The sequence below is a fragment of the Chromatiaceae bacterium genome, assembly GCA_016714645.1.
Lineage (GTDB): Bacteria > Pseudomonadota > Gammaproteobacteria > Chromatiales > Chromatiaceae > M0108.
Map to the genome: position 1 here is coordinate 574701 of JADKCI010000005.1, position 57671 is coordinate 632371.

Here is a 57671-nt window from a genome sequence, read left to right on the forward strand (position 1 = left end):
CGGCCCAGCCGTCGCCACCCCCCGCCTTGCGCGCGCCTTTCTCGAAGGCGTACCAGACACCGTGAGGATCGGCCGCGGTCGGGGTTGGTTCGCCCAGCAGGCGGCACAGGTCAATGAAATGCTCTTGGGACGACGCCCGCTCCGTCAGCATAACGCCCTGCCACTTGCGAATGAAATCGTCGGGGGTCATGGGGTCAGGCTCCGGCGCTGGGCGGGCGTCAGGCCCGCCCCTGGCTGGCATCATGGCGGGGGATGGGCAAAGTGGTCAAGGGCGAAGCGCTTGGAGGCACCTGGCCCAGGACGCCCAAGGAACTGGCGCCCTACTCCGCCGTGCCGTGGAACTTCTCCCGCAGGCGCTGGAAGACGACATAGAGCATGGGGATGAGGAAGATGCCCACGCAGGACGCCACCAGCATGCCGCCAAACACGGCGGTGCCGACGCCGCGCTGGCTGGCCTCCCCGGCGCCGCTGGCGATGATGAGGGGCACCAGGCCGAGGATGAAGGCGAAGCTGGTCATGAGGACGGCGCGGATGCGCAGGCGGGAGGCGTTGGTGGCCGCCTCCAGGATAGTGCGTCCATTGCGGCGTTCCTCCATGGCGAACTCAATGATGAGGATGGCGTTCTTGCTCGCCAGCCCGATCAGGACTACCAGGCCCACCTGGGCGTATAGATCATTCGCCAGGCCCGTGACCCAGAGGCCACCCATGGCCCCCAGCACGCCGACGGTGACGGAGAGCAGTACGGCCGCCGGCATGGACCAGCTCTCGTAGAGCCCCACCAGGAACAGATAGGCAAAGAGTACCGCCAGTCCGAGGACGATGGGGGTCTTGCCCCCGGCCTCCTGCTCCTGGAAGGCGGTGCCCGTCCACTCGAAGCCATAGCCATTGGGCAGGGTCCTGGCCGAGATGGCCTCCATGGCGGCCATGGCCTCCCCTGAGCTGCGACCGGGGGCGGGTCCGCCCTGGAGGGTCGTGCTGCGATAGTTGTTATAGCGTTGCAATATCTGGGGGCCGAGCCGCAGCTCGGGCGACAGGATGGCAGTCATGGGCACCATGTCGCCCTTGTTGTTGCGGACATGGATGCGATAGATGTCGGTGAATTGACTCCGATCCTGCTCCTCACCCTGGACCATGACCCGCCAGACGCGCCCGAATCTGTTGAAATCATTGACATAGTAACCCCCGAGGGTCGCCTGGAGGGCGGTAAAGACATCGTTGACCCGCACCCCCAGGGCCTGGACCTTCTCCCGATCGATATCCAGATAGACCTGGGGCGTATTCGTCGCCCAGGTGGAGAAGACCCGGCTCAGAGTCGGGTCCTGATTGGCCGCCAGGATCATGGCCCGGGCCACCCCGCTCAATTCCTCCGGCGTCCGGCCCTGCAGATCCTGAAGCTGGTACTCGAAACCCCCGCCCGTGCCCAGGCCGACAATGGGCGGCAAATTGAAGACCATGACCCGGGCCGAGGGGATGGGCGCAGTCGCCGCCGAGATGCGTTGGAGGACCGCATCCACCTTAAGGTCCGGCGTATTCCGCTCCGCGAAGGGCTTGAGGCGCCCGATAAAAAAGGCGGCGTTGGATAGGTTGGCCCCATCAAGCAGACTGAAGCCGGGCATGGAGATCACCGCCTGCATGGCGGGGTCCGCCAGCATGATCTTCTCCACCTTGGCGACCACCTCCAGGGTGCGATTCAAGGACGCACCCTCGGGGAGCTGGACCTGGGCAAAGAAGGCCCCCTGGTCCTCGTCTGGCAGAAAGCCGGTGGGGATGACCTTGAAGAGCCAGCCCGTGGCCACCCCAAAGGCCGCCACCAGGACCAGCACCAGGACGGAGACGCGCACCAGACGGGCAACGATAGCGGCATAACCATCGCGCACCCCATCGATGGCGCGCATCAGCCAGCCCATGAGGCCCTGGCTATGGTGGCCAGGCTTGAGAAGGATGGCGCAGAGGGCCGGCGCCAGCGTCAGGGCATTGATGGCCGAGATCAGCATGGAGGAGGCCGTCACGGCCGCGAACTGCTGGAAGAGCTGGCCCGTGATGCCCGGAATGAAGGCCACCGGCAGAAAGACCGAGAGCAGGACCAGGGTGATGGCCAGAATGGGCCCGGTAATCTGGCCCATGGCCTTTTTAGCCGCCTCGCGGGGGGCCAGTCCCTCCTCCGCCATGATGCGCTCGACGTTCTCCACCACCACGATGGCGTCATCGACCACGATGCCGATCGCCAGCACTACCGCCAGCAGGGAGATGGTATTGGCGGAGAAGCCCAGGGCCAGCAGGAAGGCAAAGGTACCCACCAGGGCCACGGGCACGGCAATCAGCGGGATGAGGGTGGCGCGCCAACTGCCGAGGAAGATGAAGACGACGATAATGACCAGGACGAAGGCCTCGAACAGGGTATGGACCACCTTTTCCAGGCTGGCCTTCACGAAATCCGTGGTATCAAAAATGATGTCGTAGGCGAGATCGTCGGGGAAGCGATCCTTGAGCCGGGTCATGGCCGCCTGGACCCCATCGCCGACCGCGACGGCGTTGGCGCCTGGCGCCAGATAGATGGCCATGGCCGCCGTGTCCTTGCCATTCAGCCGACTGGTGGAATCGCGCTGCATGGAGCCCAGCTCCACCCCGCCCAGGTCCTTGAGGCGCACGAAGGAACCATCCGGATTGGCGCGCACCACGATGTCCTCGAATTCCGCGACATCCGCGAGCCGCCCCTGGGTCTGAAGGCTGATCTGGAAGCGTTGGTCCGCCGTCATGGGCTGGGCGCCGATGCGCCCCACCGCCGCTTGGGTGTTCTGGGTCCGAATGGCGTCAATGACATCCGCGGGGGTGAGGCTGAGGGCCGCGAGCCGGTCCGAGTTCAGCCAGATGCGCATGCTGTAGTCGAGGGCCCCGAAGAGAAAGACATCCCCGACCCCCGGGATACGCTTCAGGGTGTCGATAATGTTGATCGTGGCGTAGTTACTGAGGAAGAGGTCGTCGTAACTGCCTTCGGGCGAATAAATCGCCACCACCTGCAGCATGGCGGTGGATTTTTTCTTGACCGAGACCCCCGCCCGCTTGACCTCGTCGGGCAGACCCGACTCCGCCAGGGCGACCCGGTTCTTGACATTGACCGAATTCAGATCCGGGTCCGTACCCAGGGCGAAGGTGACGGTGAGGGTATAGCTACCGTCGTTGGCGCTGTTGGAGCGCATGTAGAGCATGTTGTCCACGCCATTGACCTGGGACTCCAGGGGCTGGGCCACGGTGGATTCCACCACGTCCGCGCTGGCGCCCGTATAGCTGGCGGTGACCTGGACCGAGGGCGGGACTATGTCCGGAAACTGGGCGACGGGGATGCCCACCATGGCGATGAGGCCCGCCAGGGTGATGACAACCGATATGACAATGGCCAGCCTGGGCCGATCGATAAAGATATCCGAGATCATGGGTTATCACCCTGGCCTGGCTCCGCGGCGGGGGCGCCCGGCGCATCGGCGGGCGTGGCGGTGACGATCTGTCCGGGCCGCACCTTCTGGATGCCCTCGGTCACCACCAGCTCGCCCTCCTTGAGCCCACTCAGCACCACCGAATTGGACCCCTGCATGGGACCAGTCTGAATACGCCGGACCTGCACCTTCTGGTCGCCGTCCAGCACCAGGACATAGACCCCCTGCTGATCGACCTGCTGACTGGCCTGGGGGATCAGGATGGCCGACTCGGGTTCCTCCTCCGCCAGGAGGACACTGAGATACTGGCCGTCCGAGAGCAGACCCTCCGGGTTGGGAAATACCGCCCGCACCAGCACGGTGTCGGTGCCGGAGTTCGTGATCACATCGACAAAATCCAGGCGACCGGCCTGATCGTAGAGGCTGCCGTCCGGGAGTCGGGCGCGGACGGTCAACTCCTTGGCCTCGCCGCCGTTGGCCGCGGCGCGTTGCCGCGCGTCCAGGAGTTCACGCTGGGTCACCGGGAAGAGGATGTGCATAGGATCCTGGCTGACCAGGGTCGCCAGAACCCCGGAGGCGGGGCCGACCAGGTTGCCTACCGTCAGCGCCGCCCGGCCAATGCGCCCCGCCACCGGGGCCTTGATCTGGGTGTAGTCCAGATTGAGCTGGGCCACCGCCAGGGCCGCCTGGGCCTGTTCGACGCCCGCCGCCGCCACCCGGTTAGCGGCGCGGAGCTTATCCACCTCCGCCGCCGACATGTTTTTTTGCCTGAGAAGTTCCTCGCCCCGGGCAAACTGGGCGCGGGTATTTTCCACCTCGGCCTGGGCCTTGGCCAGGTCCGCCTCGCGCTCCTGAACGATAGCCTGATACTGGTCAGGCTCGATGAGGAAGAGGACCTCGTCCACCCTCACCGGCTGGCCCTCGATGAAGCGTCGCTCCTTGAGAAAACCCTCGACCCGGGCCCGCAATTCCACCTTATCCACCGCCGCCACCCGGCCCACGAAGGTCACCTGCTGTTCGATCGGCTTCTTCACCGCAGCCATGACCTCGACACTGGGAGCGGACGCGGCGGCGTCCAGGGGAGCCGGCCCCTCCCCCTGGCCGCAGCCGGCAACCAGCAGGGATATGGCAATGAGCCAGAAGGGGGGGTGGGTGAAAGGCTTGCTGGGCATGGGTGACTCCGGCGCAGACGAGATAGCCAATTATTTTCACACGCCCCACCACCCGACGCGAATTCTCCTTGCCGCTTGACGATGGCCCGCGCCAATGCGATGGTTCTCACGGGTGGACGCCATGACGTCACCAAAATTTTTGGCTGCTAAACAGAGGTGAACAATGACGACTTCGGAAAAAGATGCCGGCATGATCGAGGTATTGGTCGAACGACTGGAGCAACAGCGCTTGCCCCGGGCCCTGGACCTCAAGGCCCTGGTCGATCGTGGCGAACGCCTGAGCGACCTGGATATCTCCTTCCTGGAAGAGGTGCTCCAGGATGCCAGCGATGTCAAGCCCTTTATTGACCAACACCCGGAATGGCAGGACCTGGCCGGTCGCATCGTCCACCTTTACAAGGACATCACCACCCAAGCCTTGAAGAATGAACAAGGACCTGGCTAGCCGCCCGATTTTCCTGTCCGTACACCTTTTGAAGGGAGGGCCTGGAGATGAATGAAAGCGAGAACCCTGGCGCTGTTGTTCCTGGACTCCTGGGACAGGTGCGTGGTTGGCTCGCGGCGCGCGGCGCGGCGCGGCAGCTTGAGCGCGAGCGGGCCAAGGCCCTGGCCGAGGCGGTCGAGGAGGTGGTCTCCGGCGTCGAACCCAAACTCCGGGCCGTCAGCGGTTATCAGGTCAAGCTGGGTCCGGAAATCCAGCGCTTCCTGGATTTCGTCACCGCCATCATCGCCCAACTGCCTCCCGCCATCGAACTAAGCCGCGCCGCCTGGCAGCGAGATCCCCAGGTCAACGCCTTCTTCGCGGCTGCCAAGGACCTGCCCCTCTGCCTCTCCCGCGCGCCGGAACTGAGCGACTACTTCAAACGCGAGCCCCTCGCGACCGAGGCCTATTGCATCATGACCTCGACCCGCGCCGAGCGGCAGGTCTTCGGTATCGGCCTCCAGGGCGATATGCTGCAACGGGATCTGGCCCAGACCAGCGTCGGCTTCGTGGAACCGCTGATCCTGGCGCCCTCGCCCACCGAGGCGGAAGTGCGCAAGGAGGCCCTGAACCGCGCCCTGCACCTCTTTATCGGCTTGGCCCAGGCGCAACTGGCCCAAACCCTCGGCCAACGCCAGGGTCTGGACCATGAGCGCCAGATCCAGGAGGTGCGGCTGCGCAGCCTGCGCACCCGCGCGCGCGGCCTGGACGTGGATGGGAAGCTGGGGGACGAGATCCTGACCGTCGAGCAGAGCCTGGCGGAGAACGCGCGCCAGATGGAGGCCCTGGGCGGTCCCCTCATGGGTCTTGATGCCACCCTCGAACAGGTGCGTGCCCTCTTTGCGACCCCCGGCGACCAGATTCACCTCGCCCACATCCCCCTGCGTCTGGACCTGTTGGGGATCAAGCTCGACGAGGCCGCCCAGGGCCAGCCGCGGGCGCAGGTCAACGAACTCTCCCTGATCGAATTTACCGTCGGTTCGCGGCGGCGCGTCATCACCCTGGTGCGCTGCCCTCGGGAGGAGATGCTGTCCCTGGAACAGGTGGTCGGGCAGGTGGACCCCTTCCTGGCCTCCCAACTCGGCATCCGGGGGATGTGAGATCAGCGGAGCCCATTCATTTTGCTAACCAGGGTGTCCTTCGCGAAGGCTGAAGGGGGCCTGAACGATCCGGGGGTGCCCATGCGGCTTGGTAACTTCATCCTGGCAATCGCCAGTCTCCTCATCCTGACCCTGGGCCTTTCTCCCGTGCGGGCGGGGGAGGTCCTGGAGGGGGTCAAATCCCGTGGCGTGTTGCGCTGCGGGGTCAGCGAGGGCATCCCGGGCTTTTCGGAGCGCGACCCCGAGGGGCGCTGGCGGGGTCTGGACGCCGATTTCTGCCGGGCAGTGGCCGCCGCCGTGATCGGGGACGGCGAAAAGGTCAAATTCGTGCCCCTCTCGGCCGCGGAGCGCTTTCCCGCCCTGCAGGCCCGCAAGATCGACCTCCTGGCCCGCAATACCACCTGGACCCTGGTCCGGGAGGCGGTCATGGGCATTCAGTTCACCGCCACCCTCTATTACGACGGCCAGTCCTTCATGGTGCCAGCGGAGAGCCCGGTTAAGCACCCCACCGACCTGAACGGGGCAACCCTCTGCGTCCAGAAAGGCACCACCAGCGAGCGCAATCTCCGGCCCTACTTCGAGCGCCAGGGGCTAAGGGTCAAGCCCCTGGTCTTCGACTCCGCCAAGGAGGCCACCGCCGCCTTCTTCGGTGGCCGTTGCCAGGCCTATAGCGCCGATAGTGGTCAGCTCGCGGGAGCGCGCCTCCTGGCTCCCGCCGGCCGCCTGGCCTACCGCATCCTCCCTGATCTCATTTCCAGCGAGCCCCTGGCCCCGGCGGTCTGGGGGGGTGATCAGCAGTGGACCACCATGGTCCGCTGGGTTTTCTTCGTCCTCCTGCACGCCGAGGACCTGGGCTTCACCCGCGCCCTGGCCAATGACCCGCCCCTGGATTTTTACGCCGCCCTGCTGCGCTGGAACGAGCAGGAGGCCGATGCCCTGGCCAAGTCAATGGGCGTAGCCAAGGGCTGGGCGTTGCGCGCCCTGGCCACCGTCGGCAACTATGGCGAACTCTTCGAGCGCAACCTGGGCGCGGACAGTGAACTTGGGCTGGAGCGCGGCCTCAACCGGCTCTGGAAGGATGGCGGGCTCATGTACGCCCCGCCTTACAAGTAGCGAGGCGAGACCATGAGCGACCTCCAGATCTACCTGACCATCGGCGTCTTTGCCGCCGTCATCCTGCTGATCGCCCTGGACCTGATCGATATGACGGTGGCCGCCCTGCTGGGGCTGTCCGTCCTGGTCCTGACCGGCATCCTCGACCGTAATGACCTGATGGAGACGGTGCGGGTCGCCAATGGCCCCATCGCCCTGCTGTTCGGCGGCATGGTGGTGGCGCGGGTCTTGAGCAAGACCGGGCTCTTCGAACGCCTGGGGGCCATCTTGCTGCGCGCCACCGGTGGCAGTGGCAAACGCTTCCTGCTCCTGCTGGTCGCCCTGGTGGCGCCCATCTGCGCCCTCCTGCCCAACGCCACCACCGTCATCCTGGTCGCGCCCGTCATCCTGGGGGTCTGCCGGGCCCTCAAGATCGATTTTGTTGGCCCCATGATCCTCACCGCCATCATCAGTAATTCCGCGGGCATGTTGACCCTGGTAGGCGACCCGGCGACCTTCCTGGTAGCTAGTTCCATCGGCCTCTCCTTCGGGGAATATCTGCGTACCGTAAGCCTGGGCGGCCTGCTGGCGGTCCTGGCCATCCTCCCCCTGCTGCCCTGGCTCATGCGCGACATCTGGCGCCTGCGCCTGGTCCTGCCCGACCCCGAGCCGGCCGAACCCATCGCACGGCCGGGCTTTGTCATCCTCGCCCTGGGGGTGCTCCTGGTCATGGTCCTGCTCTTCCTCTTCGGCGAGAGCCTGCCCAATTCGGTCCCCCCGCCCTCCGTCGCCATCATCGCCGCCAGCCTGGCCCTGCTGGTGATCCATAGCGCCCGGGTCGAACCGGTGGACAACGTGCTGCGCGACCTGGACTGGAAGACTCTGATCTTTCTCGCCGCCATTTTTTCCCTGGTCCAGGCCTTCACCAAAACCGGACTCCTGCAGGGTATGTCCCTGCAGCTTTATGGCTGGTTTGGCGCCGAGATCACCCTAGTGGCCCTGGTCATGCTGGCCGGCATTGGCTTCCTGTCCAGCCTGCTGGCCAATATCCCGGTGGTGGCCGCCTCGCTCATCATGGCCAAGGGGTATCTGGTGGCCGCCCAGGCCGTCCCCGAGTTTGCCCTGGCCGCCAGTTTCACCGACTGGCCGGCGGCGACCCTGCCCCTCTTCATCGCCATGATGTTCGGCGCCACCCTGGGAGGGAACGCCACCCTGATCGGGGCCTCGGCCAACATCGTCGGCGTTGGCATCTGCAACAACCAGGGCGCCCATGTCACCTTTGCGACATTCGCGCGCTACGGCGTGCCGATCACCCTCGCCCAACTTACCATGGGCGCCCTGTATGTTCTGGCCCTGACCAGCCTTCTTGGCGCCGCTCCCTCAACCCCGATGGCGGAGATCTTGCCATGAAACCTGTCCTCCTCCGGCTCGTCCGGCCCCTCCCGGCCCTGACCCTGGCCCTGCTGGCCACGGGCTGCACCAACACCCCGGATGCCGGGTCCGCCGCCATCCTCGGCAGTGGCACCGATGTCACCGTCAGCGATCCAGCCCGCCTGACCAAAAGTGGCTTTCTGAGTGATTACCAGCGACTGGCCCCCGTACCCTGGGCCGATGGCGTCCAATGCTGGAGCAATCCGCAACTACAAGCGGGGATCTATGACAAAGTGCTCATCACCCGCATGAGTGTCAAGCTCAAGGACGGCCAGGGGGATGGCATCGACCCCACCGACCTCAAGGCCCTGACGGACTATTTCCATCAGGCCCTGGTCAAGGCCCTATCGCCCAAGACCAAGGTCGTTGACAAGGCCGGACCAGGCGTGCTGGCCCTGCGCATTGCCTTGACCGATCTGGTGCCAACCAAGGTAGGTGAAAGCGCCCTCGGCACCCTGGTCCCCTATGGCTTCGTCGCCGAGATCGGGTCCGGGGCCGCGACCGGTCGGCCCGCCGGGTCCACCCCCTATCTGGGCGAGACCGGCATCGAAATGCAGGTCATCGACGGCGGCACCCAAAAAATCCTCGCCGAATGTCGTGATACCCAGATCGGCCGCAAGTACGCCGCAGACGACAAGAATGGGATGGGTGGCGCCGTCCAGACCTGGACCAGCGGCTATGTCAACTCCTTCCAGGCCTGGGCCTATGCCAAGAACGCCTTCGACAAATGGGCCGTCCTTATCGCCCAGCGTCTGGCCGCTCTGCGCGGGGCAAAGCCCCAAGGCTAAGGGGGGTGTCGTCTCCCCGCAAGAGGGCCTAGCCCCAAACCGGGGTCGTCACTCCGTCTCCCAGCCCCGCTCGGTCCCCACCGGGCGGGGATTTTGGGTGATAGCTTGGGGTTGCGATCCCGCCTCCAGTACCCGCACCGGCTTGGCGCGGCGACCAAGCCGTAACAGATCGCCCTCGCCGCTGGCCAAACGCTCCTGACGGGCCCGCACCCCATAGCCGATGGCCGCGCCTCCGGCGGTGGAGAGCGCCAGCACGCCCAGGGAGATCATCTGGGTCATCAGCAGCAGCAGCCCCGCGCCCACGCCGCCGGCAATAATGAGGCCGGTCTTGGCCTGACTGCCCAGCCTGGCACGCTGCTGTTGACGTTGCGCCTGGCGCTGAGTGTTCTTGATCTCCCGAATTTTCTCCTGCTCGACCCGGACCCGGAGCTGTTCCTTCTCCCGTGAAAAGCTGGCCTGGGCCTTGGCCAGGGATTCCTTGCGGGCACCGGTGGCGATGCTGCTAAACCAAAGCGCGGTCATGGCCGCGACGGTCACACCCAAGGCGCCATAGAGGGGCCAGGTCTGGGTCAGGTCCGTCTTCAGGGCCGCATAAACGATCAGCCCCGTGGTACCCTGGAGACAAAATATGCCGATCAAATATTTGACGAGACTGGAAAAATGTAGGGAGAACATGGCGAACTTGGCGATAGGGAGCAAGGAGGGATCTTGGGATGATAGCTGATTCCAGACCCGGAGAGATCTAGCAGATGACCCTGCATGGGTATCGGCATGGCCCATCCGGCCTTGAGCGCCGTCACCCCGGTGAAAATTTCCTGGCCGGGACCCGCTTGACTGCCACGCCCGGCAAGGCTACTTTCCCTCCGGGGCCACACCAAGAGCGCCGACATGCCCCCCTACACCCTCGGTTTATCACTGCCCCCGATGGCAAGCGTCTGTCGGTATTGCTGCCCCTGGCCGAGTACGAGGCCCTGATGGAGCGGTTGGAGGACCTGGAGGACCTGGAAGAGGCCCGGAAAGTCCTGGCTCGCATCGCCCGCGGCGAGGAGGAAATTATCCCCTGGGAATCCGTTAAAGGCCGAACTTGGTCTATAGCATCGCCTTTGCCGCCGCGGCCAAACGCCAGTTCGACAAGTTACCGAGGCCCGCGCAACGGTAGCCTGGCGAGGTCATTGCCCAGCTTGCCGGAAACCCGCGCCCTTCTGGCGTGGCGAAGCCCACCGGTGAGGATGGGCTCTATCGTGCGCGCGCCGGTGATTACCAGGCCATATACCGCATTGAAGATTACCGGCTGTTGCTCCTGGTCATCAAGGTCGGACACCGCCGGGACATCTACCGCTGAGGCGGACCGCGTTAACGCGAGTGGCGAGACGGGGTAGCACAGCGTAACCCGACATTGCGACAGCCTGCGATCGGCGCCGCGCAAAGTCCGGGGCCGGCCAAACACCGGGTAGGGGACAAATTTGGAATTGCTGGTCGTGCTCGCCCTGAATTGCCACCTGGATCGTCAGGGACTAAAATCCGCGCTCCCTAGCCGGGCGGGCTTGGGGCCGAAAGGGCGCGACCGCGCCGACGGGCTTCCCCGCCCTCCCCTTGTCAATCCACGCAGGCAGTCTCCGCCCCATGGCCATCGAACGTACCTTTTCCATCATCAAGCCCGACGCCGTCGCCAAGAACCATATCGGCGATATCTACCAACGCTTTGAGCAGGGCGGGTTGCGCATCCTCGCGGCGCGCATGCTGCACCTGAGTCGCGAACAGGCCTCGGCCTTCTATGCCGTCCACCAGGCGCGCCCCTTCTTCGGGGAACTGGTCGATTTCATGACCTCCGGGCCCATCATGGTCCAGGTCCTCGAAGGCGAGAACGCCATCGCCCGCAACCGGGAGTTGATGGGCGCCACCGACCCGGCCAAGGCCGCCCCCGGCACCATCCGCGCCGATTTTGCCCAAGAGGTGACGGAAAACGCGGTTCATGGCTCCGATGGCCCGGATACCGCCGCCGTCGAGATCGCCTTCTTCTTCCCCGAGGGCGTCTGCGAGCGCACCCGCTGAAGGCCCTGTCTGGCCGCGCGGGTGGGGTCTCTCTCGCCCCTCCAGCGCGCCACCCTGGATCAGGCTTGACGTTAACAATCTTGCCAGCTCGGGTGAGCCTGCCCCGCCAGCGCCTCTCTCCCGCTCATACCGCCCCGAGGCTCCCCCGTGACGCATCCCACCCTGGTTCTGGCCTCGACCTCCCCTTTCCGCCGCGAACTCCTGCGGCGACTAGGCCTGCCCTTCCTCACCGCCGCCCCGGAGGTGGATGAGGCGCGCCAGCCCGGCGAGTCCCCGGAGGCCCTGGTGACGCGCTTGGCGGAGGCCAAGGCCCGGGCCGTGGCGGCAGCCTTCCCGGCGGCCCTGATCATCGGCTCGGATCAGGTGGCCTGCGTCGATGATGCGATTCTGGGCAAGCCCGGCAATCGCGAGCGGGCCCTGACCCAGCTCACCCAGGCCGCGGGCAAGGCCGTGGTCTTTCAGACCGGGCTCTGCCTCCTGAACAGCGCCACCGGCCGGGCCCAGGTGACGCGTGAGCCTTTTCGCGTCCACTTCCGCGCCCTGACCCAGAACCAGATCACCGGCTACCTGGACCGGGAACGGCCCTACCAGTGCGCGGGCAGCTTCAAATCCGAGGGGTTGGGCATCGCCCTGTTCAAGCGGCTGGAGGGCGACGACCCCAGCGCCCTCGTCGGGCTGCCCCTCATCCGGCTGGTGGCCATGCTGGAGGCCGAGGGTGTCGATATCCTCGGTCATCCGGACTGAATTGAAGCTAGCCGTTACCGGTTTAGCCGCGATCCCTCGCGATTACCGGGCCATGGGATAGGCGCCGCCCGCCAGTTCAACGAAGGCATTGACCATGGCCGTCCCCATGCGATTGGCCAGACGTTCGAACAGGTCCTTCTTGGCGGTGAACTCCACCAGCTTCTCGGCGCCGATCACGTCGCGGGCGACCGATTCCGTGCTACCGAGGTGGTCGGCCAGGCCCAATTCGAGGCTGTCCTCGCCGTTCCAGAAAAGACCGCTAAAGATCTCCTCGCCGCCCTTGAGCTTGTCGCCTCGCCCCGCCTTCACCACGCTGATGAACTGCTGGTGGAGTTGGTCCAACTGGCCCTGCAAAAATACCTTTTGGGTCTCGGGCATCGGGGAAAAGGGGTCGAGGATGCCCTTGTTGGCGCCGGCGGTCAGCAGACGGCGCTCGATACCCAGTTCCTCGATGGCCTGCTGGAAGCCAAAGGCATCGATACGCACCCCAATGGAACCGATTAGGCTGGCCTTGTCCACATGAATAGCCTCCGCCGCCACGGCCACGTAGTAGCCACCCGATGCACAGAGATCCGAGACCACGGCATGCACTGGGATCGCCGGGTGCTTCTCCCGCAGCCGGCGCACCTCGTCATTGATCTGGCCCGCCTGCACCGGGCTGCCGCCTGGGCTATTAATGCGCAGGATGATGCCCTTGGTGTTTTCGTCCTCGTAAGCCTTGTCGAGGGCGTCGATGACATCCTCGGCGCCGGCCTGGGTACCCACGGCGATGACCCCCTTGATATCGATGACGGCGGTGTGCTTCTCGCCCGGAGTCAGGCGATCGACCAGCTTGTCTTGCCACAGGACCCCCAGGAGCACGAAGAGATAGGCAAAGGTCAGCAGCTTGAAGAGGATGCCCCAGCGCCGGGTCCGTTTCTGCTCCCGCAGGCTGTCAGTAACGACCCGTTCCAGCAGGGACTGTTCCCAGCCCTCCTCCCCCGGCCCCGGCCCCTGGGGAGGACCCTTTTTCCAAAATTTCAGGTTCATGGCGTCTTCACTCGCTCGTTTTAGGGAGGCCGCTGGCAGGGCGGCGTCAGTTAGCGGAGGCCGAGGGTTTGATCGCCCGGCCGTAGGCCGCCGGCAATGGCGACTTCAAGGTGTGGGCCAGCAGGATGCGCGTCTCCAGCTCCCGCATACCGGAGCGGCCAAAGGCAAAGGGCGGCAATTCCTCGACACTCGCGAAATAGGTCCGCAGGGCGGGCAGGTCTTCCTCGATATCGTCCCCTCGCCCCATGATGAGGGCATCGCGACCAACGAAAAGCGTGGGGTCATGGCGGAAGGCAAAGTGGCGCTGGTCCTGGCCGAACACGACGACCGGCAGCGCATCCCCCAGGGCATGATCGATCTTTCCGGCGGTGATCCAATGGGACACCACCACGAACAGATCTGGGCGGTCAAGCAGACCACGCGCCTGGAGTTCGTCGCGCAGGGGCGTCCACTCCAGAGCCTCCAGGGTCGGATCCTTGGCCAGGAGGCCCGGGAACCAGACGCGGCCCAGGCCCGTGGCGGCATGGCCGACGATGATAAAGATCAGACCGACCAGGACGGCGGCGGAGGCGATCGCCCACCGCCGGGGCCAGTCGGTCACGGCGGCCCGCGCCAGGTAAGCCCCCAACACCGGGTAGAGCAGCAGCCAGCCGGGCATTTGCCAATGGGGCAGGCCCCGGCTACCCCAGAGCGGCACGATCGTAAATATGGCAATAGCGGGCAGGGCCAGGCAGAGGCAATACCAGGAGCGCTCCGCCCCGCGCCCGGCGCGCAGGGCGCCCCAGGCGGCGATGACCAGCGGCACGAAGATCCAGGGCAGGATCCACGCCATCTGGCCCGCGATATTGGCGAAAACCTGGCCGACCCGGAGTCCTTGGGGCAGGCCGCGTCCCGCCTGAAAGGCAAGGGACACCCATTGATGTTGCATATTCCAGATGAGGGCGGGCGACACGAGGATGAGAGCGATCAGGGCCCCCACCCAAGGGGCCGGGTGCCGCAACAGGGGCCGCCGCGCGGGCACGCTGACCAGATAGATGATGAGGCCCAGGGCGAACAGGGCGCCATGGTATTTCGACAATCCCCCCAGCCCGAGCCACAGTCCCGCGAAGAGCCAGGTCGTCCAGGCTGAGGGCGGGTCCCCGGCGGGAAAGAGCCCCCGCGCCAGCACCAGGGCAGCGGCCAGCAGAAAGAATTGCAGGGGACCATCCGGCACCAGACCGCCACCGGACAGGGTAAAAAAGGCCGATAAATTGAGCGCCAGCACCGCCCAGACCCCTGCTTGGGCGCCAAACAGGTGGCGGGTCAAGGCGAAGAGCAGCCAGGAGGAACCGGCGAACAGGAGGATGAAGGGCAGCCGCGCCGCACGGCCCTCGCCCAGCACCGGCATGAAGAGGTGGATGAGCCAATAATGCAGGGGCGGATGATCGAAATAGGAGAGCGAGAGATCCCGCGCGTTCGCCAGGGTGTAGGTCTCGTCAACGCCCAGGCCGAGGGTCGCGGCCAGGATCAGACGCAGCACCAGGAAGGCGCCAATGAGTGCCAGCACCGCCCTTGCGGGTCGTTCAAAAGACAAACCGGGGTGAAGGGTCATGAGTGGTTAGCGGTGAGAGAGCGGGGCCGATCCCGGCCCGGGCCGTGGCGGGGACAAGCGCCCATCCAGCCAGTAGGCCAGGAGAGCGACAATAAACCAGGAGACCAGGATATCACTCAAAAAGTGGCCACCCGCCGCCAGGCGTGCCCAGGCGACGAGGAGGCTATAGCCCAGGGCCAGCCAAAGCCAAAGCCGGCGCCGAGGCGCCAGCACCAAGGCGACCACGACCCAGTAGCTGGAGCCGGAGGCATGACCCGAACTGAAGGAGCGCCCCCCCTGGTCGGAGGGGACAAAGGCGGGGGTAAAGAACCCGGTGCCACCAAATTCCTGGCAGTTCAGAGGCCGAACGCGGCCCCAATGCTCCTTCAGGATACCGTTGACCAGGAGCCCCGGCCCCAAGACCAGGACCAGCAGCAGAAAGGCCAGGTCCCGACCCCCGATCCCGAAACCCCGGAGCCAGCCGCGGCGCCGCGCCAGCCACAGGCCCACCAGGGCCGGGGTGCCGAGGACCAGGAACCAGTAGGTGGATTGATGCACCAGCCGCTCGAACCAGGTCCCCCGGGCCGTGAAGCCAACCCCCGGGGTATAAAAGAGGCTGGAGGCGGCGAGATCCAGTTGGGGCAGGAGGGTGAAGATCAGCCCCACGCCCGCGAAGGCCAGCCACAGCCACACAGGCGCGTTCAGGAAGCGGCGACCCGGACCCGGGCGGGACTCAGGTTGATGGATCAGGGACATAATGCAGCAGCCACCAGCGATGGATAGGTTCGGCGCAAGGGTCTGGCTGGCCGGCGGTGGCCTCCAGCAAACCCTCCCGCAGGCAATCATACAGGAGCCTTTGCCGGTCGAGCCGGAAACCCGGGATCACCGGCCGTGGGGGATTACGGCTCAGCAGCCACCAGCCCCCCGCCCGGGCGATGCGATCCTGATCATCTGGCGGGGCGATTTGGCCGCGCACATATTCCGAGGCCCGGAACAGGCCGGGCCATTGGGTGATGTCTAGACCCGGGGCGTAAAACCGGGTCATGGCCACGAGCTGGTAGCGGTCGGCGAAAACGGGGCCGGGCAGGCCCTCCACCTCCCTGGCCAGGGCCTGGAAGCCATGGGTCTCGTGCAGGATGCGCTGCTGGTTGTCGGGCAGGGGCAGGATGCCGGTCCGGGCATGGAGCAGATAGAGGCTGACGAGGAGCACATTGGCCCCCGCCGCCACCAGCAGGGCGCGGCGATGCCCCACCGAGGCCAGGACCGCCAGGGGGATCCCCGTCAGTAGGTAGAGCACCGCCCAATTGGGCTGGACGGCGCTGAAGGCCGCCACCAGCCCAAAGAAGGCCAGGGGGAAGACCGTTCCGGTGACCAGGAGGGCGCGAGCACCGCGATCCGAAACCCAGGGGCCGGCCTGGGCACGGACGCTCCACCCCCGCCAGAGCGCCGCGAGCAGGGGAAAAAGCATCAGGCCCCAGAGGGCGGCCTGAATGCCCATGAAGCTCAGGACGGCCAGCAGGCGCTCACCCAGGTCGGCCTGTTCCAGCACGGATGCCCGCTCGGGCAGGGCCAGGGCAGTCCCGACCGCGTCGGCCGAGAGGACGCCGGCGGAGGTGGAAAAGCCGTGGCCAAACTGAAAGCGGAGGGTGAGCCAGTCGTGCTGGGCATTCCAGATGAGGTTAGGCGCGAAGAAGAGGATGGCCGCCAGGGCCCCCAGGTAGGGCCAGGGCGTGCGCAGGGCCTTGGGGTCCGCCCAGAGAATGGCCCAGAGAAAGACGGGGCCGATGAGGGCCATGCCATACTTGCCGAGCAGTCCCAATCCGGTGGCCAGGCCCGCCGTCACCCAGCGGCGCCGGTCACCGCTCAGGGCCGCCAGCCCCTCGTGCAGCGCAAGGGCCCAGGCCAGGGCCAGGGGGGTGTCGGGGGTGGCCAGGACGCCGGAGACCAGGCCCGCGAAGGTCGCGCTCGTCATCACCAGGGCCAGAAAGGCTTGCCGGGCATCCAGGCCGCAGCCGCGGTAGAAGCGGAGGAGCACCAGCAGGGTCAGGGTCGCGGCCAGGAGATTACCGAGCCGCCCCGCCAGGGCCGAGGACGGAACCAGCCGAGCGCCCAGGCCCAGCAGGGCTACCCCCGGCGGGTGGTCGAAATAGCCCCAGTCGAGGCGAAGGGCCCAGTCGAAATAGTAGGCCTCGTCCTGGGTCACCGGTAGCATCCAGGCGGCCCACAATCGCCACAGGAGGATAAAGGCGAAGGCCCAGACCACCCAGTGGCGGGTGGGATCGGCATCCGGGAGCGATCGACCTGAGGGCATGGCGTTCCGAGGCAGGGTCAGGGCAAGGGGGACGGCTGTCCGCCAAGGGCCTCATAGCTTACAATAACTGGGCCCGCGGGGAGCCGCTGGTGCTCGCCACAGGAACAAGCCACCATGTCCGACCCCTCCCTGGTCCTGGGCTCTTGCCCGCCGCCCGAAGTCGCCGTCATCATCCCGACCTTCAACGAGGCCGATAACGTGGCGGAAATCGCCCGGCGGCTCCAGGCCTGCCTCCAGGGCATCGCCTGGGAGATCATTTTCGTCGATGACGATTCCCCCGACGGCACGGCGGAGCGGGTAGAGACACTGGCGCGACAGGATCCCCGGATCCGATTGCTGAAGCGCATTGGCCGCCGCGGCCTCTCCTCTGCCTGCATCGAGGGCATGTTGGCGAGCACAGCGCCCTATCTGGCGGTCATCGACGCCGATCTGCAACACGACGAGACCCGTCTGCCCCTGATGCTGGAGCGCATCAAGGCCGAAAAACTCGACCTCGTCGTCGGCAGTCGCTACGTCGCCGGCGGCAGCCTCGGCGACTGGAACGAGCGCCGCCAGTCCATGAGTCGCTTCGCCAGCCGCTTGGCTCAACGTCTGACCCATGCCGACCTTGCCGACCCCATGAGTGGCTTCTTCCTGGTGCGGGCTGAGATCCTGGCTAACTGCGTGCATTACCTCAGCGGCGTCGGCTACAAGATCCTCCTCGACATCCTGGCATCCTCGCCCCAGCCATTGCAATTCGCGGAGGTCCCCTATGACTTCCGGCAGCGCCAGGCCGGGGAGAGCAAACTCGACAACGCCGTGCTCTGGGAATACGCGCTGATGCTGCTGCAAAAATTTATCGGCCCCCGGATACCGGTGCGCTTCATCGCCTTCTCCCTCATCGGCGGCTCCGGCGTGCTCGTACACCTGGCGGTACTCTGGCTCCTGAATCGCTTCCTGGGGGCATCCTTCCTCCTGGGCCAGACGGTGGCCGCCCTGGTAGCCATGACCACCAACTTCTTCCTCAACAATAGCCTGACCTACCGCGACGTCCGGCTGCGCGGCCGGCAACTGATCTGGGGCTGGTTCTCCTTCGTCCTGGCCTGCGCCGTGGGCGCCATCGCCAATGTCGGCATCGCCACCTACCTCTTCGAGGGCGATTCCGGCTGGATCCTCTCCGCCCTCGCCGGCATCCTGGTGGGCGCTGTCTGGAACTACGCCGTGACCGCCGTCTATACCTGGCGGGGCAAGGCGGGCTGATTCAGATGTGGCGATTGGCTGCCCACCGCGGCGGTTTGGTGTATGTTGCAACCCCATGAACGCTTACTTTACCGATTTCGATCTGCCCGAGGCCCTGATGAGGGGCCTCGATAAGCTGGGATTCAGCGCGCCGACCCCGGTCCAGCGACTGGTGATCCCGCTTGCTACCGCCGGTACCGACCTGCTGGTGACCGCCGCCACCGGGTCGGGCAAGACCATCGCCTTTCTGCTGCCCATGATGCAGCGGTTTCTGGCCCAGCCGGCGCCGCGCCAGGGCATCCGCGCCCTGGTCCTGGCGCCGACCCGGGAGCTGGCCTATCAGATCCAGGAGCATTTCCTCCAGGTCGCCAGCTTCACGCGGCTCACCGCCGGGGTCATCGTTGGCGGCGTCTCCGCCAGCCAACAGGTGGCCGGCCTGCGCCGCAATCCGGACATTCTCATCGCCACGCCCGGGCGGCTCCTAGATCACCTGGAGCGTGGCGCGACGGACCTGGGGGATCTGGAGGTCCTGGTGCTGGACGAGGCCGACCGCATGCTGGACATGGGCTTCGCCCCCGATGTCATGCGGATCATCGAGGTGTGTAACCCGGACCGCCAGTCCCTGCTCTTCTCGGCGACCCTGACCCGGACCGGCATCCAGTCCTTTATCGACGCAGCCCTGCGCGACCCCCAGCGGGTCCAGGCCGACCATCACCGCGCCGCCCACCCCGACATCCATCACCAGCGCCTGCTGGCGGACGACCTGGAGCACAAACGGGCCCTCCTCGATGCCCTGCTGACCGCCAGCACGGTGGAGAAGGTGCTGGTCTTCACCAATACGCGCGAGCAGGCGGCGGCCCTGGGCAATTTCCTGGTCGGCAAGGCTCATCGCGCCGCCAGCCTGCATGGCGAGCTGGATCAGGGCGAGCGCAACCGGGTCTTGAATCTCTTGCGGGAGGGCCGCATCCGGGTCCTGGTCGCCACGGACGTGGCGGCCCGCGGCCTGGACGTGCCCGGGATGGACTTGGTGATCAATTTCGAGGTGCCTCGCAGCGGCAGCGATTACCTGCATCGCACCGGTCGCACCGGCCGGGCCGGGGCCCTGGGCCTCGCCATGACCCTGGTGAGTTCGCCAGAGTGGAACCGCATGGAAAGCATCGAACGCTATCTCCAACTGGAACTGGAGCCCTTGAAGCTACCGGGCCTGGAGGCCCGATATACCGGCCCGACCCGTTCGAGGACCCCCCGGAAGAAACCCGAAGCCAAGCGGCCCAAAAAGGCGGTCGACCAGGCCCCCAAGGCCAAGGAGCGCCACCGGGACCGTAAGACCATCGGCAAGCGGCGTCAGCCCTCCTCGGAGACGGGTGTGGATGCCGGCTTTGGGCCCCTGAAACGGCCCAAGGACTGAGGCAAAAGCGACTTTAACCTGCCTCTGGCACCCTCACCCGCCACAGCAAGCCGGCCCCGATCAGGAAGAGGACCAGGATCGGCAGCAGGGACAGGCGAGGATCACCCGTCACCAGGGCCGTCACGCCCACCAAGCCCGGACCCAGGACGGCGGCGAACTTGCCCAGCATGTTGTAAAGGCCGAAGAATTCCGCCGAGCGACCGGGGGGCACAAAACCGGCGAAGAGGGCGCGGCTGAGGGCCTGGATGCCGCCCTGGACCAGGCCGATCACGGCCGCCATCAGATAGAACTCCTCCACCCGCGTCATACCCGATGCCAGGACCACCACCAGGGCATAGACGCCAATGGCCAGCAGGATGCCGGGCTTGGCCCCCCAGCGCCCCCCCAGCCAGCCAAAGGCCAGGGCCGCCGGAAAGCCGACGAACTGGGTGATGAGCAGGGCGATCATAAGACCATCCGCCGCCAGGCCGATGGCCAGGCCAAAATCCACCGCCATATGGACGATGGTGTCCACCCCGTCGATGTAAAACCAATAGGCCAGCAGAAACAGGAAGGTCTCCCGCCGCTGGCGGATCTCGGCCAGGGTGCGGCCCAGTTCCCGGAAGGCCTCCCGCGCCGCCCGCCCCAGGGGCTGGTCGCCCTGGCCAGGGGGCTCTGGCACCCAGAGGGCCACCGGCAGGGCGAAGAGGGACCACCAAAGGGCCACGCCCAGAAAGGCTGCCTGCACCGCCTCTGGCGCCCCGGCCAGGCCAAAGCTAGCCGGAAACAGGGTCATGAGGACATTGAGGGCGAACAGCAGGCCCCCGCCCAAGTAGCCCAGGGCATAGCCCAGGGACGAGACCCGGTTGTAATCGGCCGGGGCGGCCACCGCCACCAGCAGGGCGTCGTAAAAGATGTTGCTGCCGGAAAAACCCACCAGGCCACAGAGATACAGGGCGAGGGCCAGGCCCCAATGACCCTGGCCGACGAAATAGAGGGCGCCGGCGCCCAAGACCCCCAAGGCGGTAAAGATCAGCAGGAAGCCCTTCCTGGCCCCGAGTTGGTCGGCCAGTGCCCCCAGGAGGGGAGCGCAGACCACGGTGAGGGCACTTGCGGCGGTATTCGTCATGCCAAGCCAGAAGGTGCTGTCGGTCACCACCAGGTCCGCGGCCCAGAACTGCTTGAAGAAGATCGGGAAGAAGCCGGCCATGACGACGGTGGCGAAGGCCGAGTTGGCCCAGTCGTAGCAGGCCCAGGACAGGACCGCGCGCCGGTTATGCCGGGCCAGGACCCCGCTCTCACCGACCCCAGCCGTGCCCCCTCCCCTGTCCTTACTCTGTCTTGACGTCATGGCTCAGGTCGCCGGGGCATCGTTGGCCAGGATGCCAGCGACCAGGCACATGCGCACCAATTCCGCCAGGGACTGGGCGCGCATCTTGTCCATCACCCGCGCCCGGTGTGCCTCCACCGTCTTGGTGCTGACGCCCAGGCCAGCGGCGATCTCGCGGTTGGAGCGACCCTCGGTGACCATCACCATCACCTCATGTTCCCGGGGAGTGAGTTCCGCCAGCCGCCGGGCGATCTCGGCCCTTTGCAGCCGATCCACACGGCGCCGCTGGTCGGCATCCAGGGCCCCGCGCAGGCTGGCGATCAGGGCCTCGTCGTTGAAGGGCTTTTCGATGAAGTCCAGGGCCCCGGCGCGCATGGCCCTGACGGCCATGGCCACATCCCCGTGACCGGTGATGATGACCACCGGGATGCGGATCTCCTCCCGCGCCAGATAGGCCTGCAGCTCCAGACCACTCATGCCCGGCATCCGCACATCCAGCAGGAGGCACCCGGCCTGTCCGGGATAATAGGAGCGCAGAAATTCCTCGGCGGAGCCGAAAGACTGGGTGCGCAGGCCAGCGGAGGCGATCAGCCATTCCAGGGAATGGCGCATGGCCTCGTCGTCATCGACCACGAAGACGGTGGGTTCGCTATTCATCGGCTTTCTCGCAATAGGGAGGATGACCTAACCGACGCGAAGTCTAGCCCATATCCCCCGGCGGTTCCTCTGGAACCTCAAGCCAGGGAGCGTCCCGGCAAGGCTTGGCACTAAAATAGGCGGGTTACCTGGACCCCGCCCCTATCCCGGCCACGCGCGCCACCCAAATAGGATCAACCCCAGCATGTCCCTTGTCTTCAGAGAGCACCCGCTCCGCCACGCCGTCGCGGCCGAGCTGCACGCCCGTACCTTTGACCCCCTCCGCGCCCCGGAACGCATCTCCCATCTCGCCGTGGTGTGCGGCGAGCCTGGGACCGGCCGCAACATCGCCCACCTCAAGCGCCTGCTAGCCCTCTATGGACGACCGATCCCGGAGCGGGTCCATCAGCACTACTCGGCGGACCTGGGGACCCTGCGGGTGCGCTGGGAGCGTCACACCGAGTTTGTCACCTACACCTTCAGCCAGCCGGGCGCCTTCGCCCATCCCTTCGCCGAGCCCCTGCTCAATGAACTGCCCGAGGAGTGGCTACGGGACCTCCCCGGCGAGGTCATCGCCGCGGTCACCCTAGCCATCGATGCCTGCGATACCCCCGAGCGCGACGCCCAGGAACTGGCCGCGCTCTTCGAGGGCAACCCCATCATCGGCTCCGGGGTGGTGGGCGGGGCCTCACGCGCCTGGTCCGACATGCGCATCCACGCCGATGGCTTCATGCGCATCCTGGTGCGCGACTGTAGCCTGTCCGAGGGCCAGGCTGGGCGACTCACCAAGCGGATTCTCGATATCAACTGCTATCGGGCCATGGCCCTGCTGGGGTTTCCGCTGGCCCGGGAGGTCACCCCCACCCTGGGCGTAGCCGATCGTCGGCTCGCCTTGCTAGCCTCCCGCATGGCCAGCCGGAGCACCTTGGCGGACCCCAGCTTTGAAAGCGATCTGCTGGCGGATTTGACCAGCCTCGCCGCCGAGATTGAGGCCATCTCCGCACGCACCACCTACCGCTTCGACGCCTCCCGCGCCTATTACGCCATGGTTCAACAGCGGCTGGAGCAACTGCGCCAGCAACGCATCGAGGGCTTGCAGACCTTCACCGAGTTTCTCGATGCCCGCCTGGCCCCGGCGATCGCCACCTGCGAATCCACCCAGCATCGCCAGACCGACCTGGCCGAGCGCGCCGCCCGCCTCACCAGCCTCTTGCGCGCCCGCGTGGAGGTGTCCCTCCAGGAGCAAAACCGTCAACTACTGGAGTCCATGGATCGCCGCGCCCACCTGCAACTGCGCCTCCAGGAGACCGTCGAGGGCCTGTCCGTCATCGCCATCGGCTATTACGGCGTCGGGCTGATCGGCTACGCCCTCAAGGGCCTCGAGGGAGGGGGTCTGCCCATCAACGCCACCCTCGCCATGGGCATCGCCGTCCCCCTCGTCGTCGGCTTCGCCTGGCTTGGCCTGAGACGGGTCAAGAAGCGCCTGACCGGCTCGGCTTGACCCACCCCCGACAACCCGGACCCGGCCGCATCGGGCCCGTCACCTAGACAGGGTCCTCCTCGCTTGCCAAGGGCAACAAAACCTGGAAGCGGGTCCCAACACCGGGTTCGGAATCGACCCGGAGCTCGCCACCATGATTGTCCAGAATGGTCTGGCTGATCGGCAGGCCCATGCCCATGCCGTTAATCTTGGTGGTAAAGAAAGGATCGAAGAGCCTGGCCATGTCCTCAGGAGGGATGCCGGGTCCCGTATCCTCGACCGTGGCCACCCCCCAGTGGCCCTCCCGGCGGCCGCGGATGGTGAGCCGCCGGCGGTGCGGCGGGACCTCCTCCAGGGCGTCCAGGGCATTGCGCACCAGATTGAGGAGCACCTGCTCGATCTGCACCAGGTCGACCCGGACCGGGATCTCGCCCACCGCCAGATCGAAGTCGATGGTCAGCCCCAGCTTGGCGATCTCGAACTCGGCAAAGGCGCTGACCTCCGCCACCATGTGCTTGAGATCCACCTGGACGCGCACCGGGGCCTGCTTGCCCACCAGGCCCCGGAGGCGGCGAATGATCTCCCCCGCCCGTTGGGCCTGGCTGCCGATGCGGTCCATAGCCTGGGCCAGTTCCTCCGGATCGCCGGTCCCCTGGCGCAGGCGACGTCCACAGCCGCTGGCATAGTTGACGATGGCCGCCAGGGGCTGATTGAGTTCGTGGGCCATGCCCGTCGCCACCTCGCCCATGGTGCTGAGGCGACAGACATGGACCAATTCCGCCTGGTGCCGGCGCAATTCCTGCTCGGCCCGCCGCACGGCGGTGATATCGCGGGCATAGATGTTGACGTATGCCAGTTCGCTGACCGGGACGAAGAGGCTGGCATAGACCAGGCCGTCGCATTCAAATTCCCCCTCCTGCTGGTGGCCCTCGGCCAGGGCCTCGCGGGCCAGGGCCAGCCAGTTCGCCGGCAGGGGCCCCTCCCCGGCGACGCCCCACATCCCGAGCAGGGGCTCGCTGGCGCGATTAGTGTAGAGCAGGTGGCCGGCGGGGCTGACGCGCAGCATGGGATGGGGGCTCTCGCTGGCAAAGCCCGCCAGGCTGCGAATCTCCTGGTCCCGCTCCTTGCGCTTGGTGATGTCGTGCAGGTAGAGGGTGTGGAACAACTCATCCTCTAACTGGATGGGGACGACGGAGACCTCCATGGGCACCCGGGTGCCGTCCGCCCGCCGCGCCAGCAACTCACTGCGGGTCTGGGGCTCGCGGCCCTCAAGTTGGGCGCGACGCCCTTCCCGCAGGAGGGCATAGAAATTGGACCGCGCCGACCCCGCTAGCAGGAGGCGGCTGAAACTCTCGCCCAGGACCCGCTCGCGGCCATAGCCAAAGGTGCGCTCGGCGGTGGGATTGAGTTCCCGCACCCGCCCATGACGGTCCAGGGTGACAATAGAATCCAGGGAGGCCTCCATGACCGCCGCCTTGAGGGCCTCGCTCTCGCGCATGGCGATTTCATGGCGCCGGCTGGTCTCCTCCCGCGCGCGCAGCACCAGGAGCGTGAATTGCTGAACCCAGTCCTCCAGCAGGATCAATTGGTTGGCGCCACGGCTGAAACCCGGATCGGCGATCTCCAGGGCCTGGCGGGCGAAACCGGACAGGCGCCGCAGGACCTTGTTGAGTCGCGCCGACACCAGGTAGATGACCAGGGTAAAGGCCCCGATGAAGACGAGGGCAGCGATGCCGCGCTGGCGTCGTTCGAAAATGCGCACATGGCGGGACATCCTGTCCACGCTGTCATGGGAGACGAGGGTGGTGAACAGCAGGTTCAAGTCCGACCCCTCGTAGCCGAAGAGGGATTGCGAGGTGATGAGGTAGGCGTCTCGCCACTGGGACAGGGGGCTGCCCGGGGTCAGCCAATCCGGGTCCAGGCTGACCAGGACCCGCTGATCATCCGCATCCACCAGGGCGATGGCGCTATCAGAGGCGAGCAGGCCCCGCTGGGAGGCGACGAGAAAGGCCTGATCGACCGGGACCAGGACCACTAGGCTGCCCATGACGAAGCCCTGGCGATCCTCGACGGCGTCGCTCACCAACAGGAAGACCCGGTCCTCGAAGACGGCAAACACGGAACGGACCTCCCGATCATGGCGCAGGTGGGCTTCCACCCCCGCCGCGATCTCGGCGGGCAAACCCACGGCGGCGGCGGCAAAGATCTCCCGCAAGGCACCCTCGCCATCGACCAGCAGCACATGGCTGGGGGGCACCAGGCCATCGCGCTCCAGAAAGTCTGGCAGCCAGGGGGGGCGACCGCCCGAGTAACGGCGTGGGAGGAAATCCTCGCCCCGGGTCCAGACTCGAGGCTCCAGGTACTCCGCCAGTTGGCGATGTTTGGCTACCAGTCGCGTGGTCGCCGCGTATTGGGCGAGATACTGATCAAAGCGCATCAGGCTCTCCCGCGACCGCAGGTCCAGGCGAGACTCGAGTTCCTGGCCGAAGATCCGCCCAATCTGCTCGCTCTGGATCTGCTCCAGCACGCTCCAGACGAGGAGGCCCGCCACCAGCCCCACCAGAATGGAGAGGACCGGCATGGGCACGCCGCGCAGGAGCCGAAAGAGGGTAGGTTTCAGATCGATGCGAATCACGGTTCTGGCCCTGGTCAGGATACAAAATCACGCCACGCGGGGGAACGCACCCAGGGCGCAGGACAATACCCTGGCACCCACCTCTGGCCGGGGATGACCGACGATCAATGACGGCTTCCCCCAATACTGGGACAATGGCGCCACGTAGGGCATTCCCGCCCCTGACCAACCGGAGCCCCGTCGCCAACTCATGGCCATCGACATCGCCCAGGCCTGCGTGCCGGGCCTCGCCCGGCGTCTCGCCGCCCTGCTTTACGACCTCATCCTCCTGTTCGGAATGCTCTTGCTCGCCGCCACCCTGGTGATCATTCCCGCCTCAGCCCTGAGTGGGACCGAGGTTTGGCTGGATGGCTGGCTCCGGCTCTTGTTCCAGCTCTACCTCATCGCCATCGGCTGTGGCTTCTTTGCCTATTTCTGGGTTCACGGCGGCCAGACCCTGGGCATGCGCGCCTGGCGCTTTCGCCTGCTACGGGACGACGGCCAGCCCCTGTCCCTCGGCGATGCCGGACGGCGCCTGCTCTGGTCCAGCCTCCTCCCCGCGCCCCTCGGCCTCCTCTGGGTTCCCTTCGACCCGCGAGGTTTGGCCCCCCATGACCACCTCTCCCATAGCCGCCCGGTCATGCTGCTGCGCAAGAGGTGATGGGATTAATCCCGGCGCGCCAGACCTGCGGGTTAGCTCACCCGGCGCAGCACCCCCAGCCCCGCGAGACCAAAGAGTATTAAAGGCAGGATAGCCGCCAACCAGGCCGCCAGGCCAAAATGGATCGCCAGGAAATAAAAGCCGCGACTGACCAGATAGTAGGCCATGCCCAGCATGATACCCAGGAAGAGCCGCACCCCAAGGCCGGTGCTACGGGCAGAACCGAAGAGGATGGGGATGGACAGCAGGATCATGGTCAGGATCAGGAAGGGATGGGTAATTTTGGTCCACATCTCGGTCTCGTATTTCCCTGAGTCTTGGCCATTGGCGGTCATGTAGCGGACATAGCGCGCCAGATCCCAGACCGGGAGCGCCTGGGGCTCCACCACCACCAGCCGCAGCAGCGAGGGATTGAGCAACGAGGACCAGGCCGTGCTGGCGAGGGGCTGGGCCTCGACGCCCTCGTCGGAGATGCGGCTGCGAGAGATGCCCTCCAGCACCCATTCGCCATCCGCATAGTGGGCAACTTCGGCATGGGTGGCGAGGACCAGGTGCCGATTCTCATCGGTCTCGTAGATGGAGATATTACTCAAGCGGGAGCCTGGCAAAATCTCCCCGATGCTGATGTAGGCATCACCATCCCGCGCCCACAGCCCCCGAGGCGTCCGCAGGGTGACCTGGCCGGACTTGACATCACTGCGCCATTGCACCGCGGCCTGCTCCGCCGGGGGGGCCACGAACTCGCCCAGGGCCAGTGCCAGCAGGGCGAGCATCAGGCCGGCCTTGAGCGCGGCGAAGAGGATGCGGGCAATGGACATGCCGGTGGCCCGCATGGCCACCAACTCCGAATGGCTGGCCAGCGCCCCCAAGCCCACCAGGGCCCCGATGAGGGTGGCGATGGGAAACAGGTGGTAGGCGTAGCGCGGCAGGCTCAGACCCGCCACGGCAAGGGCATCGGCGAAGCCATAGACCTCCCCCAGATCGTTCACCTCGTCGGCGAGGAGAAAAAAGGCGATCAGGGGGAGCAGCACCGCCATCGTCAGCAGGGTACCGCCGATCACGGCCCGGCCCAGGTATCGATCCAGGATCTTCACGCTCGTTTCCGTCGTCGGTCCCGGTCCGCGCCTGCTTGATCAAGCCAGGCGGTTCTAGCGGGACGCTGATTTTAGTAGGATGGTCGAATTGGCATCTTAACACCGGGCCGGACTTGGGGCGCACCCAAGTCACCCGCCAGCCCTATCCCTCCACCAACAGAGATTTTCCATGGAATTCAGCATCAAGAGTGGCGATCTGGCGGGGCGTACCAGCCCCTGTCTCATTCTCGGCGTCTTCGAACAGCGCCAGTTGGCGGCGCCCACCCGGCTCATTGACACGGCCAGTCAGGGCCATCTGAGTCGTATCATCGACAAGGGGGACCTGGACGGCGAGGCCGGCCGGGCCCTGCTGCTGCATGAGGTGCCCGCCCTGGCCGCCGAGCGGGTTCTCCTGGTTGGTCTGGGTCCCCGGGAGAAATACGACCGCAAGACCTTCGGCAAGGTCATGGCCGCCGCCCTGGCCCGCCTCAAGGAGACCAGCGCCCCCGAGGCCCTCTGTGCCCTGCCCGCCCCCCCGGACCTCGACCTCTACCTCGCCATGCGAGATACCGTGACCACGGTCCTCGATAAGGAGTACCGCTACGAGCGCACCAAGAGCGAGAAGAAGCCGCCCAGCCCCCTCCAGCGGCTCCAGCTCTGGATCGCGGACCCGGCAGAGACGAGCCTGGCCAAGCAGGCCCTGCGCCATGGCCAGGCCATGGCCCGGGGCGTCGCCCTGGCCAAGGAGCTGGGGAACCTGCCCGGCAACATCTGCACCCCGACCTACCTGGCGGATCAGGCCGAGGCCATGGCCAAGGACTGCCCCGCCCTTAAAGTCACCATCCTGGAAGAGGCGGACATGGCCAAACTGGGCATGGGCGCCCTGCTTTCGGTCTCCCGGGGCAGCCGCCAGCCGGCCAAACTGATCGTCATGAACTACCGGGGCGGCAAGAAGGGCGCCAAGCCTCTGGTCCTGGTGGGCAAGGGTCTCACCTTCGACGCCGGCGGCATCAGCCTCAAGCCGGGGGCGGACATGGACCAGATGAAGTACGACATGGGTGGCGGGGCCAGTGTCCTGGGCACGATGCGCGCGGCCCTGGAGTTAAAGCTGCCGCTGAACCTCATAGGTATGGTCCCGGCCTCCGAGAACCTGCCGGATGGCGACGCCAACAAACCCGGCGATATCGTCACCAGCCTCTCCGGCCAGACCATCGAGATCCTCAACACCGACGCCGAGGGCCGCCTCATCCTCTGCGACGCCCTCACCTATTGTGAACGCTTCCAGCCCGCCGCCGTCATCGACATCGCCACCCTCACCGGCGCCTGCGTCGTCGCCTTGGGCCACGTCGCCTCCGGCCTCTTCACGGCGGACGAGGGACTGGCCGGGGAGATCCTGGCCGCCGGCGAGAAGGTCTGGGACCGCGCCTGGCGGATGCCCCTCTGGGAAGACTATCAATCCCTCCTCGACAGCAACTTCGCCGATATGGCCAACATTGGTGGCCGCGAGGGCGGCGCCATTACCGCCGCCTGCTTCCTATCCCGCTACACCAAAAAGTACCCCTGGGCCCACCTGGACATCGCCGGCACCGCCTGGCTCAGTGGCAAGGAGAAGGGCGGTACGGGGCGGCCCGTGTCCCTGCTCGTCCAGTTTTTGCTCCAGCGCAGTGGCGAGCTATAAACCCCACGCCCCGGCCGGAGTCACCCGGCCGGGGCCCCTGTAACGCCGGAGCGCCAGACTTTGACCCGCATCGATTTCTACTCCCTGGAAGACGGCAGCCGCGGCGATCGCTTCCTGCTCACCTGCCGCCTGGCCGAACGCATTTACCATAGCGGCCAGGAGGAACCCATCCGCATCCATATCCGGGTCACGGACCCCGGCCAGGCCGAGCACCTCGACCGCCTGCTCTGGACCTATGACGATCAGAGCTTCCTACCCCATGGCCGCATCGGCCAGACCGACCCGGAGTTGACACCCATCCTCATCGGCGACGAGCCCCTGGCCGGCCATGACCAGGTGTTGATCAACCTGGACCCCAGCATCCCGCCTGGCTTCGCTAGCTTTGAGCGTCTCTGCGAACCCCTGGACCCCAACGCCGCCAGCCGCGAGGCTGGCCGCGAGCGCTTCCGCTTCTACCGCGACCGGGGTTACGACTTACACCATCACAAGATCCGGCTCTGAGGGTAAGCAACCTCCGAGTTCGTTCGAAGCCTGGACCCCATTGCCCTTAAAACCGGCGGCTCAGCCTGAAGCTATCGGGACTGGATGCCAAGAGAGAGCCTAACAACTGTTACCTTTCAGTAATAAATTCGTCATATCCGCGTCTTATGATGGGTCTAGGTCGGTGCGGGCGAACGACACTACCTTCGGGAAGTTCAAAGACGTGGCCAATAACAAAAATCACAGGCCTGTCGAACTTCTCCAGAATTCCCAATTAAAAGCCACGGTATGATTTCCTGCCCTGGTTTTATGAAGGATTGATGCAAAATGACTCACTTTTGCATCGGGCATACCGCGCAAGCGGCACTTCACATTCCAGCAATCATGAGAAACGATATGAAAAGTTCCATTTTTTGCGCCTTGCTTCTGATCTCCTCCGTTGCCATGGCCGCCGGGGATGAGGCCACCTTGAAACAACAGATGGCCAAGGAATGCGCCGCGGTTTTTGCCGCGGGTGGTCCCTGCGCCGATTTGGCAAAAGGCACCCGTAAATGCACACGCCAAAATGCTGACAAAGGCGGTCCTTCCTGTGTTGCCTTCGAAAAGGCCAACAAGGAATTTTTTGACGCCGGGATGAATGACCCCATCATCAAGAAATAACTACTTTCAAATCAGGCAGCCAGCGGGACCAGGGTGTGCGCATTCCCGAGCCCTGGATCTGGCCGGTTTCAACGCCTGCGTTTAGCGCAGGACTGGTTGGCGTCGTTGGGGATTAGACGCCAACGATTCCAGCCAGGCCCGCTGCGGATTTTGTTACCACCCCATCCGGACTACCCCGGGCGCCCTGAAATCGACGGCACCCTTTGCCCTGCGCATCATTATGGTGCATCCCAATCCGTCTGATGGCCGGAGGGATGTGGTAAGTCGCGCGTACCGGACACCCCGGTGCTTGATACACCCGCGGACCTGCCCAAGTACCGATCTGGCCCACGCTTTGCTAGATTATTTGACCTCTTGCTTCCCTTAGGCGTCCCTAAGCATGGTGGTCAAGGCCCTCGTCGACTCCCCCATCCAAAAATACCTGGAGGCGCTGCACCGACGCGTCGCGGACCTGAGCGAGGGCGACCTCGCATCCTATATCCCCGAACTGACCAGTGCCGATCCCAGGTGGTTCGGCATAGCCATCGTGACGGTGGATGGTCATGTCTATCAGGTCGGCGACAGCCGCCAGACCTTCGCCATACAATCCGTCTCCAAGTCCTTCGTCTATGGGCTGGCGCTCGCCGATCTCGGGGTCGAGCGGGTCCTGGCCAAGGTGGGGATCGAACCCTCGGGCGAGGCCTTCAATTCGATCAGCCTGGAGCCTGGCACCGGGCGCCCCCTGAACCCCATGATCAACGCGGGTGCCATCGCCACCACGTGCATGATCGCCGGAGACAGCCCGGAGCAGCGGGAGCAGCGCATCCTGGAGATGTTCGCGCGCTATACCGGCCCCGCCATGACGATCGACGAGAAGGTTTACGCCTCCGAGGCGCGCGCATCAGGCCGCCGACCGACTGCTGCCGGCCCCCGGACAGCCGGCGCGGCGGCTCTCCACCCTGTCCCCGGGGATGTACTTCGGTGAGTTGCCCCTGGCCAGCGTTCAACCCCGCTGGCCGGAGTGCCACTGGCCACGCTGTTGGCGTTGCTGTAAGCGGGCCCGGTGATGCCACCGACCAACAAGCTGGGCGGTTCCAATATCCCAACATTCAGGAGAAAGCTATGTCTGACCGAGTTTATAAGCTGGTGGAGGTCGTCGGCACATCCAGCAATGGCACCGATGACGCCATTCGCAACGCCATCACCACGGCTGGCAAAACCATCCGACACATCGACTGGTTCGAGGTCGTAAAGACCACGGGCCATTTACAGGACAGCAAGATTGCCCACTTCCAGGTCACCCTGAAGATCGGCTTCCGGCTCGAAAGCGACTGACGATAGTCCCCTATGGGCAGTTAGGGCGTCGGGTTTTGGTCAGTAGCAAGGCAAACCGCGGCCATGCGGCAGAGCTCGGCGATGTTCTTTGCCTGCATTTTCTCGATGACGTGGGCGCGGTGATTCTCGACAGTGCGAAAGCTGATCCCCAGGTACCGAGCGGTCTCCTTGCTGGTCAGTCCCTTCGTAGCGAGCACCAGGATCTCGCGCTCCCGGGGGCTGAGTTGATCGAAATTCCCATGGATCAGGTGCGTTTCGGCTTGCTTAGCGCGACGCCGGCGATCTTCAAAAAGAGCGTTGCGCACATGAGCGATGAGGATTTCATTCGCCACCGGCTTTTCGAGGAAATCAATCGCTCCACCCTTGATGGCACGCACGGACGTGGGGACGTCGCCGTACCCGGAAAGAAAGATGATGGGCAGGCTTAAGCCTTTCCGGCGGAGCGCCTTTTGCAGCTCGAGCCCGGTCATTTCCGGCATACGTAAGTCAAGCACCAGACAACCGGGGTCCTCCGCGGCAAAGGCCTCCAGGAAGGCTAGAGCAGAGTTAAAGGCTCTAACCCGCAGACCCGCTTGCGCCAGCAACAGCCCCAGAGACTCGCGTAAGGCTTCGTCGTCATCCACCAGGAAAACGGTTTGATCGTCGTTCACTCAGATTCTCGGGTTTGGGTTAGGGGTAACGTGAAGTGGATGCTTGCCCCCTCGATCACGTCCGGGTCAACCCACAATTTACCGCCGTGGGCCTCAATAATATCACGGCTGATGGCAAGCCCCATGCCCAGGCCCGAGCCGTTGGCCATGGCAAGGATGTCGAATAGCTGTGTTTGCAACGCGGTTGACAAGCCCGGCCCCGTATCAACCACGCTAACCTCGATCTCCCGGGGGCGCGGATCGACCCTGATGTCGATTTCACGTCGAGCGGGCTCGGCCGTGTCGATGGCCTGGATGCCATTGGCGACAAGATTCAACAGAACCTGCGCGATCTGAACGGCATCCGCCACGACGACCGCGCCCGGGGCGGGAAGAAGGTAGCTAATCCGCACCGCCCGGTCGGCGGCAAACCCCTGGGCGAGTTCCATGGCACGGGCAACTACTTCGTCGATCGCAACGGGCCGCATCCGCATTTCCCGCCGCCGCAGGAACTCACGGAGGCGCTGCAAGATGGTCGCCGCGCGCTGGATCTGCTCCTCGACGCCATGAATAACCCGGGAAAGCTGCTCCGGGTCTGGCTCTGCCTGCCCCAGCAGTGAGACGGCCGTACCACTATAGAAGCCCGCCGCGCTCAAGGGTTGACTGAGTTCGTGGATCAAAGCGCTGGCGAGGATACCCACCGCGTTGAATCGTGCTGCCTGGGCCGCCTGACTTCGGGCCTGCTGCAGGGCCTGCTCGGCGAGCTTCCGCTCGGTGATGTCGAGATGCACGACCACGGCCCCGCCCGCGGCGTCATGGAGCGGAGCGGCTCTCAGCGCGAACCAGCGTTGGAAGTCTGGAGCATGACAAGGGTACTCGCGCACGAAGTCCGGTAAGTGCCCGGAGAGCAGCGCGACCAAGCCATCGGCGATCGCCCCCGCTTCCGCGGCGTCCTTCCCCTGCAGGCCCCGACAGGCGGCGACGTAGTTGAGTCCCAGGCCATCACTTAGCGCGGGGTTGCCCCCATTTTCCTTTGCAAACCGGCGCCAAGCCTCGTTCACGGCGACGATATGCCCCGTGCGGTTGAGTACCACGACTTGGGCGGGCAGCGCGTCAAGGATGGCCTGCTGATCCATGGTCGAGGACCTCCCCAGCCCTGGCGGGGTAACGTGCGGTGGCGATCGGATATCTTGATCCGTGGCGATGACGGGTGGGACCCGCGCGGTCAGATATGCGTCATAATCTAACCAATGATGCACCAGCACGCAAACCGCAGGGCTGGACGCGAGCCCCTGTCTCGCTCCCAGTCCTTGACAACCGCCGGTCGCGAATTGGGCCTTTGGCAAACCGATCCCGAGACAGCGATGAAGCGCAAAACTGTAAAAGCGAACCACCACAGAGTGGCTGACAGCGACCCGAGGCCAGCGCACCCCGGTGCGGACGGCAGGTCACCGGAGAGCGCCGAGCACAGCGAACGCTGCGAACCTGGCTCGGGTAAAGGAATACGGGACCCTGGCATGGGTTCTGGCGATCCCTCTGGGCCTGTGGAGCGCAGGGTCGGTTGGGAATCGGAAATCAGTGACCGTCGGCAGGTTGTCGGGGAGCTGGCTCAAGCGCGCCGCCTCGCCGACCGGCGCGCGGCGGAACTGGAGGCGGTCTTGCATGCCGTGCCAGCGGCGGTGTGGATCGCCCACGACGCCGATTGCCGGCATATCTCCGGCAACCGGACCGCCGACGACTGGCTGCGCCTGCCCAGTGGCGCGGAGGCGTCACTGACCGCTCGGGACGGGGAGCGGCCCACCCACTTTAAGGTCCAGCGGCACGGGCGCGACTTGCCTGGCGATGAGTTGCCGGTGCAGCAGGCGGCCCGGGGGCTCGAGGTACGGGATTTCGAGATGGAGATCGTGCTCGCTGACGGCAGAGTCCGCACCCTCTTTGGCAACGCCACCCCCTTGCGTGATGCCGAGGGTCGCCCCTGCGGGAGTGTCGCCGCCTTTGTCGACATCTCCGAGCGCAAACAGATGGAAGGGGCGTTGCGCCACCAAGTCCAACTCAAACACCACTACCTCGACACGGTACAGAGCATCATCGTGGCCTTGGATGCCGAGGGGCGGATCAGCATGATCAATCGTAAGGGTCGCGAAACCCTGGGTTACAGCGAGCCGGAGCTGCTGGGGCTCAACTGGTTCGAAAACTGCCTCCCGCGACCGGCGGCGATGGACGAGATCTACCCGGTTTTCCGTAGAATCATGGCCGGGGAGCTGGAGGCCGCCGAGTACCTCGAAAACCCGATCCAGTGCCGTGATGGGCGGCAGCGCCTGATCGCCTGGCACAACGCCAATCTCACCGATAACACCGGTCTGATCATCGGCACCCTCAGCTCCGGGGAGGACATCACGGAGCGCAAACGGGCCGAAGAGGCCCTGCGCGCCAGCGAGGCGAGCTTCCGCCAACTCGCCGACGCCATGCCGCAGTTGGTATGGACGGCCGACCCCGATGGCAACGTGAACTATCGCAACAACATCCGTTTCGCGGCCTATGCCGCCGTGAACCAGACCACCGAGGGCCTGGTGAGTTGGTTACCCCTAATACACCCAGAAGATACCCAGCATACCCTGGAGGCTTGGCAGAGCGCGATTGCCAGCGGGAATTCCTATGCGTGCGAGCATCGGGTACACATGGCGGACGGCACGATGCGCTGGCATTTGAGCCGTGCCGAGCCGGTGCGGGATGAAGCGGGATCCATCGTCAAGTGGATTGGCACGACCACTGACATCCAGGATGTCAAGCAGGCCCAGGAAAAATTACGAGAGTCTGACCAGCGCAAGAACGAATTCCTGGCGACACTCGCCCACGAGTTACGCAACCCCCTCGCCCCCATCCGTCACGCGGCGGAGATCTTGCGGCTGCGGGCTCCGCCCGATCCGGCGCTGCAAGCGGCTCACGACATCATTGACCGCCAGATCCAGCACATGGTGCGGCTCATTGATGACCTCCTGGAGGCGAACCGCATCACGCGGGGGCAGCTTCGGTTGCAACGCGAACGGGTGGAACTGGGGGTGCTCTTGGAGCAGGTATTGGCCATCTTCCGCCCCCAGGCCGAGCAGGCGGGCCTCACCCTCCGGGTAACCATGCCCTCGGCTCCCATCGCTCTCGATGCGGATCCGGTGCGTCTGGCACAGGTATTTCTGAATCTCCTTAACAATGCCTGCAAGTACACCGGACGGGGGGGGACGATCCACCTCGACGCCAGGTGTGACGGAGCAGCAGCGGTCGTGACGGTCGCTGACACCGGCATCGGCATCGCGGCGGAGCACCTGCCCCGGGTATTCGAGTTGTTTTTTCAGCTCGATGCCGGCTCGGGGCAATCCCAGGGTGGGTTAGGGATCGGGCTCGCCCTGGCGCGGGGCCTGGTCGAGCTACATGGCGGACACATTGAGGTAAGGAGCCCGGGCCCGGGCCAGGGCACCAAGTTTACCCTGCGGCTGCCAACCCTGGCCGCCCCCCCCGCCGGGCCGGTACTGGTCGCCGAAGAGCGCGACGCCTCGATACCCTTTGGGGCGGCCCGCATCCTTGTGGTGGATGACAATGCGGACGTCCTCGAATCCCTGGCCATGCTGCTCGAACTGACCGGCTATGCCGTGGCCAAGGCGCGCGATGGCCAGGAGGCGATCGAGATCGCCGAGTCTTTCCGACCCCATCTGGTCCTGCTCGATATCGGTCTGCCGAGGCTCGACGGCTATGGCGTCTGCCGGCACATTCGCGACCAACCCTGGGGAAAAGACATGCATATCACCGCCTTGACCGGGCAGGGACAGGATGACGCCCGCCGCCGGTCCCGCGAGTCCGGGTTCGATGGTCATTTAGTCAAGCCGGTCGACCCTGCCGACCTGCGGCAACTCCTGACGGAACTGCCCTGACCCCCGCTATTCCCCGGCTGGATGGTGCCACTCATGTTCCAGGGATTTTTTGCCTTCACTTCGATTGGCATCACCATGGGATCGGTGTCGAAGATTCCCGGGGATGACCGAACGCAGACCTCGCGTAAGAACGAAGGGATTGAGCCCGTTATATAGGGGGGTAGCGCCGTACGATTCAGATCAGGCCCCTGGATAAAGATGCGGCCAATACCTCGTTCCGTCAACTCCCTGGCAAGCAAGATCAAAGCCGCGACGCCAGAGTCAAAGACTTTGTTTACTCCTGTAAGATCGAGCACACAGCTAGTAATGCCCTCATCGGCTGTCTTTCCGATGGCGATGAGCTGAAAGATGCAGCGTAGGTCAAGCGGACCCCTGATACGGATATACAAGACTCCCTCCTGGATGTCATAGTCAAGGTCCGCCGCAAGGGCCGTTGACTCCCAAGCAAAGCCGCGCCATGGTCCCGATCCCCATTCATCGCGGCCATATCCCAGCCCGACGGTTACCGCTTGGCGCCAATTGCCCCGGGGGGCGCGCTGTAAAGGTGGCAAAGACCATTGTTTCATATCTAATTTCTCCTCGTGTGGTATTTAGGGCATTCCAATCTTTGTCCAGAGCAAAGGAGGAAGCCTGAAAATCCGCGATTGATCGATTCATCAACCGCATCCCGTGATATCGCAATTAAATCGCCGCCCGGCGCTGGATAGGCGCGTGACGATTAGGCCATCAGCCAGGGGATAGGAGCCGAACCGATTCCCGCTTATCGACTGCGTAACACTCGCAGCACAATGCTTCGAGTTTCGGCCGGTCCAGTACCGTGATGTGGCCCCGGTAGTATTCGATCACGTCTTGCTTCTGCAAGCGGCCGGCGGCTTCCGTGACCCCTTCGCGACGCACGCCGAGCATGTTGGCGATCAGCTCCTGGGTCATGATTAACTGGTTGCCAGGGAGGCGGTCAAGGGACAGCAAAAGCCAGCGACACAATTGTTGATCGATGGAGTGATGGCGGTTGCAGACCGCTGTTTGGGCTACTTGGGTAATCAAGGCCTGGGTGTAGCGCAGCAAGAGCACCAACAGGCTGCCGTAGTGGTTAACTTCATCCTTGAACCGCTTCCCTGGGAGCCGGTAGGCGAAACCGGCACTTTGGACGACGGCGCGGCAGGTAGTGGTTTGGCCGCCCGTAAAGAGGGCCATGCCGATCATGCCCTCGTATCCCACCACGGCGATCTCCGCGGAAGCGCCATTTGTCGTTAAATAAAGCAAGGAGACGATGGCGTCCGTCGGAAAATAGACGTGCTGCGCGACAGCCCCGGACTCTTGCAGAACTCGGCCCAGGGGCATGGGGGCCAATTCGAGGAAGGGGAAAATGCGCTGCTGAACTTCCATAGGCAAGGCCGCCAGGAGGTGATTTTGTTGCGGCGAATGCGCATCGGATATTTCTGTGGCCATCGGGTTTGCCTCCCTTTTTTACTGCCGGGTTACTGGGCAGATTACCATTCAAAACGTCTGGTACGGGCTGTGCCGGGGTGATGAAGACCTTTTGTAGTAGCTGAAGTTTCGGCACGCTTTAATGGTGGAATGGATTCGTAAAGTTGACTATCCGTGGAAACACCCAGGGATGGCTGAGGATAAAAAAACCCAGCAGACTCATGTCAATGCTGGGTTTTTTGTTATCCTGTAGTGCCCCGATCAGCAGGATAGAATTTTCTAACATGCTGATTAATCTCTATAAGCTTCGTCATCATCCTGCGGATTGGGGCACTACCCGACGCCGGGTTGGCGGCATGGCGGTTCTTTGCTTTGCTGCTCGCTGGAGTGGCCTCGTGATGACCGAGATGACCACGCGCGCTGGTCGCAGCGCACGGCCGGGTGCCTTGGGCAGGCATGGCTCACTATGGCCCGCCGATCCAGCGCCGTCTGTCCGTTTCCGTACGGACGGCACCGGAGCGCCGCGCGCATAGTGCAGGCTGAGATAACACGGCATCAGGTACCGCCGTGACGAAGCGGTGGTTGCAGCGGGCGTCGTCCACGAGGGCGCCGAAGCCGACGGCGACGTGATCACACTGGCCGACGACGCTCGGGGGCATGTGGTCGCCGCGAACCTGCCCCACCATCGTTGATCAACATCAAGGATCGGGCCGCGGCGGAGCAGTGGATTACGGCCTGACCCTCGCAAGGGCTACGCTACCCAGGAGTGACGATGAACGCCAACACGAAGAAACTGTACGACCTGGGCCAGAGCCTGTGGGTCGACAACATCAGCCGCGAGATGCTCGTGCAGGGCACCCTGGCGCGCTACATCGCCGACTGGTCGGTAACCGGGTTGACGTCGAATCCGACGATCTTCGAGCACGCGATCGGCCACGGCCGCCGCTACGACGAGGCGATCGCCGCGCGGGCAGGGCGCGGCGAAACCGCCGAGGACCTGTTTTTCGCGCTGGCGCTGGAGGACCTGAAGGCGGCGGCCGACCTGTTCCGCCCGGTCTTCGCTGCTAGCAAAGGCGTCGACGGCTGGGTCTCGCTCGAGGTCTCGCCCCTGCTGGCGGACGACAGCGCGAAGACGATCCATGCGGCGGCCGGGCTGCACAGGGCGGCGGGCCTGCCCAATCTCTTCATCAAGATCCCGGGCACGCCCGCCGGCGCCGCGGCTATCGAGGCATCGATATTCGCCGGCGTGGCCGTCAACGTGACCCTGCTCTTCTCGCGCGAACAGTACCTGGCGGCCGCCGAGGCCTATCTGCGCGGCATCGAACGCCGTCTCGCGGCCGGCCTGGACCCCCAGGTGGCGTCGGTCGCCTCGCTGTTCGTCAGCCGCTGGGACGTAGCAGTAAAAGACGCCGTTTCGCCGGCCCTTCACAACCGTCTGGGCATTGCGATCGCGATGCGCACCTACCAGGTCTACCGCGACCTGCTGGAATCGCCACGCTGGCAACGCCTGGCCGTGGCCGGCGCCCGCCCGCAGCGGCTACTGTGGGCCAGCACCGGCACCAAGGACCCCGCGGCGCCCGAGACGCTGTACGTCGAGGCCCTGGCGGCACCCGACACCATCAACACAATTCCCGAGAAGACCTTGCAGGCCTTTGCCGATCACGGCCAGGTCGGTGCGCCGCTGCCGGCCGATGGCGGCGATGCGCACGCCGTGCTGGAGGCGTTCAGGCGCGAAGGCGTCGACACCGACGCCCTGGCCGCGCGCTTGCAGCGCGAAGGCGCCGATGCCTTCGCGGTCTCGTGGCGGACACTACTGGCACGCATCCTGGAAAAGGTGGCTCACTTTCATTGACACATTCCGGTCGCCTTCGAGGACAGAATCCACCCAGGCTTCCCAGTCGCCCCTTGCGACGCACGCGGTCGAGGAAGTGCCTCTGCCAGTTCGGCCTGTTTGGCCTCGATGCTGACCTTCTTGCGGGAATCCCCTTTAGACGTTGAAGCGGAAATGCACCACATCGCCATCCTTGACGACGTACTCCTTGCCCTCCGACCTCAGCTTGCCGGCCTCGCGGGCGCCTTGCTCACCCTTGCAGGCGATGAAGTCGTCGTAACCGATGACCTCGGCACGGATGAAGCCGCGCTCGAAATCGGTGTGGATGACGGCAGCGGCCTGCGGGGCCCGGGCGTTCCTGGGGATGGTCCAGGCGCGAACCTCCTTGGGGCCGGCGGTGAAGTAGGTCTCCAGGCCCAGCAGGCGGTAGCCGGCGCGCACCACCCGGTTGAGGCCGGGCTCGTCCAGGCCCAGGTCGGCGAGAAAGAGGGCGCGCTCCTCGGGCTCCAGTTCCACGATCTCGGCCTCGATGGCGGCGCAGACGGGCACCACCTCGGCGCCTTCCGCCGCCGCCCACTGGCGCACGGCGTCGAGAAAGGGGTTGTCCTGAAAGCCGTCCTCGGCGACGTTGGCGATATACATGGTCGGCTTGGCGGTGAGCAGGAAGATGTCGCGCAATTCGAGCAGTTCATCCGGCTCCAAGCCCATGGCGCGCACCGGCTGACCGGTGTCCAGACGCTCGCGCACCCGCTCCAGCAGCTCCTTGCGCGCCAGGATCTTTTTGTCGCCCGTCTTGGACTGCTTGGTGGCGCGATCCAGGGCCTTTTCCACGGATTCCAGATCCGCCAGGGCCAGCTCGGTGTTGATGACCTCGATATCGCCCAGGGGATCGATCTTGCCGGCGACATGGACCACGTCATCGTTCTCGAAACAGCGCACCACGTGGGCGATGGCATCGGTCTCGCGGATGTTGGCGAGAAACTTGTTGCCCAGCCCCTCGCCCTTGCTGGCCCCCGCCACCAGACCCGCGATATCGACGAACTGCATACTGGTGGTCAGGATGGCCTTCGGCTTGATGATGGCGGCAATGGCGTCCAGGCGCGGGTCCGGCAGGGGCACGACCCCGACATTGGGATCAATGGTGCAGAAGGGATAATTCTCCGCCGCGATGGCGGCCTTGGTGAGAGCGTTGAAGAGGGTAGACTTGCCCACGTTGGGCAGACCCACGATACCGCATTTGAAACCCATGGCGTTGACTGAGCTCGTAAAGTCTGAAGGGGAGAAGGAAGAGAACGGAGGATGGGGGCGGCGGCCGGTCGGGATCTCGACCTGGACGCCAGAGTCCCGCGGCTTGACCAGGCGCGGGGGGCGCCGTCATGACGACCCGACGCCCAGACCTCCCCGCGCGACCGGCCCCTAATCCTTGGAGTTGCGTTTGTAAACGTCCTCGAAACGCACGATGTCGTCCTCGCCCAGGTAGGAGCCGGATTGGACCTCAATGATCTCGAGGGGTAGGGAACCGGGGTTCTCCAGGCGATGCTTGGCGCCCACGGGGATGTAGGTGGACTGATTCTCGGTCAGGAGGAAGACGCGGTCCTCGTTGGTCACGCGAGCGGTGCCGGAGACCACGATCCAGTGCTCGGCGCGGTGATGATGCATCTGCAGGGATAGGGTCTCACCGGGCTTGACGGTGAGACGCTTGACCTGGTAACGCTCGCCATGGTCGATGGACTCGAAATCGCCCCAGGGGCGATGGGAACGCTGGTGATGACGCAGTTCACGCCGCTGCTCGCGGCGGAGGTGCTGGGTGACCGCCTTGACATCCTGGGCGTGCTCCTTGCTGACCACTAGCACGGCATCCGGGGTCTCGACCACCACCAGGCCATCGACCCCGATGAGGGCCACCATCCGATGCCGGGCTACCAGCAGATTATTGTGGGCATTGTGGACGAAGGCGTCGCCATCCAGGACATTGCCCTCTTCGTCCTGATCCCGCACCTCCCAGAGTGACGACCAGGCCCCGACATCGGACCAGCCTACGGCCAGGGCCAGTACCAGGGCCGAGGCGCCGGGGGCAGCCTTCTCCTCTGACAGGTGCTCCATGACGGCATAGTCGATGGAATCGCTGGGACAGGCATGGAAGCTGTCCGGGTCCAGGCGCAGGAAGATGCCTTCACTTTCACCCTGGGCGACGGCACGGGCGGCGGCATCCGTGATATCGGGCCGGAATTGGTGAATCAGGCTTAACCACACCGAGGCCCTCATCATGAAGAGGCCGCTGTTCCAAAAGTAGTCGCCGGATTCCAGATAGGCCAGGGCCGTCTCCGCGTCCGGCTTCTCGACGAAGGCGCGCAAGCCAAAGGCGGACCCCGCCAGATCCGGCGCCACGATGGTGTCGCCCTGGCGGATGTAGCCATAGCCGGTCTCCGGCTTGGTCGGCACGATGCCGAAGGTCACCACATGACCCTGGGCGGCCAGGGTGAAGCCATCCGCCACCACCCGGCGGAAGCCCGCCTCGTCGCGCATGGTGTGATCCGCCGGCATGACCAGCAGCACCGGGTCCTGGCCCTCGCGGCTGGCGACCAGGGCCGCGGCGGTAAGGGCCGGGGCCGTGTTGCGCCCCTCGGGCTCCAGGATGATTGACGCTGGCTCCCGATGGATGAGGCGGAATTGCTCGGCGACCAGGAAACGATGCCCCTCGTTGCAGACCACCACGGCGTCCGCGACCCCGATGCCGAGACGCGGATGCTCGCGATCGAGCCCATCGAGCCGGCGCACCGTCCCCTGCAACATGGTGTGCTCGCTGGTCAGGGGCAGAAACTGCTTGGGGTAGGCCTCCCGCGACAGGGGCCAGAGACGGGTGCCGGAGCCGCCAGACAGGATCACGGGTTGCAGGCGCATGGATTCGCTTCCTGGTAAGGATCAACAGAGGCTGGGATTATACCTGCCTGGCAGACAATCGGGTTCCCGTTCCGAGGAAGTTTGACCGGGTGCCGCGTCCTGCTCTTCCCTTTTCGGCCATCTGACGGCATCCTTCACCCTCATTGCCAATTGGAGAAGCCCACCATGGGTCATCGCACCCCCCTTTTCGCGGAACATGAACGCCTGGGCGCCCGCATCGTGCCCTTTGGCGGCTGGGACATGCCGCTGCATTACGGCTCCCAGATCGAGGAGCACCTGGCGGTGCGCGCCCGGGCGGGAATGTTTGATATCAGCCACATGCGGGCCCTCGATATTACCGGGGCCGGGGCGCGGGACTTTTTGCGCAGGCTGCTGGCCAATGACGTGGCGCGGCTCCGGGAGCCCGGCAAGGCCCTCTATAGCTGCATGCTGAACGCGCGCGGTGGCGTCCTGGACGATCTCATCGTCTATTTCCGGGGGCCGGAACGCTACCGATTGGTGGTCAACGCGGGGACCGCGGACCTGGATCTGGCCTGGATACAAACCCAGGCCCAGGGCTGGGAGGTCGCCATCCAGCCCCGGACGGACCTGGCCATGATCGCGGTGCAGGGGCCCGAGGCGCGACGGTTGGCGACCCCGCATCTGCCGCTGGCACTGCAAGGGCCGGCCCTGGCCCTGGCACCCTTTTTCGGGGTCGGCGACCCGGATCAGGACTGGTTCGTCGCCCGCACCGGCTACACCGGCGAGGATGGCTTCGAGATCATGCTGCGGGCGGATTGGGCGGCGGGCCTCTGGCAGGCCCTGGTGGCGGACGGGGTGGTCCCCTCTGGTCTGGGGGCGCGGGATACCCTGCGCCTGGAGGCGGGGATGAATCTCTATGGCCAGGACATGGACGGGGACACCAGTCCCCTGGAGGCCGGGCTCGACTGGACCCTGGCCTGGGAACCCGCCGAGCGCGACTTCATCGGCCGCGCGGCCCTGGAGGCACGGCGGACCGCCGGGGGCTTGAGCCGCTTTGTCGGTCTGCTGCTCACGGGGCGTGGCGTCCTGCGCGCCCATCAAAGGGTACTGGTGGGGGGTCACGAGGCGGGGATCACCACCTCCGGCGGTTACGCCCCCAGCCTGCAACGATCCATCGCCCTGGCCCGCCTAGCACCCGGCATCGCCTTGGACAGTGGCGACCGGTGCGAGGTGGATATCCGTGGCAAGCCGACGGCGGCCAGGCTGGTCAAGCCACCCTTCGTGCGTCAAGGTACCATCCGCATCGACTTGGATTAAAATCGCCGGGTTCGGGACCCTTGGTCCCACATCGACAAGCAACCCTATCAGGAGGAGACCCCCATGAGCCAAGTGCCCAGCGAGCTGAGATATACCAAGGATCACGAATGGGCCCGGGACAATGGCGACGGCACCCTGACCGTCGGCATCACCGACCATGCCCAGGAGGCCCTGGGGGACCTGGTCTTCGTCGAGGTGCCGGAGCCGGGACGCGAGGTTGCCGTGGGCGAGGCCTGCGCCGTGGTCGAATCCGTCAAGGCCGCCTCGGATATCTTCAGTCCATTGGCGGGCACCGTGGCCGAGGTCAATGGCGCCCTGGCCGATACCCCGGAACGCATCAACGAGGACCCCTATGGCGAGGGCTGGATCTTCAAACTCTCCCCGTCCGACGGGTCCGCCTTTGCCGGCCTGCTGGACGCGGACGCCTATGCCCGCCTCCTGGACGACGACTAACCCGAGCGACACCCATGCCGTTCATCCCCCACACCCCCGATCAGGTGGCGGCCATGCTGGCGGTCATCGGCGTCGAGGATATTGATGACCTCTTCGACGAGATTCCCGCGCACCTGCGGGCGGGGGAGCTGAAGGGCATCCCCGCGGCCCTGCCGGAGATGGAGGTCGGTCGCCTGATGGCGGCCCGGGCGCGGGCGGACGGCCAGCCGCTCTGCTTCATCGGCGCCGGCGCCTATGACCACCACATCCCGGCCGTGGTCTGGCAACTGGTCGCGCGAGGTGAACTCTACAGTGCCTACACCCCCTATCAGGCCGAGGCCAGCCAGGGCACCCTGCAGATCCTCTACGAATTCCAGTCCATGATGACGGCCCTGACCGCCCTGGACGTCTCCAACGCCTCCCTGTACGACGGGGCCTCGGCCCTGGCGGAGGCCATCCTGATGGCGGTACGCGCCAATCGGCACGGCAAGGCCCGACGGGTCCTGGTGCCGCGCGGCCTGCACCCGCGCTATCGGGCCGTGGCGCGGGCCATCGTCGGCCAGCAGGACATCGAACTGGTGGAGGTGCCCTTCGACCCCGCCGGCGGCCACCTGACCCTGGAGGCCCTGACGCCCTTCGCCGCGGAACCCTTCGCCGCCCTGGTGGTCCCCCAGCCCAACTTTTTCGGCGTCCTGGAGGAGGTCGATGAACTGACCGACTGGGCCCAGGCCCAGGGCGCCCTGGTCATCGGCGTCGTCAATCCCGTCGCCCTGGCCCTGCTGTCGCCGCCGGGCGACTGGGGACAAAATGGCGCCGATATCGCCTGTGGCGAGGCCCAGCCCCTGGGCATGCCCCTGGCCTCCGGGGGGCCCTATGCCGGTTTCCTCTGCTGCAAGGCGGCCCTGATGCGGCAATTGCCGGGGCGCATCGCGGGCCGCACCCTGGACCTGGAGGGCAAGCCGGGCTTTACCCTCACCCTCCAGGCCCGGGAGCAGCACATCCGCCGCTCCCGCGCCACCTCCAACATCTGCACCAACCAGGGCCTGCTAGTCACCGCCGCGACCATCCACCTGGCCCTGCTGGGGGCGGAGGGGCTGGCGCGGACCGCCGCCGCATGTCATACCAATACCCGGCGGCTGTCCGCCAGCCTGTGCGCGACCCCCGGGGTGGAGCCCATCTTTGATCGGCCCTGCTTTCACGAGCAGGCCCTGCGGCTGCCCGCGCCCGCGGCGGATGTGCTACGCTCCCTCGCCGCGCATAACATCCTGGGTGGCTTCGATCTGGGGACGGATTACCCGGAACTCGGCCCGGCGATCCTGGTCTGTGCCACCGAGTTGCGCGCGGAAGAGGATATCGCGGCCTACGCCACCAAGCTGGCGCGCGTCATCGCCACTCGTACCCAGGCCCGCTGCCCGGTTGAACCCAAATTTTGATCCTTGCCCCTTAATCCCCAGGCAGTCCAAGCCTTCACCCAACCCAGGAGACCCGCAATGGCCCAAACCGCCCTTCAAGGCAACCCCGTCCAGCTCTCCGGCGATCTGCCCGCCGTCGGTTCCAGCGCTCCGGACTTTTCCCTCACTGCTGGCGACCTGAGCGATGTCAGCCTAGCGAGCTACGCCGGCAAGAAGAAGCTGCTCAATATCGTGCCCAGTCTGGACACCGGCGTCTGCGCCGCTTCAACCAAGAAGTTCAACGACATGATGGCCGGCCGCGCCGATGCCGTCGCCCTGGTCATCTCCGCCGACCTGCCCTTTGCCTCCGGCCGCTTCTGTAGCGCCGAGGGCATCACCAACGTCATCAACCTGTCCATGATGCGGTCCCGCAACTTCGCCAAGGACTACGGCGTCCTTATCAACGATGGCCCCCTGGCGGGCATCACGGCCCGCGCCGTGGTCGTCCTGGATGCCAACAACCAGGTCGTCTACACGCAATTGGTGCCCGAGATCACCCAGGAACCAGATTACGACGCGGCCATGGCGGCCCTCGGCTGATCCCTGGCTCGATGACCAGTCCTGGGAGCGAACCCTTTGCCGCGCGGCGGCGAGCGGCGGCGAGCAGCACCGGCCATTGCTCCCAGGGACCCCTGGCCTGCCTTTCGGGGTGAAGGCCAGGTTTCGAGGCTAACTCGGGGCGGCCAGCCCAATTCGGTCGCCCCCCTGCCCTATCCCGGACCCAAGATGCTGATCCAGGAAATCTCCCGCCCCGGCCGGCGCGCCAGCGCCCAGGCCCCCCTGTCCCATGCCGAGGTCGGCGATCTGCCCGCGCATCTGCGTCGCGCCAGCCCTCCCGCCCTGCCGGAGGTCTCCGAACTCCAGGCCGTGCGCCATTACACCCGGCTGTCGCAAAAGAACTTTTCCATCGACACCCATTTCTATCCCCTGGGCTCCTGTACCATGAAGTACAACCCCCGGGCCTGCCATAGCCTGGCCTCCCTGCCCGGCTTCCTGGCGCGTCATCCCCTGGCGCCGGCAACCCACGGCCAGGGCATCCTGGCCTGCCTATACGAGCTGCAGCAACTGCTCGCCGAGGTCACCGGCATGCACGCCGTGTCCCTGGCCCCCGCCGCGGGCGCTCAGGGTGAGTTTGCCGGCGTGGCCATGATCCGCGCCTACCATGAAGCGCGCGGCGACCGGGGCCGCACCGAGATCCTGGTCCCCGACGCCGCTCATGGCACCAACCCCGCCTCCGCCGCCATGTGCGGCTTCCGGGTGCGCGAGATACCCACCGGCGCCGATGGCGACCTCGACCTGGAGGCCCTGCGCGCCGCCCTGGGCCCCCAGACCGCCGGCATCATGCTCACCAACCCGAGCACCATCGGCGTCTTTGATCGCCGTATCGGCGCCGTCGCCGAGGCCGTCCACGAGGCCGGGGGGCTCCTCTATTACGATGGCGCCAACCTCAACGCCATCCTCGGCCAGGTCCGGCCCGGCGACATGGGCTTCGACGTCATCCACATGAATCTGCACAAAACCTTCGCCACCCCCCACGGTGGCGGCGGACCCGGCGCGGGCCCCGTGGGCGTCTCGGCGCGCCTGGAGCCCTTCCTGCCCCTGCCCCTGCTGGCGCGGGAGGGCCAGGACTATCGCTGGCTGGAGGAGGCGGACCGCCCCCAAAGCATTGGCCGCCTCACCGCCTTTGGCGGCAATATCGGCATTCTGCTGCGGGCCTACATCTATGCCCGTCTGGTGGGGCGGGAGGGCATGAAGCGCATCGCCGAGTACGCCAGCCTCAACGCCAACTATCTCTTCAAGCGCCTGGTCGAAGCCGGCTTCGAGCCCGCCTATGGCCGGCGTCGCGCCAGTCATGAGTTTATTCTGACCCTGCGCCGGGAGGCCAAGGCCACGGGCGTCAACGCCATGGACTTCGCCAAGCGCCTGCTGGATTACGGCTTCCACGCCCCCACCACCTATTTCCCCCTGCTCGTCCCCGAGTGCCTCCTCATCGAGCCCACGGAGACCGAGACCCCGGAGGAACTGGACAGCTTCGTGGCGGCCATGACCGCTATCCGCGCGGAGGCCCAGACGGACCCGGAACGGGTCAAGGGCGCGCCCCATAGCCTGCCGGTGCGACGCCTGGACGATGTCCGGGCCGCCCGGGAGCCGGATCTGGCCTGGAAAGGATCTCCGGCCCATGGCTAATCAGCAGGCCAAGGGTTGGCGGCGCCTGGCCAATGCCTGGATTTTCTCCCAGAAGGGCTTCAAGGCCGCCTACCAACACGAGGAGGCCTTTCGGCAAGAGGTCTGGGCCCTGCTGGTGCTCCTGCCCCTGAGTCTCTGGCTGGGGGAGACCCCCGTGGAACGGGCCCTGCTCCTCGGCAGTCTGCTCCTGGTACCCATCGTCGAGTTGTTGAATTCCGCCATCGAGACCAATGTGGATCGGGTCGGCCTGGAGCATCACGAACTCTCCGGCCGCGCCAAGGACATCGCCTCGGCGGCGGTCTTCCTGGTCATCGTCTTCGCCGCCAGTGTCTGGGGCCTGATCCTCATCCCCCGGTGGCTGTGAGGGGCAGGAGTCCCGCAGCGAGGCCACTACAGGGACAAAATCACTGTCCGCTACGCACGAGACGAACCTGGACGGGGTTATTCTTGGCGTAGGTACTGCCGCCGCCATAGACAAAGTTCACGGTCCAGGCAGTGTCGTCAGGCTGAAGCTCATAGGGCGAGGACGACCAGAAGAGACCTATGGGCGTATTCGGGAAGGCCCAGGAGACGATAGTGGGGCTCTGGTAGGTCCCACCACAGAAGGTGTTATTGGCAGTCATACCGATAAGAACTGGGATCCCGTTGGAGCAATAGACCAGGGTCCGCAATTCGGCGATGGTCGGTAGCCGCCACTCGGCGGCCGCAAGAGGCCATAATCCCGTGGCAGAATCCCAGTTATAGGTTCCGGCCGTCCCGTCACAGGTCTGGGTGCTCGCATTCCAGGCCTGGCCGACGCTGCACCGCTGCCACTCATACCCTGTCACCAAATCCTTGATGATCTCGCCGCTGGCCCCTATCGGCAGATAACGGAAGGTCGCCTGATGCGCAGGGGAGACGGTGCTGCTTGGCAGGCTATATCCCCCACGGACTGGCCAGACCCCTTGCGATTCGAGCTTGGCGCGGGGGGTAATACCCGTTCCAAGTTGTGCCGCCATCGCATGGTGCTGCTGTGACCGATCGGTCGAGGCCGACCAATAAGCGTCGGCATCGTTACGCGCGAAAAGGAACTGGGCACTCCATAGCCATTCCTCGGTGGTTGGCAACCGCCAGTCGCCGCTGGCGGACTGATCCGTGAGGCCGCAATCGCCATCCCCCAAACTGGCCGCCGCCTCATTCGCCGCCGCCCAATCCCTGACACCTAAGTTGGCGCAGTCCGGATCCGCCAGCCAAATCAGGCCGGTCAGGGAGTCCGTGAGGGTCCCGTTCCCACAGTCAGCTATTTGGCTGTCGTTACTGAAACAGGGTCCATCGGCCTTAAGCACGACTCCAGCGGGTCCCTCCGGGCCCTGAGGCCCCGTCGCCCCAGCGGCACCCACCGCGCCGGTGTCACCCTTGGCGCCTTGAGCACCCGTTAAGCCCACCGGACCCTGCGGCCCTGTTTCCCCCGTGGCTCCCTCAGGTCCTGCCGGACCTTGCGCACCCGTTGGACCTTGTGCACCGGTAGCCCCGGTGGGACCCGGAGGCCCAACCAAGGAGACGAAAGAGGTTGGCCACCCCAAGGTGGTCTTTGGCCCATAAAGTTGGATGGTCACTTTATCCAGATAAAAATCACCCATGTTGCCAATGGCGGCAGTAGGGGCACCGGAACCACTATGAATCGTATTGCCAATGGTCCCTACCGGCCGCCACCAGGTAGGTTGCTTGTCCGGTTGCTGGTTTTTGTTGGGGGCACTGGTGCTGCTTTTTAACGAGTAGTAAGTAGCTTTGTTGTAAGTGACAACGCTCCCCAAAGGGTAGGTAGTAGTCGCCTTCCATCCGCCGCTATAGTTCATGGTTGCGGCTTGAACTACATTACCAAGGGTCGATGTTAGGAGGAACAATGCAGGGCAAAGGATTTTAAGCATCTTCGTTATCATGATTAAATTTCTCTAACGTGTTCTTGGTCGGAACGGGCCACTCGGGTACTTGACTGAATCTAGCCGCCATCCTCAGCCCGGCCTTTACTCCATAAACTGCCATCAAAGCCCGATAGACATTGACGCGCCCCTAAAGGCCCATCATGCATCCCGAGCCCGGTCCATAGCCTAGACCCCCCTTGCCCCCGACGTCTACATAAGTCGGTCACAGAAAGTCTTTAGTACCTTAGGCCATTGATCCGCCGAAATTTTTGGGCTTGGCTAGTGCTAAGGACTTAATGTGGGTGACTTACCAAATACGACCAAATCCCTATCAATTACGACATTCAGGGCATTTTCATGCTATTTTTCAACAATATGAAAAGTTGAAGTTTTTTCATCCCACACCAAAATAGTTGCTCTAGGTCAACCTGGGTAGTGGGTCCCGCGATCCTTCGTCCTCCCGGTATCCCCCGCCACTTGTAGAGCGAATTACCGATACTTGGCGGGCCGGCTGCTATAGCTTACTGAATCTCATTAGTATTTCAGAACCCATCTGCTCCTGGTAGAGGTCCTGCAAGCACCGCCGACCCAACTGTCAAAGTAACCTATCCCCATTTCCACGGAGGCGCCGGGCGCTTCGGATGTAACCATCGTCCTTCAAGGAGGTAGGAGTCCCACGGCCAGGCCGGGGGGGCCCGGATGAAACACAGCACTGAAAAGATCGGCAAGCCCTACCCGATGCTGGACCCCCGTCAGTACCCCGATAGGCTCAGGCTGAAGGCCCTGTCGCCACCCGGATCAATCCCAGCTCCCGCTTGAGCAGTCGCCTATCTCCGGGAAACGCGAGTCAAATACCATCGGCAGGTCGCGCGTTCACCGTCATGGCCAGTGGTGGCCGGCCTTCCGCTGGCGGTCCTGGCCCCGGGTTCGCCGCTAACCTACGGGGCGCGTTCGCTGCCGAGTCCAGGGGCGCGGTCGGTTGTCGCTCGCGCGATCCTGATTAAAGACAGCAGGGCCTCGTTAACCGCCTCTTCCGACGGAAACGCCGCGACGACTTCAGGTCTCAGCAAGACCAGGTTATGGGATTCCAGATAGGATTGATAATATTTCCCCCGGATGCCAACGCCGAGGTCCTCGCGTTTATATTCCGGTCTCATGTCATCGTCTGTTTGCTTAACCCTCTTCATAGATTTTCCTTTCTCGCTTATTCATCGTGCGCGCGCTGATGACTCGGGTGATACCGCCCTCTTCCGTATGCGATACGATCACCCACTTTTCTGTTCTCGTGAGGCCAAAGGTAAGAAAACGTCTTTCCCCCGTGGAGTGGTCCGGGTCATCGAAGCTGAGGGCCATCGGATCACCAAAAACGGTGGCCGCCTCTTGAAAGGAGACGCCATGTTTGCGTAGATTCGCGGCGGCCTTGTTGGGGTCCCAATCAAGCTTCACTATCGGTTTCCGGTCACTCGGTCACCTTCCCCACCGTGGGGAAGCTAGGGGTATCCAGCAGGAGCCCCATGACTCGAACAGCCGCAGTTCCGCCTCGGGCAAGGGAGCATCGAAATCCTGGGGCACCACGAATTCCCCGGCGCACAGGCCAAAGGGGCGGAGCCCCGGCGCCAGCTGCTGGCGCTGACTCAGGAATTGCGCAAAATCCAGCACCTCGGCCCGACTAGCCGGCGGCAACCGGCGGAGGGTAGCAACAATCTGCTCTTCGATAGGCAAGGAGGCGGCGGTGAACATACCAGGGGCTCGCGCAGCGGTAGCTGATGCAATGCTTAAATAGTAGCAGGCTGGCCCTCCCCCCTCACGCCACCCCCTGATAATAGACATTCTGCGGATGCCTCGCCTCCGCGAAGAAGGACCAGCGTTCCAGCAGCAGCCCCAGATACTGCACCCCAAAGGCCACCAGCGGCAGCCCGCGCGACGCCGTCAGGTGCCCCACCACCAGCAGCCCCACCGGCAGCGGAAACACCAGCAGCAGAAACAGCCACCGCACCCCGCGCCGGGTCGCCGGCGAGGCCCCATGAAAAAACTCCCGGGTGTTGAAGCTGCCCGCCGTGGCGCCCTGGGCGATCTGGACGATGGCGCTATGGCGCACGCCGATGGCGGTCGGCAGGCTGCTCTTGGGCTTGATGCGCCCCAGGCGGCGCAGGCTGGCAACCCGCGTCACCAGCCCCAGCAGGGTGGCAATCACCGCCCAGAAGCCGAAGAAGCTGACCAGGCCATTGCCCAGCCAGGCGGCGTAGGCGGCAGCGAGCAGGAAGCCCGACGCCAGCCCCAGCAGGGTGAAGTTGAGCACCGTCAGGGGGCTGTGCCACTCGGGCAGAAAGCGCACGCTGGCGTAGATCATGGCGGTGGCCCCGTAGAGGGCGAAGGTCGCCAGGGTACCGAGCAGGCCCACCACCAGGGTAGCGTCCACCGGCAGGATGCCGGCCAGGGTGAACCAGGGCCGGGCGGTCAGGTCGAGGGCGTGGGTCAGGCCATAGAGGGCCACCAGGCCCATCACCGCCGGCAGCAGGATCACCTCCCGCGACAGCCAGGAGCTGCGCCAGCGGGTGGCGGTGCGCCAGGCCCGCTCCGGCCGGCCGAGGTGGAAGAAGGAGGCCACCAGCCCGGCGACCAGCAGCCCCAGGGCCAGGACGCTGCCATCGACGTAGAAGCCCGCCCCCTGGGCCGGCAGCAGTTGGGCCAGGGCATAGAGCTGGCCGGTGTAGAGGGCCAGGAACAGCCCCTGGCCGGCGCCGATGAGGGTGGTGAGGAAGAGGACGGACAGGGCGGGATGCATGGGCGAATTCCTCGGGCGGGGGGACGGAGCGGCGGCGGACCAGGGCGGCCGGGGCTACCAGGCCACGTCGTCCACGGCCTCCTCCCCGGTGTAACGGGTCAGATCCTCGCGGCGCAGGGGATTATCGACGCGCTTGAGTTCGTCGGGGTCGATGTGCAGCCGCGCCTTGCGCCGGGGCAGATAATGATTGGCTGGCTGAGTGCCCCACTCCGGCATCAGCACATAGCCACCGCGCTCGCGGATGGCGATGGCCGCCGCCGAGTCGGGGTCGTGGACATCGCCGAACAGGCGGGCGCTGGTGGGACAGGCCAGGACGCAGGCCGGCTGGCGCTCGCGCTCCGGCAGGGTCAGGTCCAGGATGCGGTCGATACAGAGGGTGCACTTCTTCATCACCCGTTCCCGCTCGTCGTACTCCCGCGCTCCGTAGGGGCAGGACCAGGAGCAGTACTTGCAGCCAATGCACTTGTCGTAATCGACCAGCACCACGCCGTTGTCCGGGCGCTTGTAGGAGGCCCCGGTGGGACAGACCGGCACGCAGGGCGGCTCCTCGCAGTGCAGGCAGCTCTTGGGGAAGTGCAGGGTCTCGGTGGCCGGGAAGCGGCCGATCTCGAAGGTCTGCACCCGGTTGAAGAAGGTCCCGGTGGGACCGGCGCCGTAGGGGTTGTGGTCCGCCAGGGGTCCGGCCCAGCCGGAGGTGTTCCACTGCTTGCAGGAGGTGACGCAGGCATGGCAGCCGACGCAGACATTGAGGTCGATGACCAGGGCGAGCTGGGTCATGGGCAAGACTCCGGGACGACGGCGAACAGAACAGAGCGGCGCCGGTTGCGGCGCGGGGCGGTCATGGCGGCACCCTAGCGGCGGCCGCGGCGCCCGGCGACGTAGGCCAGCCAGCGCCCGGGGGACCGACCCTGGCCGGGCACCCGGCGCTGGGGGGCGAACTGAGGCAGGGTCGCGGCCGGCTCGCCGGGCTCGGCCTTGCGCACCCGCACCCGCACGTCGAACCAGGCCGCCTGGCCGGTCACCGGGTCGGCGTTGGACAGGTGGTCGCCGGCGCTGGTGGCGGGCAATTCCTCGCTGATGAGGTGATTGAGCAGAAAGCCCCGGCGCGACTCGTCGGCGTCCGGGGCCAGCCCCCAGGCGCCCGCCGCCTTGCCGATGGCGTTCCAGGTCCAGACCGTGCCCGGCTCCACCGCCTCGGAGAAGCGGCACTGGCAGCGCACCGCGCCCTGGGGGGACTCGACCCAGATCCAGTCGCCGTCGCCAAAGCCGTTGGCAATGCCAACCTGGGGGTTGACGAAGAGGACGTTGTGGCCGTGGATCTGGCGCAGCCAGGCGTTCTGGCTGTCCCAGGAGTGATACATGGCCATGGGCCGCTGGGTGAGGGCGTTGAGGGGATAGCGCTGGGTATCCACCAGGCCGGCCTCCAGGGGCTCGTAATAGAAGGGCAGCGGGTCGCAGTAGGTGGCGACGCGGGCGGCCAGGCGCGCCGGGGGCTGGCGGCCGGGACCCTTGCCCTGGGCGGCGAGGCGGAAGCGTTGCAGCACCTCGGAGTAGAGGTTGAGGCCGATGGGGTCGGCGTAGCGGATCAGGCCATGGGCGCGCGCCCAGTGCAGATAGCCCTTGTTCCAGTTGCGCATGTACTGGTAGGACTTGGGCAGCTCGTGGTGATATACGCAGTGGTGCTGGGCGTACATCTCCCACTGGCGGGGGTTGGGCTCGCCCTTGAGGAACTTCTCGCCGCCCTGGCCGCGCCAGCCGGACAGGAAGCCGATGCCGGAGCCGGGGGAGGTCTCGTAGTTGATGATGAAGTCGGGATAGTCGCGGAAACGCCGGGCGCCGCTCGGGGTGACGAAGGCCGGCAGCTTCAGCCGGGTGCCCAGTTCGATGAGCACCTCCTGGAAGGGCCGGCACTCGCCCTTGGGCGGCACCACCGGGATGCGCACCGCATCGACCGGGCCGTCGAACTCGGAGATGGGCCGGTCGAGCAGGGAGAAGACGTCGTGACGCTCTAGGTAGCTGGTGTCCGGCAGCACCAGGTCGGCGAAGGCGACGGTCTCGGAGGCGAAGGTGTCGCACACCACCAGGAAGGGGATCTTGTAGTTGCCCTCCCCGTCCTTGTCGGCCAGCATCTGGCGCACCCCCACCGTGTTCATGCTGGAGTTCCAGGCCATGTTGGCCATGAACAGGAGCAGGGTGTCGAGGGGATAGGGGTCGCCGCGCCAGGCGTTGGTGATGACGTTGTGCATCAGGCCATGCACCGCCAGGGGGTGCTCCCAGGAGAAGGCCTTGTCGATGCGCAGCGGCTCGCCGGCGGCGTCGACGAACAGGTCCTCGGGCCGGGCCGGCCAGCCCAGGGGCATGCCGTCCAGGGGGCTGTCGGGCTGGACGCACTCCGGACCCTTGGGCGGCTTGGGACAGGGCGGGATAGGGCGCGGATAGGGGGCGCGGTGCCGAAAGCCGCCGGGCCGGTCGATGGTGCCCAGGATGGTCATGAGAATGCCCAGGGCGCGGATGGTGTGGAAGCCGTTGGAGTGGGCGGCCAGGCCGCGCATGGCGTGAAAGGCCACCGGATTGCCGGTCACGGTGGCGTGCTCGTTGTCCCAGCAGTCGGTCCAGGGGATGGGCAGCTCGATCTGCTGGTCGCGGGCGGTGACGCCCATCTCGTGGGCCAGGCGGCGGATGGTGGCGGCGGGAATGCCGGTGATGCCAGCGGCCCACTCGGGAGTGTAGTCGGCGACCCGCTCCATCAGCAGTTGGAAGGCGGGCTTGACCGGGGTGCCGTCCTCCAGTTGGTAGCTGCCCAGCAGGCGCGGCTCGGCCCCGGGAGTATGAGTGCCGACGGCGCCGATGGCGGGGTCCCACCACAGCTTGTTCTCGGGGTCGAAACAGCCCTCTTCGTAGCGCATCTCGAAGCGCTGGAAGAGGCCGTGATCGTCGCGGCTGGGGTCGTCGATGACCAGCTCCGCGGCGTTGGTGTACTGGATGAGAAAGTCGCGGTCGTAAAGGCCGAGCTTGAGGATCTCGTGGATGATGGCCAGCAGCAGGGCGCCGTCGGTACCAGGCTTGATGGGGACCCACTCGTCGGCCACCGCCGAGTAGCCGGTGCGGATGGGGTTGATGGAAATGAACTTGCCGCCCTTGCGCTTGAAGTTGCCAATAGCGATCTTGAGGGGGTTGGAGTGGTGGTCCTCGGCGGTGCCGATCATGACGAACAGCTTGGCGCGGTCGAGGTCGGGGCCGCCAAACTCCCAGAAGGAACCGCCGATGGTGTAGATAAGCCCCGCCGCCAGGTTGACGGAACAGAAGCCGCCGTGGGCGGCGTAGTTGGGGGTGCCGAACTGCTTGGCGAACAGGCCGGTGAGGGCCTGCATCTGGTCGCGACCGGTAAAAAGGGCGAATTGCTTGGGGTCGGTGGCGCGCAGGTGGGCCAGGCGCTCGGTGAGGAGGGTGAAGGCCTCCTCCCAGGAGATGGGCTCGAAGTCGGCGGCGCCGCGCATGGCGCCGGGGCGGCGGCGCAGGGGCTGGGTGAGGCGTGCCGGGGAATACTGCTTCATGATCCCCGAGGAACCCTTGGCGCAGATGACGCCCTGGTTGAGGGGGTGGTCGGGGTTGCCTTCGATGTAACGCACCTCGCCGTCGCGCAGCTGGACGCGGATGCCGCAGCGGCAGGCGCACATGTAACAGGTGGTCTCCTTGACCTCGGCGCGGCCAATGGCGCGATCGGGAATAGGTTCCTGCATGGCGAGACCTGTGTCGGCGGGGGGCGGGGGGAATAGGATCGATTCTAATATTATCGATTGCTGATAAGCAATCCGAACCCCGCGAGGAGTAGATGGCTCACAAGCCTTTACTGATCGAGATCAATGTCGGCGGGGTGCCCTTTTCCGCGACCGGACAGGACTCCCTGCGGTCCGGGGCGGGGCGGCAACCCTGTTTGAGGACTCGGCCGCCCGATTACTGCTCCTCGAAGAGGCTGGGATCGCCCTTGCCCAGCCTGGTCACTAGAGCCACATCCCCACTCAAATCGACCAGGGTGGTAGGCTCCAGACCGCAAAAGCCGCCATCGATGATGAGGTCCACCTGATGGCCCAGCAGGTCGCGCATTTCGTAGGGATCGGTGAGGGGCTGGTCATCGCCGGGGAGCATGAGAGTGGTACTCAGGATGGGCTGGTCCAGGGCACCCAGGAGTTCCCGGCAGATCACGTTGTCCGGCACCCGGATGCCGATAGTCTTGCGCCGGGGGTGCATGAGGCGCCGCGGTACCTGCTTAGTGCCCTCGAAGATGAAGGTATAGGCCCCTGGGGTCATGCTTTTGAGCAGGCGGAAGGCCTGATTATCGATCTTGGCGTAGGTGGTGATCTCGGAGAGGTCACGGCAGACCAGGGTGAAATTGTGCTTGTCATCCAGATGGCGGATGCGGCGGATCCGCTCCATGGCGTCCTTCTCGCCAATCTGGCAACCCAGGGCATAGGAAGAGTCCGTGGGGTAAATGATGACACCGCCTTCCAGCAGGATATCCACCGCCCGGCGGATGAGCCGCGGCTGGGGATTATCGGGATGGATGTCGAAGAATTGGGCCATGGACGGATTGCTCCTGGGTCTCCTTGGGTAGGCCGGTCACCAATCCGCCCAGATGGGCGCGCAGCTGGGCGGCAGATTGGGCAGGCGGCCTAGCTCCATATAGGGGTGCTCGGGTCCGTGATAATCACTGCCAGCGGAGGCGAGCAAGGAAAAATCGCGCGCCCGTTGGGCATAGAGACAAGCCTCGTCCCGGCTATGACTTCCGGAAATCACCTCGATGCCGACCCCCCCCAACTCGCGGAACTCGCCGATCAAGTGGCGCATCTTGAAGCCCGTGAGACTGTAACGCGCCGGGTGGGCGATGACGGCCTGGCCACCCGCCTCCCGAATCCAGCCCAGAGCCTCCTCCAGGGAGGCCCAATCGCCTGTCACATGGCCAGGCTTGCCCTTGACCAGGTAGCGCTTGAAGACCTCGCGCACCGTGGCGGCGTAACCCTGCTGGACCAGGAAGCGGGCAAAATGGGTGCGACCCACAAAACGCTCATCGGCCGCCAGGGCCAGGGCACCCGCATAGGCCCCCTCGATGCCCTTGGCGGCCAGGCGCAGGCCGATTTCCTTGGCCCGCCAGTTGCGATATTCGCGCACCCCGAGCAGGCCGGCATTCAGTGCGGGAGT

General features: G+C 65.4%; 48 protein-coding genes and 2 pseudogenes (2 of these 50 cut by a window edge). 25 read left to right on the forward strand and 25 right to left on the reverse strand.

What is annotated here, in order from left to right:
- The 3 genes from IPN92_19205 to IPN92_19215 form a co-directional block, all read right to left on the reverse strand.
- Positions 1-190, reverse strand: partial view of a class I SAM-dependent DNA methyltransferase gene (locus IPN92_19205; GenBank protein MBK8640304.1) — the 5' end (the start) only. 3017 nt of this gene lie to the left of the window's left edge; 190 of the gene's 3207 nt are visible here — the first part of the coding sequence; its start codon is at positions 188-190; its stop codon lies off the left edge, out of view.
- Between the two features lie 130 nt (positions 191-320).
- Positions 321-3431: a multidrug efflux RND transporter permease subunit gene (locus IPN92_19210; GenBank protein ID MBK8640305.1), complete on the reverse strand. Its 3111-nt coding sequence runs from the start codon at positions 3429-3431 to the stop codon at positions 321-323.
- The gene (locus tag IPN92_19215) at positions 3428-4603 is read right to left on the reverse strand and encodes an efflux RND transporter periplasmic adaptor subunit (GenBank protein MBK8640306.1); all 1176 of its coding nucleotides are present in this window, start codon (positions 4601-4603) and stop codon (positions 3428-3430) included. Before IPN92_19215 ends, IPN92_19210 begins: the two co-directional genes overlap by 4 nt.
- 163 nt (positions 4604-4766) lie before the next feature.
- Between IPN92_19215 and IPN92_19220 the strand changes: the two genes are divergently transcribed.
- The 5 genes from IPN92_19220 to IPN92_19240 all read left to right on the forward strand — a co-directional run bounded on the left by IPN92_19220 (position 4767) and on the right by IPN92_19240 (position 9495).
- The gene (locus IPN92_19220; GenBank protein ID MBK8640307.1) at positions 4767-5048 is read left to right on the forward strand and encodes a hypothetical protein; all 282 of its coding nucleotides are present in this window, start codon (positions 4767-4769) and stop codon (positions 5046-5048) included.
- A 47-nt stretch (positions 5049-5095) separates the two neighbouring features.
- Complete coding sequence (locus IPN92_19225; GenBank protein MBK8640308.1) at positions 5096-6184, forward strand: hypothetical protein; 1089 nt, start codon at positions 5096-5098, stop codon at positions 6182-6184.
- 81 nt (positions 6185-6265) lie between these two features.
- Positions 6266-7297 (forward strand): amino acid ABC transporter substrate-binding protein, encoded by a 1032-nt coding sequence (locus tag IPN92_19230; GenBank protein ID MBK8640309.1) that lies wholly within the window; start codon positions 6266-6268, stop codon positions 7295-7297.
- Between the two features lie 12 nt (positions 7298-7309).
- Positions 7310-8686, forward strand: coding sequence for an anion permease (locus IPN92_19235; protein ID MBK8640310.1), 1377 nt, complete (start codon positions 7310-7312; stop codon positions 8684-8686).
- Positions 8683-9495, forward strand: coding sequence for a DUF3313 domain-containing protein (locus IPN92_19240; protein MBK8640311.1), 813 nt, complete (start codon positions 8683-8685; stop codon positions 9493-9495). The genes IPN92_19235 and IPN92_19240 overlap by 4 nt, the downstream gene beginning before the upstream one ends.
- A 48-nt stretch (positions 9496-9543) precedes the next feature.
- Here IPN92_19240 and IPN92_19245 read toward each other — a convergent pair whose 3' ends face one another.
- Entirely contained in the window at positions 9544-10194 is a 651-nt protein-coding gene (locus tag IPN92_19245; GenBank protein MBK8640312.1) for a hypothetical protein, read from the reverse strand.
- A 385-nt stretch (positions 10195-10579) separates the two neighbouring features.
- Here IPN92_19245 and IPN92_19250 point away from each other — a divergent pair.
- From IPN92_19250 to maf, 3 genes and pseudogenes are all read left to right on the forward strand, one after another.
- Positions 10580-10837, forward strand: a pseudogene (locus tag IPN92_19250) (type II toxin-antitoxin system RelE/ParE family toxin).
- 281 nt (positions 10838-11118) lie between these two features.
- A complete protein-coding gene (gene ndk, locus IPN92_19255) occupies positions 11119-11547 on the forward strand; it encodes a nucleoside-diphosphate kinase (GenBank protein ID MBK8640313.1) in 429 nt (142 codons plus the stop codon).
- Between the two features lie 147 nt (positions 11548-11694).
- The gene (gene maf / locus IPN92_19260) at positions 11695-12291 is read left to right on the forward strand and encodes a septum formation inhibitor Maf (GenBank protein ID MBK8640314.1); all 597 of its coding nucleotides are present in this window, start codon (positions 11695-11697) and stop codon (positions 12289-12291) included.
- A 42-nt stretch (positions 12292-12333) separates the two neighbouring features.
- Here maf and IPN92_19265 read toward each other — a convergent pair whose 3' ends face one another.
- From IPN92_19265 to IPN92_19280, 4 genes are read right to left on the reverse strand one after another with little or no spacing between them, the layout of a single operon-like run.
- Positions 12334-13320 (reverse strand): S49 family peptidase, encoded by a 987-nt coding sequence (locus tag IPN92_19265; protein MBK8640315.1) that lies wholly within the window; start codon positions 13318-13320, stop codon positions 12334-12336.
- Between the two features lie 46 nt (positions 13321-13366).
- Positions 13367-14911: a glycosyltransferase family 39 protein gene (locus tag IPN92_19270; GenBank protein MBK8640316.1), complete on the reverse strand. Its 1545-nt coding sequence runs from the start codon at positions 14909-14911 to the stop codon at positions 13367-13369.
- Between the two features lie 6 nt (positions 14912-14917).
- A complete protein-coding gene (locus tag IPN92_19275) occupies positions 14918-15646 on the reverse strand; it encodes a phosphatase PAP2 family protein (protein ID MBK8640317.1) in 729 nt (242 codons plus the stop codon).
- Positions 15624-17201, reverse strand: coding sequence for a glycosyltransferase family 39 protein (locus IPN92_19280; protein MBK8640318.1), 1578 nt, complete (start codon positions 17199-17201; stop codon positions 15624-15626). The genes IPN92_19275 and IPN92_19280 overlap by 23 nt, the downstream gene beginning before the upstream one ends.
- Before the next feature lie 114 nt (positions 17202-17315).
- Between IPN92_19280 and IPN92_19285 the strand changes: the two genes are divergently transcribed.
- Positions 17316-18440, forward strand: coding sequence for a glycosyltransferase family 2 protein (locus IPN92_19285; GenBank protein MBK8640319.1), 1125 nt, complete (start codon positions 17316-17318; stop codon positions 18438-18440).
- Positions 18441-18495: 55 nt separating this feature from the next.
- Positions 18496-19827 carry a DEAD/DEAH box helicase gene (locus tag IPN92_19290; protein MBK8640320.1) on the forward strand — a complete coding sequence of 444 codons (1332 nt, stop codon included), beginning with the start codon at positions 18496-18498 and terminating at the stop codon, positions 19825-19827.
- A gap of 13 nt (positions 19828-19840) precedes the next feature.
- Here IPN92_19290 and IPN92_19295 read toward each other — a convergent pair whose 3' ends face one another.
- Positions 19841-21157 (reverse strand): MFS transporter, encoded by a 1317-nt coding sequence (locus IPN92_19295; protein ID MBK8640321.1) that lies wholly within the window; start codon positions 21155-21157, stop codon positions 19841-19843.
- Between the two features lie 3 nt (positions 21158-21160).
- Entirely contained in the window at positions 21161-21793 is a 633-nt protein-coding gene (locus IPN92_19300; GenBank protein ID MBK8640322.1) for a response regulator transcription factor, read from the reverse strand.
- A gap of 184 nt (positions 21794-21977) precedes the next feature.
- Between IPN92_19300 and IPN92_19305 the strand changes: the two genes are divergently transcribed.
- Positions 21978-23273, forward strand: coding sequence for a DUF3422 domain-containing protein (locus IPN92_19305; GenBank protein ID MBK8640323.1), 1296 nt, complete (start codon positions 21978-21980; stop codon positions 23271-23273).
- A 43-nt stretch (positions 23274-23316) separates the two neighbouring features.
- Here the strand turns inward: IPN92_19305 and IPN92_19310 are convergent, their stop codons facing one another.
- Positions 23317-25833, reverse strand: a complete 2517-nt coding sequence (locus IPN92_19310; GenBank protein ID MBK8640324.1) for a PAS domain S-box protein — start codon at positions 25831-25833, stop codon at positions 23317-23319.
- 244 nt (positions 25834-26077) lie between these two features.
- On the opposite strand from IPN92_19310, the gene IPN92_19315 reads away from it, so the two are divergent.
- A complete protein-coding gene (locus tag IPN92_19315) occupies positions 26078-26527 on the forward strand; it encodes an RDD family protein (protein ID MBK8640325.1) in 450 nt (149 codons plus the stop codon).
- A gap of 32 nt (positions 26528-26559) precedes the next feature.
- Here the strand turns inward: IPN92_19315 and lptG are convergent, their stop codons facing one another.
- The gene (gene lptG, locus IPN92_19320) at positions 26560-27621 is read right to left on the reverse strand and encodes an LPS export ABC transporter permease LptG (protein ID MBK8640326.1); all 1062 of its coding nucleotides are present in this window, start codon (positions 27619-27621) and stop codon (positions 26560-26562) included.
- Positions 27622-27790: 169 nt separating this feature from the next.
- On the opposite strand from lptG, the gene IPN92_19325 reads away from it, so the two are divergent.
- From IPN92_19325 to IPN92_19345, 5 genes and pseudogenes are all read left to right on the forward strand, one after another.
- Entirely contained in the window at positions 27791-29278 is a 1488-nt protein-coding gene (locus IPN92_19325) for a leucyl aminopeptidase (GenBank protein MBK8640327.1), read from the forward strand.
- 60 nt (positions 29279-29338) lie between these two features.
- The gene (locus IPN92_19330; GenBank protein ID MBK8640328.1) at positions 29339-29779 is read left to right on the forward strand and encodes a DNA polymerase III subunit chi; all 441 of its coding nucleotides are present in this window, start codon (positions 29339-29341) and stop codon (positions 29777-29779) included.
- Between the two features lie 306 nt (positions 29780-30085).
- Positions 30086-30418, forward strand: coding sequence for a hypothetical protein (locus IPN92_19335; protein ID MBK8640329.1), 333 nt, complete (start codon positions 30086-30088; stop codon positions 30416-30418).
- A 379-nt stretch (positions 30419-30797) separates the two neighbouring features.
- Positions 30798-31295, forward strand: a pseudogene (locus tag IPN92_19340) (glutaminase).
- A gap of 224 nt (positions 31296-31519) precedes the next feature.
- Positions 31520-31732 (forward strand): dodecin domain-containing protein, encoded by a 213-nt coding sequence (locus tag IPN92_19345; protein ID MBK8640330.1) that lies wholly within the window; start codon positions 31520-31522, stop codon positions 31730-31732.
- Positions 31733-31752: 20 nt separating this feature from the next.
- Here the strand turns inward: IPN92_19345 and IPN92_19350 are convergent, their stop codons facing one another.
- Together IPN92_19350 and IPN92_19355 are read right to left on the reverse strand one after the other, a co-directional pair.
- Positions 31753-32382, reverse strand: a complete 630-nt coding sequence (locus IPN92_19350; GenBank protein MBK8640331.1) for a response regulator transcription factor — start codon at positions 32380-32382, stop codon at positions 31753-31755.
- Positions 32379-33497 (reverse strand): PAS domain-containing protein, encoded by a 1119-nt coding sequence (locus IPN92_19355; protein MBK8640332.1) that lies wholly within the window; start codon positions 33495-33497, stop codon positions 32379-32381. Before IPN92_19355 ends, IPN92_19350 begins: the two co-directional genes overlap by 4 nt.
- A 381-nt stretch (positions 33498-33878) precedes the next feature.
- On the opposite strand from IPN92_19355, the gene IPN92_19360 reads away from it, so the two are divergent.
- The gene (locus tag IPN92_19360) at positions 33879-36281 is read left to right on the forward strand and encodes a PAS domain S-box protein (protein ID MBK8640333.1); all 2403 of its coding nucleotides are present in this window, start codon (positions 33879-33881) and stop codon (positions 36279-36281) included.
- A gap of 726 nt (positions 36282-37007) precedes the next feature.
- Here the strand turns inward: IPN92_19360 and IPN92_19365 are convergent.
- The gene (locus IPN92_19365) at positions 37008-37730 is read right to left on the reverse strand and encodes a Crp/Fnr family transcriptional regulator (protein ID MBK8640334.1); all 723 of its coding nucleotides are present in this window, start codon (positions 37728-37730) and stop codon (positions 37008-37010) included.
- 751 nt (positions 37731-38481) lie between these two features.
- Between IPN92_19365 and tal the strand changes: the two genes are divergently transcribed.
- Positions 38482-39561 carry a transaldolase gene (gene tal / locus IPN92_19370; protein MBK8640335.1) on the forward strand — a complete coding sequence of 360 codons (1080 nt, stop codon included), beginning with the start codon at positions 38482-38484 and terminating at the stop codon, positions 39559-39561.
- A 135-nt stretch (positions 39562-39696) separates the two neighbouring features.
- Here tal and ychF read toward each other — a convergent pair whose 3' ends face one another.
- Together ychF and IPN92_19380 are read right to left on the reverse strand one after the other, a co-directional pair.
- Entirely contained in the window at positions 39697-40788 is a 1092-nt protein-coding gene (gene ychF, locus IPN92_19375; protein ID MBK8640336.1) for a redox-regulated ATPase YchF, read from the reverse strand.
- 168 nt (positions 40789-40956) lie between these two features.
- The gene (locus IPN92_19380) at positions 40957-42441 is read right to left on the reverse strand and encodes a mannose-1-phosphate guanylyltransferase/mannose-6-phosphate isomerase (protein ID MBK8640337.1); all 1485 of its coding nucleotides are present in this window, start codon (positions 42439-42441) and stop codon (positions 40957-40959) included.
- 165 nt (positions 42442-42606) lie between these two features.
- On the opposite strand from IPN92_19380, the gene gcvT reads away from it, so the two are divergent.
- The 6 genes from gcvT to IPN92_19410 all read left to right on the forward strand — a co-directional run bounded on the left by gcvT (position 42607) and on the right by IPN92_19410 (position 48153).
- Positions 42607-43719, forward strand: a complete 1113-nt coding sequence (gene gcvT, locus IPN92_19385; protein MBK8640338.1) for a glycine cleavage system aminomethyltransferase GcvT — start codon at positions 42607-42609, stop codon at positions 43717-43719.
- 63 nt (positions 43720-43782) lie between these two features.
- A complete protein-coding gene (gcvH, locus tag IPN92_19390; GenBank protein MBK8640339.1) occupies positions 43783-44172 on the forward strand; it encodes a glycine cleavage system protein GcvH in 390 nt (129 codons plus the stop codon).
- Positions 44173-44186: 14 nt separating this feature from the next.
- Complete coding sequence (gene gcvPA / locus IPN92_19395) at positions 44187-45584, forward strand: aminomethyl-transferring glycine dehydrogenase subunit GcvPA (GenBank protein ID MBK8640340.1); 1398 nt, start codon at positions 44187-44189, stop codon at positions 45582-45584.
- A 57-nt stretch (positions 45585-45641) separates the two neighbouring features.
- Positions 45642-46142 (forward strand): thiol peroxidase, encoded by a 501-nt coding sequence (gene tpx / locus IPN92_19400; protein MBK8640341.1) that lies wholly within the window; start codon positions 45642-45644, stop codon positions 46140-46142.
- A gap of 186 nt (positions 46143-46328) precedes the next feature.
- Complete coding sequence (gcvPB, locus tag IPN92_19405; GenBank protein ID MBK8640342.1) at positions 46329-47789, forward strand: aminomethyl-transferring glycine dehydrogenase subunit GcvPB; 1461 nt, start codon at positions 46329-46331, stop codon at positions 47787-47789.
- A complete protein-coding gene (locus IPN92_19410; GenBank protein ID MBK8640343.1) occupies positions 47782-48153 on the forward strand; it encodes a diacylglycerol kinase in 372 nt (123 codons plus the stop codon). The genes gcvPB and IPN92_19410 overlap by 8 nt, the downstream gene beginning before the upstream one ends.
- 40 nt (positions 48154-48193) lie before the next feature.
- On the opposite strand, the gene IPN92_19415 is transcribed toward IPN92_19410, so the two are convergent.
- From IPN92_19415 to IPN92_19450, 8 genes are all read right to left on the reverse strand, one after another.
- Positions 48194-49708 carry a DUF1566 domain-containing protein gene (locus IPN92_19415; GenBank protein ID MBK8640344.1) on the reverse strand — a complete coding sequence of 505 codons (1515 nt, stop codon included), beginning with the start codon at positions 49706-49708 and terminating at the stop codon, positions 48194-48196.
- A gap of 1155 nt (positions 49709-50863) precedes the next feature.
- Positions 50864-51136, reverse strand: a complete 273-nt coding sequence (locus tag IPN92_19420) for a BrnT family toxin (GenBank protein ID MBK8640345.1) — start codon at positions 51134-51136, stop codon at positions 50864-50866.
- Between the two features lie 21 nt (positions 51137-51157).
- Positions 51158-51430 (reverse strand): DUF2281 domain-containing protein, encoded by a 273-nt coding sequence (locus IPN92_19425; protein MBK8640346.1) that lies wholly within the window; start codon positions 51428-51430, stop codon positions 51158-51160.
- Positions 51431-51494: 64 nt separating this feature from the next.
- Positions 51495-52475 (reverse strand): dimethyl sulfoxide reductase anchor subunit, encoded by a 981-nt coding sequence (locus IPN92_19430; protein MBK8640347.1) that lies wholly within the window; start codon positions 52473-52475, stop codon positions 51495-51497.
- A 54-nt stretch (positions 52476-52529) separates the two neighbouring features.
- Positions 52530-53252 (reverse strand): 4Fe-4S dicluster domain-containing protein, encoded by a 723-nt coding sequence (locus tag IPN92_19435; protein ID MBK8640348.1) that lies wholly within the window; start codon positions 53250-53252, stop codon positions 52530-52532.
- Between the two features lie 74 nt (positions 53253-53326).
- Positions 53327-56215 carry a sulfite dehydrogenase subunit SoeA gene (gene soeA / locus IPN92_19440; protein ID MBK8640349.1) on the reverse strand — a complete coding sequence of 963 codons (2889 nt, stop codon included), beginning with the start codon at positions 56213-56215 and terminating at the stop codon, positions 53327-53329.
- A gap of 214 nt (positions 56216-56429) precedes the next feature.
- Positions 56430-57056 carry a threonylcarbamoyl-AMP synthase gene (locus IPN92_19445; GenBank protein MBK8640350.1) on the reverse strand — a complete coding sequence of 209 codons (627 nt, stop codon included), beginning with the start codon at positions 57054-57056 and terminating at the stop codon, positions 56430-56432.
- Positions 57057-57092: 36 nt separating this feature from the next.
- Positions 57093-57671, reverse strand: partial view of a PHP domain-containing protein gene (locus IPN92_19450; GenBank protein MBK8640351.1) — the 3' portion only. The gene runs 255 nt beyond the window's last position; 579 of the gene's 834 nt are visible here — the last part of the coding sequence; its start codon lies beyond the right edge, outside the window; the stop codon is at positions 57093-57095.

Coding starts and splice junctions, on each gene's coding strand:
- IPN92_19210 (MBK8640305.1), bottom strand. CDS start 3,431: ATGATCTCGGATATCTTTATCGATCGGCCCAGGCTGGCCATTGTCATA.
- IPN92_19215 (MBK8640306.1), bottom strand. CDS start 4,603: ATGCCCAGCAAGCCTTTCACCCACCCCCCCTTCTGGCTCATTGCCATA.
- IPN92_19220 (MBK8640307.1), top strand. CDS start 4,767: ATGACGACTTCGGAAAAAGATGCCGGCATGATCGAGGTATTGGTCGAA.
- IPN92_19225 (MBK8640308.1), top strand. CDS start 5,096: ATGAATGAAAGCGAGAACCCTGGCGCTGTTGTTCCTGGACTCCTGGGA.
- IPN92_19230 (MBK8640309.1), top strand. CDS start 6,266: ATGCGGCTTGGTAACTTCATCCTGGCAATCGCCAGTCTCCTCATCCTG.
- IPN92_19235 (MBK8640310.1), top strand. CDS start 7,310: ATGAGCGACCTCCAGATCTACCTGACCATCGGCGTCTTTGCCGCCGTC.
- IPN92_19240 (MBK8640311.1), top strand. CDS start 8,683: ATGAAACCTGTCCTCCTCCGGCTCGTCCGGCCCCTCCCGGCCCTGACC.
- ndk (MBK8640313.1), top strand. CDS start 11,119: ATGGCCATCGAACGTACCTTTTCCATCATCAAGCCCGACGCCGTCGCC.
- IPN92_19265 (MBK8640315.1), bottom strand. CDS start 13,320: ATGAACCTGAAATTTTGGAAAAAGGGTCCTCCCCAGGGGCCGGGGCCG.
- IPN92_19270 (MBK8640316.1), bottom strand. CDS start 14,911: ATGACCCTTCACCCCGGTTTGTCTTTTGAACGACCCGCAAGGGCGGTG.
- IPN92_19275 (MBK8640317.1), bottom strand. CDS start 15,646: ATGTCCCTGATCCATCAACCTGAGTCCCGCCCGGGTCCGGGTCGCCGC.
- IPN92_19280 (MBK8640318.1), bottom strand. CDS start 17,201: ATGCCCTCAGGTCGATCGCTCCCGGATGCCGATCCCACCCGCCACTGG.
- IPN92_19285 (MBK8640319.1), top strand. CDS start 17,316: ATGTCCGACCCCTCCCTGGTCCTGGGCTCTTGCCCGCCGCCCGAAGTC.
- IPN92_19290 (MBK8640320.1), top strand. CDS start 18,496: ATGAACGCTTACTTTACCGATTTCGATCTGCCCGAGGCCCTGATGAGG.
- IPN92_19295 (MBK8640321.1), bottom strand. CDS start 21,157: ATGACGTCAAGACAGAGTAAGGACAGGGGAGGGGGCACGGCTGGGGTC.
- IPN92_19300 (MBK8640322.1), bottom strand. CDS start 21,793: ATGAATAGCGAACCCACCGTCTTCGTGGTCGATGACGACGAGGCCATG.
- IPN92_19305 (MBK8640323.1), top strand. CDS start 21,978: ATGTCCCTTGTCTTCAGAGAGCACCCGCTCCGCCACGCCGTCGCGGCC.
- IPN92_19310 (MBK8640324.1), bottom strand. CDS start 25,833: ATGCCGGTCCTCTCCATTCTGGTGGGGCTGGTGGCGGGCCTCCTCGTC.
- IPN92_19315 (MBK8640325.1), top strand. CDS start 26,078: ATGGCCATCGACATCGCCCAGGCCTGCGTGCCGGGCCTCGCCCGGCGT.
- IPN92_19325 (MBK8640327.1), top strand. CDS start 27,791: ATGGAATTCAGCATCAAGAGTGGCGATCTGGCGGGGCGTACCAGCCCC.
- IPN92_19335 (MBK8640329.1), top strand. CDS start 30,086: ATGACTCACTTTTGCATCGGGCATACCGCGCAAGCGGCACTTCACATT.
- IPN92_19345 (MBK8640330.1), top strand. CDS start 31,520: ATGTCTGACCGAGTTTATAAGCTGGTGGAGGTCGTCGGCACATCCAGC.
- IPN92_19355 (MBK8640332.1), bottom strand. CDS start 33,497: ATGGATCAGCAGGCCATCCTTGACGCGCTGCCCGCCCAAGTCGTGGTA.
- IPN92_19360 (MBK8640333.1), top strand. CDS start 33,879: ATGGGTTCTGGCGATCCCTCTGGGCCTGTGGAGCGCAGGGTCGGTTGG.
- IPN92_19365 (MBK8640334.1), bottom strand. CDS start 37,730: ATGGCCACAGAAATATCCGATGCGCATTCGCCGCAACAAAATCACCTC.
- tal (MBK8640335.1), top strand. CDS start 38,482: ATGAACGCCAACACGAAGAAACTGTACGACCTGGGCCAGAGCCTGTGG.
- ychF (MBK8640336.1), bottom strand. CDS start 40,788: ATGGGTTTCAAATGCGGTATCGTGGGTCTGCCCAACGTGGGCAAGTCT.
- IPN92_19380 (MBK8640337.1), bottom strand. CDS start 42,441: ATGCGCCTGCAACCCGTGATCCTGTCTGGCGGCTCCGGCACCCGTCTC.
- gcvT (MBK8640338.1), top strand. CDS start 42,607: ATGGGTCATCGCACCCCCCTTTTCGCGGAACATGAACGCCTGGGCGCC.
- gcvH (MBK8640339.1), top strand. CDS start 43,783: ATGAGCCAAGTGCCCAGCGAGCTGAGATATACCAAGGATCACGAATGG.
- gcvPA (MBK8640340.1), top strand. CDS start 44,187: ATGCCGTTCATCCCCCACACCCCCGATCAGGTGGCGGCCATGCTGGCG.
- tpx (MBK8640341.1), top strand. CDS start 45,642: ATGGCCCAAACCGCCCTTCAAGGCAACCCCGTCCAGCTCTCCGGCGAT.
- gcvPB (MBK8640342.1), top strand. CDS start 46,329: ATGCTGATCCAGGAAATCTCCCGCCCCGGCCGGCGCGCCAGCGCCCAG.
- IPN92_19410 (MBK8640343.1), top strand. CDS start 47,782: ATGGCTAATCAGCAGGCCAAGGGTTGGCGGCGCCTGGCCAATGCCTGG.
- IPN92_19415 (MBK8640344.1), bottom strand. CDS start 49,708: ATGATAACGAAGATGCTTAAAATCCTTTGCCCTGCATTGTTCCTCCTA.
- IPN92_19425 (MBK8640346.1), bottom strand. CDS start 51,430: ATGTTCACCGCCGCCTCCTTGCCTATCGAAGAGCAGATTGTTGCTACC.
- IPN92_19430 (MBK8640347.1), bottom strand. CDS start 52,475: ATGCATCCCGCCCTGTCCGTCCTCTTCCTCACCACCCTCATCGGCGCC.
- IPN92_19435 (MBK8640348.1), bottom strand. CDS start 53,252: ATGACCCAGCTCGCCCTGGTCATCGACCTCAATGTCTGCGTCGGCTGC.
- soeA (MBK8640349.1), bottom strand. CDS start 56,215: ATGCAGGAACCTATTCCCGATCGCGCCATTGGCCGCGCCGAGGTCAAG.
- IPN92_19445 (MBK8640350.1), bottom strand. CDS start 57,056: ATGGCCCAATTCTTCGACATCCATCCCGATAATCCCCAGCCGCGGCTC.